Origin of the sequence: Asaia sp. As-1742, from assembly GCF_011753235.1 — a bacterium.
Classification (GTDB): domain Bacteria; phylum Pseudomonadota; class Alphaproteobacteria; order Acetobacterales; family Acetobacteraceae; genus Asaia; species Asaia bogorensis_B.
Map to the genome: position 1 here is coordinate 57,672 of NZ_VWWA01000008.1, position 57,671 is coordinate 115,342.

Here is a 57,671-nt window from a genome sequence, read left to right on the forward strand (position 1 = left end):
GTTGCCGTAGCAAGCAGGTTCTTCACGGCCTGATCGGCGTCAGCGGGCTTGTAGTTGTACATGAAGAACATGTTGCCAGCCGCACTGCCGAAGTCAGTAATGGTGATATCACCGCCATTATGACCTGCCAGAACACCGAAGGTATTGGCTGCGCCGTCACCACCGGTCACGGTTGCGAAGCTGTCACCATTGGAGTTCTCGAACTGCGTGCCGAACACGAAGTGGTCGGAACCCGAGGTACCAATAACCGTGTTGCTGCCTGCACCCGTCCAGGCCTCGAGTGTGCCCTTGGAGGAGGACGCGTCGATGTACTGGCTGCCCGTGGTGCTGGGCTGGTTCGCTGTAAACAGCGCGAGACCGCTGGTGTTGACGTTGGCGTGCAGGTCATTTGCACCCCAAATTGTGCCAAGACCAGCATTGATTGAGGTGTTACCCGTGCCAGAAATGAAGCGCAGGGCACCGGAGACGCTGATCGACTGATCGCAGCCGTGATAGACCTGCAGGTCACCAGCAGCGGAGATGGTGTCGCCAATGGCGCCAACAATCGTACCGGTCGAGCCTGTGAAATCGACGGTCGAGCCTGTCCCGCCAAACACCGTGCTGTTGATGCCGACCGAGATCTGGCTGCCCGACAGAGCGGAGTCAACGATGAGCGAGTTGGACTTGAGCGAGACAATCGAATTGCCACCGAGCAGTGTCACTGTATCGGACGAGTTCTCGACGCCGGTGATCGTGTCCTGACCTTCAGAGGCGACAAAATTGGCGCCCGATCCCAGAGTAATGACGTTCTTGCCATCGCCGGCGCGGATGTTGTTGACGCCATTGGCTGCAATGATTGTGTCATCACCATCGCCTGTTGCGATCGTCCAGTTACCCTTATGGCCCGATGCATCGAACAGGTTATTGCCCATGGTGGCAACAAAAGTGCCGTTGTAGTTGCCGGCGTAGAAGCTGACATTGGCCGTGTTACCGGCCAGAACGGAGAGGTTGCTCGATGTCACGCCCGTACCATCGACGGTGATCGGTGCGGCGAGTGGTGCTACCGGAACATCGAGCGTGGCGCTTTCAAGGGATGAGCCCAACGACCCAATGACGAGATTGGAGTAGTTACCCTGCATCGAGAATGCACCTCCCGTCGTGATGATGCCCTGGATGACACTGCTGTTCGATGAGGGTGCTGCATTCGATCCGTTGACGAGATCAACCGCAGTCAGGGTACCTTGCTCGTAAGCCTTGAAGATTTGCGTCGCGTAGCTCGAAGCAAGTGTCTGCATCCGGGCTCCCTCGACGGTAACCTGGATAGACATCCCTGACGAACCAACTACCGTTACGATCGCCATGCGATCTTCTCCTTATTAGTTTTTGGAGGCTTTAAAGACGTGTACTGTTACATGCCGGCCGCCCCTTTAAGCCTCGGCAGGCGGCATGGCTGTGTCGTCTGGCAAGACCCGGATTGAACACCAACTTTTTTATGAATGTCTTAACCTTCGCGCTGAGTCAATAAAACCAATGTATTGGACATCATTCGACATGGCTCTGATATGAATCCATATCTTGGGATTGGTATATCACAAACAGATATCATTTGACATCAATAAACATGATCGCGATTTTTTGAACGGCGTTTTTCTATATGAATTATGTGTTCTGGGTTGGCTAATCTTATCAATTTGTGGTGATAATTACATTCTTTGCAATGATTGTTATTTCGAAACATGACTCGCCGCAGACGCGGGGCATCAAAGTAATAACGAGATTTTTGGCAATTCAGTTGGAGTTTCTACAACAAAAACATGAGCTATTTCCTGGCGTCAGCATCGTTGCCTTTTGCAGGGGGGATGCTGGTAAAATACTGATTCTGCCGGGAAAATTTCCCCAGCAGGTGCGGTGCGGTGCGCAAGTCGGCTCTGCTGGAGCGCTTATTACAAGGAGAGATGAAAGATATATGATGATTTAGTAAATAATTCTCATCTTATCAGGCGATGAATGCCATCTGAATGGCAGAAACCGTGCCCTGTCCCTAAAATTCCACGGCCTGGATTTCGCTTAGCCATGCTGCCGCTGTCCCGTCGGAGGGGGCGCGCCACTCTCCTCGAGGTGACAAGCTACCCCCGGACGACAGCTTGGGCCCATTTGGCATTGCCGAACGTTTGAACTGGCTGAAAGCGAAAAAACGCCGAATGAAGAGCGTAAGCCAGTGTCGTATCTCTGCGGGATCGTAAGCGATGCGGCGGTCGACAGGGTAATGCGCCGGCCAGACTCCGCGGTTCTTGTCCTCCCACGCCTGCACGGCGAGGAAGAGGATCTTGCTGGGCCGGAAGCCATAGCGAAGGGTATAATACAGATTGAAGTCCTGAAGAGGATAAGGACCGATCTTCTCTTCCGTCTTCTGCACACCTTTTTCATCGGCTGGCACAAGTTCGGGGGTGATCTCGGCCGATACGATGCTCTCCAGAACAGGGGCGATGTCCGGCCCGAGATTCTGTTGCTGCGCGAGCCAGCGTATCAGATGCTGGATCAGCGTCTTGGGCATGCCTGCATTGACGTTGTAATGCGACATCTGGTCACCAACGCCATAGGTACACCAACCCAGCGCGAGTTCTGACAGATCACCGGTCCCAATCACAATGCCATTGCACTGGTTTGCCAGTCTAAACAGGAAGTCCGTGCGCAAACCGGCCTGCACATTTTCAAAAGTGACGTCATGCACGGCCTCACCCGCTGCAAAAGGATGCTCGATGGTTCCAAGCATTTGCATGGCGGTCGGGCGTATGTCGAGTTCGTGGGCCTCGACCCCGAGGGCTGTCATCAGATCATGGGCCAGTGAGAGGCTCACGCTGCCAGTGGCAAAGCCCGGCATGGTGTAGGCATGGATGCGATTGCGGTCCCAGCCCATTTCATCCGCCGCTCGTGCAGCCACCAGCAGGGCGAGTGTCGAATCCAGACCGCCTGAAACGCCAATCACCGCGCGTTCAACGCCGCTGGTCTCAAGGCGTTGGGTGAGGGCGCGCACCTGAATTGTCCAGGCTTCATAGCAATCCTGATCAAGCCGCGCTTCGTTTTCAGGCACGAAGGGAAAGCGGGGTACGTCGCGATGAAAACCGAGATCATGCTGCGGTGGGGCAAGTGTCACGGCAATACGCCGCCAGCTTCGATGCTCCTGTGCCCGGGCGCAGTCATGAAAACTGCCCATACGCATGCGTTCCTGGCGCAGCAGATCGAGATCGACATCAGCAAACGTCACTTGAGCGGTTTTTGGAAAGCGAGCCGATTCACCAAGAAGGCGCCCAGCCTCATAAATCGAGACCTGCCCGTCCCATGCGACATCGGTTGTGGATTCACCGGCACCGGCTGCTGCGTAGACATAGGCGCAGAGGGCACGCTGCGACTGGGCGCGGCAAAGAAGGTGACGGTCCTCCGACTTGCCGATCGTGATCGTGCTGGCTGACGGGTTGCCGATTACCGTGGCGCCGGCCATGGCCATGGCGGTGCTTGGCGGGCTGGGGACCCAGAGATCCTCGCAGATCTCTATGCCAAGGGTGAAATCAGGCAGGTCATCGGCTTCGAACAGGAGGTCGGTGCCAAAAGGTACGGTCTGGCCACCCAGTCTGATGGTCTCCTGGAAAATACCCGCGCCTGAGATGAAATGTCTGGAATCGTAGAATTCGCGGTAATTGGGCAGGTAGGTCTTGGGGACGACGCCAAGTACCTTTCCGCGGTGCAAAACGACCGCACAGTTGAACAGTCGCCCGCGCTGGACCAGCGGTGCTCCGACAACAACAAGGCTGCTCCAGTCGCTTGACCGGTCAGCAAGCGACATGAGGGCACGAACAACGCCATCAAGAAGGGCGTCCTGTTGCCTCAGATCATCGATTGCATAACCGGAAAGGCACATCTCCGGAAAGACGGCGAGTGCGGCTCCCTCTTTCGCGCAGTGTGAGGCCAGCGCGACGATCTGCTCGAGATTATGCTGCGGATCAGCGAGACGAATAGGGACGGTACAGGCCGCCACACGGGCAAAGCCATGCCGGTAAAGCGATCGGAACGTGCTCATGGGGTCGTCTCCTGTCATCTCGTCAGGCTGGCCGGAGGGCCTGTCATCTCATTGTATCGACATGGTGCCCTGAACCCGGTGCGCCGGGGCGGGAGTTAGATCAGAAACGTCTTTCCGGATTAAAATACAAGGGCGAGCCTTGAACCAGATGAACCTGCAAGGCTTTCGTCCGTTCACGACCCATCATGGATCATGACGATTATGTTATGTTCCCAAATGGAGTTGCCGTCATGGATCTGCTGCGCTGGACTATCGTCTTTCTGATTCTCGCTCTCCTGGCCGGTGTTCTCGGCTTTGGCGGTATTTCGGCCGACTTCGCGTCGATCGGCAAAATCCTGTTCTTTATCTTCCTTGTGCTTTTCGTCCTCAGCTTCGTTTTTGGCAGAGGGCGTATGCGCTAAGCGCCACTCTCGCAGCAGCAAAGCCTTACATCCGTTCGGTTGAGGCAATATGTGGCTATGAAAAAGGGCGGGGAGATGATCCCCGCCCTTTTTGTATTGTCATCAGACCATAAGCGCTCAGTATCCGCCGCCATAGGGATCACCCGGATAAGCATAGCCTTGCTGTGGATCGCAATTGGCGTAGCCTCCGCAGGCATAGGTGTAAGGGGCCGCCACATAAGGCTGCGCGTAATATTGCTGGGTATAGTACGGTTGCGCCACAGCGGCACCGATGACGGCACCGGTGGCAAGGCCGAGACCAAGGCCACCCCAGCCTCCGCCCCAACCCCAGCCGCCCCAGCCCCAGCCGCCGCCCCAACCGGGCATGCCCCAGCCATAGCCTGCCCAGCCGGGGCGCCGCCCCAGCCCCAGCCTGGGCCACGCCATCCGCCGCCCCATCCGCCGCGTCCATACCAGCCTCTTCCGGGACCACCCCAACCGGGCCCGCCCCAGCCCGGCCCGCCCCGACCGGGTCCACCCCAGCCCGGGCGGCCGTAACCAACACCGCCGTAGCCCCCACCGGGACCTCCGTGAAAGCCGCCACCGCCCCAGCCGCCCGGGCGTCCGCCAAAGCCACCGCCTGGCCCGCCGCCATGAAAGCCCCCTCCGCCAGGGCCCCCACCATGAAAGCCACCACCACCGGGACCGCCTCCATGAAAACCGCCACCACCCCGTTGGGCCTGAGCGGGAAGGGCTGCAAGCATCGGCGCGATGAGCAGGGCAACCCTGAAGATAGACTGTCTGCGCATGGTGTAGATCTTTCCTTGCCGGCGAAAGCGCTGAAGAAACGTCTTCGTTTTCTCAGATATCGTCATGCGTGGGGGCGGAAAAAAGTCGAAAGCGTAACAGCAGGATATCGTTTCGTGACAAATCATGCGCGCCGGGGATTGTGACGATGCCGTGCGGAACCGAACGGGGGCACGATGGTGCGATACCCTGTTGGTTTCAGCGTCGGGGACGGCGAAGGATATGCCCACCCAGACGTGACAGAACCTCCTGCAATTCGCCTTCCTTCATGCCCGTAATGGCTACGGGTCGCGGTGCCGGGCGTGCGGCAGGCGTGGCGGGTCTCACTATGCCCGGGTCCTGCAGGATCCTGATCTTCCTGACGAGCTGGTTGCCATCATCAAAGCGCAGATCACGCCCCGACCGCAGGGGGCCGCAATGGTTGTTGATCCGCTCGATAAGCTGGGGCGCAAGGTGCTGAAGTTCCAACGCAACCGGGCCGGTACAGGCAATCGTAAGCGTGCCCGCACTCACTTTGCGTGGCTCGGTCTGGGCGGCCAGGGCAGGCCCGACAATTTCTGCCCAGTCGAGAATAAGCCGGACAGCCGGAGCGGGCTTGCGGTTGAAAGCGGGACGTGTGACCTGAGGCAGGATCGCCCCGAGGGCGCGCCCTGTCATGATGCGCCTCTCGCGATCCACTGTCTGCTGGGTGGTCGAGGTGCTTGAGGCCGTGGCAGATTTGCCAGTGACAGCCCGTGTCCGGGCGGGTCGAACGGAGCCCGGCGCACTCAACCCCTTGTCCGTTGTGGAATCACGCTTCATATCGCCCCTGTGACTCCTTCTGCTTCTGCCCTTCTGGACTGGTATGCGCGCCAAAGACGCGTTCTGCCCTGGCGTGCCCTTGCAGGGCAGACTGCCGATCCCTATGCCGTCTGGCTGAGCGAGATCATGCTGCAGCAAACGACGGTGGTTACGGTTATGCCGTATTTCGAGCGGTTTCTGAAGCATTATCCCACCATTGGAGATCTGGCCCACGCGCCCTTGCAGGAGGTACTCGCGGCCTGGGCGGGGCTTGGTTATTACAGCCGGGCGCGTAACCTGCATGCCTGTGCGCAGCAGGTGGCGGCAATCGGCGCGTTTCCACGCTCGGTGGAAGGGCTGCAGGCGCTGCCCGGTATCGGGGCCTATACGGCGCGAGCCATTGCTTCCATCGCGTTTGCCGTGCCGGTCGTCCCGGTTGACGGCAATGTCGAGCGTATCACGGCCAGATTGCACGCAGTCGACGCGCCCATGCCGGGCGCCAGAAAACATCTCGATCGGCTCGCGGCATCGCTCAATCTCGATCCTGCGGCGCAGGACGCTCCCGGTGATTTCACACAAGCCCTGTTCGATCTCGGGGCAGGAATTTGCACGCCCCGTCGTCCTTCGTGTCTCGTCTGCCCCTGGCGTGAGCCCTGCAAGGCCCATGCCTCGGGTGATCCGGCACGTTTTCCGGTTCGCGCCCCGCGCAAGGTCAGACCTGAACGCCATGGCGTTGTTTTCCGGCTCACGGACCGTCAGGGCGCAATCTGGTTGCGTCATCGTCCAGCGACAGGATTGCTGGGCGGCATGGCCGAACTGCCGGGCACTGTATGGCAGGATGACCCCATTGCCATTGAGGAAGCGTTGCAGGCTGCACCGGTTGCCCTGAGCATGGCCGATGATCCGACATGGAAAGTCGCTGGACAGATCCGGCATGTTTTCACACATTTCGGGCTGAATCTGACGGTCATCGCTGTGCGGATGAACGATTTCGGGCCGCTCCATAATCAGGAGGGTTTTGCCTGCCCGCGTAACGCGCTGGGCAAACAGGCTCTTCCAAGCGTCATGCAGAAATGTCTTGCCCTGCCGGTGTGAGGCCCGCCCGGAGATCGTGTAAGACAGCGATGACCGATTGACGAAAGGGACGCCTGTCCATGCTCTACGCCTCTGCCCGCTTCTGGCTACTCGATTTTTTCGGGCAAGTGGTCGATCACGATCCGCTGCGCGACTGTCTGTTTTCTGTTGTGCCTTCGCCGGGACGCTATCCGGGCCTGTTTTTCTTCGCGGATACTGTGGCGCAGGAGCAGTTTACGGTGACCCTGCGCAAGGTCGTCTCGCTTCCCATGCCGATTCCCCAGCTTCAGGCGACCCGCCTGCCCAGCGGCCTGGTCACGTTACAGCGTCTTGATGGGTCGGGGCGCTATCTGCGCAGTGAGGAAAATGCCGGGATCGACTTCCATGCGACCGAGGCAAAGGACTGGGAGCAGTTTTTCATTCTCAGTGAGCCCATGATGCACACCTATGCCATTCTCAGCCAAGACAAGGTGAGCACGATCACCGCCCCCGATGGCACGAGCCTGCCCCCCATGACCTTCGCGCAGGGACATGCTGGCGTAATCGGCCCCTGCCGCTTTTCCCTCGCGGCCAACCTGCCCGCACTTGAAGATATCGCAGGGCTTGAGCCGGGTGCGTCGACAGAGCTGACGCTCAGACTGACGGATGGTGAAACACGGACGCTGACCGTCACCCGCCACTAGACGCATGACGGCAGGGTGGGCCTGCATGGCCCATCTCAGCTACCCTTCGTCTTGCGATAGGCAGTCATGGCCCTGTCACGTCCCTCATCGAGAGAGACGATTGGCTCTGGATAGTCACGCCCGAGCCTGATTCCGGCACGCTCGAGAACATCCTTGTCTGCCTGCCATGGTGCAGCAATGGCGTCATCGGGCAATTTCGCAAGCTCTGGCACCCAGCGCCGGATGTAATCACCCTTCGGGTCGAATTTATCGGACTGGCGAAGGGGATTGAAAATCCGGAAAAAGGGTGATGCCTCGATGCCCGTCCCCGCGACCCACTGCCAGTTGACGGCATTGGACGCCGGGTCGGCGTCAATCAATGTGTCCCAGAACCAGGCTTCCCCCTGTCGCCAGTCAATCAGTAGGTGCTTGGCCAGAAACGAGGCGACGATCATGCGCGCCCGGTTGTGCATCCAGCCGGTTTCCCAAAGCTGGCGCATCCCGGCATCCACGACCGGGATGCCCGTCTTTCCCTTCTGCCAGTCCTGAAGATCCTTGCGGCTCTTGCGCCAGTTCAGGGAATCGAACTGCTTCTTGAGGTTGCGCTGTGGCAATTCCGGATTGTGAAACAGCGTATACCACGAGAAATCGCGCCATCCGAGTTCGGACAGGAAGGTCTCGCGATCGGCTGGTTCGCCCTTGTTCTTGCAGTGATGCCAGATCTGACGGGGTGAGAGCACGCCATGACGCAGATAGGGTGAGAGCCGCGAACTCTCTTCGGCGGCCATGTCGTTTCGGCCCGTATCGTAATGGGCAAGGGGGCCAGAGGCGAAATCGTCCAGAGCCTCATGTGCGGCCTCTTCGCCATGATCCCAGTATTCCCCCATTTTCGAAGCCCAGTCCGGCTTGGTGGGAAGCAGGGCCTTGTCGATATCGCAAGGGGCGAACTTCGTCTTTTTGCCATGCGTGAATGAGAGAGGCAGGAAAGAGAGGCCAGAAGGCACGGGTATGGGGGAGGGCGGGGCCCCCAGTCCCTTGAATCCTTTCCACCAGGCAGAGAAGATCTTGTAGGGTGTGCCGGTCTTGGTCACGACGGATTCCGGCTGGCGCAGCACGGTACCGTGCAGGCGCTTCATGTCACATCCGACCTTTTCAAGAGCCTGAGACACCGCGTCATCCTGCGCGTTGGCTTCTTTCTGATAGCGATGATGGCAGTAAAGAATGCCGGTCTTCGTCTCTTTTGCCAGAGCGGGCAGGATTTCGGCGGGATCACCCTCAAGGATCAGGCAATCTCCTCCATGTTTCTTCAGCGTCTGGCGTAAACTGCCAAGAGCGCCGTGGAGAAACCACAGGCTGGCTCCGCCCTGTGCCCGGGTCGTGCCCGAACGATCAAGCACATACACACAGAGAATTTTGCCGCCGCGCCCACTGGCCGCATCGAGTGCGGGATGATCCTGAAGCCTCAGGTCATCGCGAAACCATACTATCGAGGGAGGCGTGTCGGTCATGAAAGGGCTGCCTGTGTTGCCATTGCGGAGTCCGATGCCAGGAGCGGGGCTTCGGCGTCCGCACAAAAAGGTGAACAGGATGAGCGCATCACGCCGCATGGGGTTCAACTACGGGGCATTTCTGGCCATTTTCTGCGCGTGCACGGGGCATGAGGGTCGCAGGGCAGAGCCATCACATGACGATGCCAATTTGTAACGAAGCAAACCCATATGCTGGTGAGGCGTTGTTAAGGCCCGAACCTATAAAAAAGGGAAATTGTTCCATGACTACGGCTTCCTTCCTCCGCACCGGTGCTCTTGCTGTCATGCTGGCGCTGCCTGCCTTTGGCCTTACCGCATGCAACACGGTTGACGGTGCTGGCCGCGACGTCAGCTCCATCGGTCATGACGTGAGCCGTGGCGCAGGCGCAACCCAGGGCGCCATTCATAACTCGGTGCCGCAGGCTGCAACGCACTGAGCCATCTGAACCACACATGGTTCAAGCATGAAGGGCGGGGATTTCCCCGCCCTTTTTTGCGCCTGCTCATCTTGCCGGGGTGACGGCAGGGATCTGTGTCAGGATGCCAGACTGGCTTTGCCCCTTGCAAAAGGCGTTAAAGGGGGCACATAGTGACCGTCCGGTCATGTCGACCGGTGCAGAATTCGACGTTCTCAGGGCGGGGTGAAACTCCCCACCGGCGGTAGGTGCCTCTGGCACGAGCCCGCGAGCGCCTCAGGCCCTTCAGGCCCGGGGGTCAGCAGATCCGGTCCAAATCCGGAGCCGACGGTCATAGTCCGGATGGAAGAGAACAGGACTTGCCTCTGTCATGGCGCATCCCGCCAGGGATGTTCGTGGCCGAGATACAGAATGTTCACGCCCGGAGACCGTCCTTGATGGATGGGACCGTATCATCGTGTCGGGAGTTTTCGCCCCCGGTTCTGCCTCCGCACAAAAGGGCCATAGCCTGGCCCACCGTGAGGCGGTTCGTTCGGGATTTGAGGCCGCGCTGAACGAAGCGGCGCGTTATCTTGGCGCCACCTCTCCCAATCCTGCTGTTGGCTGTTGTCTGCTCGACCACGAGGGCAACATACTCGTCACCGAGGCTCATCACCGTACCGGAACCCGCCACGCCGAGGCGCTTGCCCTGCATCGGGCGCGCGAGACCGGGGTGATCGATCGCGTGGCGACAGCCCTTGTCACCCTCGAGCCCTGCAATCATGTCGGACGCACGCCCCCCTGCAGCGAGGCGCTGCGCGACAGTCCTGTGCAGGATGTCTGGGTGGGCATGAGCGATCCGAACCCGGTAGCCGGGGGCGGGATTGCACGCCTGCAGCAGATGCCTGAGGGGCGGAATGTCTTTCTGCTCGAGGATTTTACGGCCTTCGCAGATGTGCATGATGGCTGCGCGGCGCTTCTGGCGCCTTTTGCAACACGTATCGTGCGCCAGCGCCCGTGGATCACGGTCAAGCAGGCACGGGACAATACGGGCTCGATGATTCCCCCTGCCGGGCGCAAGACTTTTACCAGCCAGGCCTCGCTTGAGATTGCCCATCGCCTGCGCCGCGCCAGTGATGCAATCATTACGGGTATTGGCACGATCCTGTCTGACAGCCCACGTTTCGATGTGCGCCATGTTCCCGATCATGAGGACCGGGCGCCGCGATTGGTCGTGGTGTGTGACAGGCAGAATCGCCTCCCCGATTCCTGGCGGGAGAAGATGATCGGTAGCGGTTTTCGCGTGCTTGTCTCGCGTGATCTGGGCGAGATTCCTTCGCTTCTGGCCGATCATGGCGTGAACTGGGCGATGGTCGAAGCCGGGCCCGGGCTACTCGGCGAAATCAGGCGGCTTGGCCTGTGGGATGACTGGCTGGACATCCAGACCACCCCGGACGGTCCTGACCGGCACCGGGTCTACTCCCACGGCCCAACCCCCTTGCGTTTCATACTTGATGAAGGGGCGCGTCCCCTTCCTGCTGACAAGGCTGCTTTCTGATGTTCTCAGGCATTATCGAACATATCGGCCGTATCAAGGCTGTCGAACCCCGTGATCAGGCGATCCTGCTTCAGGTCGAGACGGGACTGTCAGATATGGATCTGGGCGAGAGCATTGCCGTCAATGGTGTCTGTCTGACCGTCGCCTCCTATGACTCTTCAGGGCTGGCGGATTTCTTTGTCAGTGCTGAAACGCTGTCGCGCACGGCTCTGGGCAGACTGGCGGCCGGAGCGCGGGTCAATCTTGAGCGGGCCAGCACACCCTCGACACGTCTTTCGGGACATATCGTTCAGGGGCATGTCGATGGGCTTGCCCATCTGGTGGGGATCCGCTCGGTCGGGGAGTCGCATCACATCACGTTCCGCCTGCCCGCTGCCTTGCGTGGTTACGTGGTCGAGAAAGGATCGATTGCGCTCGATGGCGCCAGCCTGACGGTCAATGAGGTGAGCGACGTGCAGGATGACAGCTTCACCATCGCCCTCATGATCATTCCGCATACATGGGACCATACCGGGCTTTCCGAAATCCGCGGGGGCGACCCGGCCAATGTCGAGGTCGATGTGCTGGCCAAATATGTCGAGAGCCTGCTGAAATACGGGGTACGGTCATGAACACGCTTCCCTCACCCGGTCTGGCCTATGCCATTACCGCCCTGCGTGAAGGGCGCATGGTGATGATGGTGGATGACGAAGCCCGCGAGAATGAGGGCGATCTGGTGATTGCCGCCCAGTTTGCTACGCCGGATGCCGTCAACTTCATGGCAACCCACGCGCGCGGGCTGATCTGCCTGCCGCTGGAGCCGGAGCAGATTGAGCGTCTTGAATTGCCCATGATGCCCCGGCGCGGTCATGATCCACGTGGAACGGCGTTTACCGTTTCAATCGAGGCCACGACCGGGATCACGACGGGGATTTCGGCGGCCGATCGGGCACGAACCATTCAGGTTGCGGGCCACCCCGATGCAAGGCCCGAGGATATCAGCACCCCCGGCCACATCTTCCCCTTGCGGGCGCATCCCGAAGGTACGGTGGCCCGTGACGGGCATACGGAAGGCGCTGTGGATCTGGCTCGGCTGGCAGGCCTGTTTCCTGCGGCGGTGATCTGCGAAGTCATGAGTGATGACGGCACGATGGCACGCCTGCCGGAACTGCGCGCATTCTCGGCCCGTCACGACATTCCCGTCATCAGCATTGAGGAAATTGCCGCCTGGTGCCGTGTGCATGGCCGCGAGGCGCTGGGGGATGTCATTCTGCCGGCGCCCGTTCCGCCAGCGGTCGAGCGTATTGCCGAGGCAGCGCTTCCCAGCGTCTATGGCGGTCACGACCTGCGTATCCAGGCGTTTCGTGCCCCTGATGGCATCGAGCATGTGGCGCTGATCAAGGGTGATCCCGGCAACGGCACCCCGCTGGTGCGTCTGCACTCCGAATGTGTGACAGGTGATGCGCTGGGCTCACTGCGCTGCGACTGCGGCCCGCAATTGCGCGAGGCGCTTGAGCGTATCGCCGCAGCCCCTTCTGGTGTGCTGGTGTATCTGCGTGGGCATGAGGGCAGGGGGATCGGACTCGGTAACAAGATACGGGCCTATGCCCTGCAGGATGCCGGCAAGGACACGCTCGAAGCCAATCTGGAACTGGGTCTGCCGGGTGATGCGCGTGACTGGGTGACAGGCGCGGCCATTCTGCAGTTGCTTGGTATCGACATGCTCAGGCTGCTCACCAATAATCCCAGCAAGGTCTCGGGACTGGAGGCGGCAGGGCTGAAGGTCATCAGTCAGGAACGCCTCGAAGCCGGGTCCAACCCGTTCAACCGGGCGTATCTTCACGCCAAGCGTACCCGGATGGGGCATCAGCTCAGCGATGTCTGGCCCGAACTCGTTGATTCAGTGATTCAGAAGTAAGGATCTTCCATGAGCAAATCCATCCCCGTCGCTCCCGACCTCACACTCGTTCCCACGCCCAAGCTCGCTCTGCTGGTGAGCCGCTTCAACACGGATGTCACGCATGGCCTGCGTGATGGCGCGCTGGAATGGCTCGCTGAACACAATATCCGCGATGTCGATGTGTTCGATGCACCGGGAGCTTTCGAACTGCCTTTGATGGCGCAGGCTCTGGCCAAGACGGGAACGTATGAGGGGATCATCTGCCTTGGCTGCGTGATCAAGGGTGACACGGCCCATTTCGAGTTCATCAGCCTCGGGGCCACCATCGGCATCATGCAGGCCCAGCTTGCCACTGAAACGCCTATCTCCTTCGGTGTGCTGACTACCTACACGGATGAGCAGGCCCAGGCCCGCTCGCGCAAGGATGTGCACAACAAGGGTCGCGAGGCTTCGGCCGCCTGTGTCGAGACCCTGGCTTTCCTGCGCAACACCCGCAGCTGAGGCGTTTGTTACAACGCTGTGACGGGTGTGGTTTCCCATTCGGGTGACAATGCTCTAAACCTGCCCGGACCATGACGCTCTGGCGTCTTTCCGTGGCAGGGTTCATCACACGTCAATGCTAGCAAATTTCATCGGATCGATCGTCTCGTTCTGCGCAAGACGCGCCCTTGTTATCGTCGCTCTCTTTGCGGTGCTTACAGCCGGCAGTCTGGTGCTGACGGCGCAACGCCTTGGTGTGACAACCAATACTGATGAAATGTTTGCAGCCAGCCTGCCCTGGAAACAGCGTGGCGCAGAGCTGAGCCAGCTTTTCCCGCAGAATGACGACCTGATGGTGGCCATCATCAAGGCCGACATGCCAGAGCAGGGCCGGGCGACAGCCCGTGAACTGGCCCGTATCCTGCGCGCCGATCACAAGAATTTCCGTACCGTTCGCCTGCCTGACGACTCGCCCTTCCTTGAAAATCATGGGCTGCTTTATCTCGACAAGCCGGTTCTGGGCACGCTGCTCGATTCCATCGTGGCAGCGCAGCCCTTTCTGGGGACGCTTTCGGCCGATCCGTCATCGCGCGGTATCTTCACGGCCCTTGGGCTGATGGGCGAGGGGCTGTCGGCGGGTGAGGATATCCCCGAGAGCTTCACGCCAGAGCTTCGCGGCTTTGCCACAGCACTGAATGATGCCGCCAGCGGTCACCCGAAAGATCTGTCATGGCAGAATCTTCTGGCGGGTCCGCTGGGCGATATGGCGGGCAACTACCAGTATGTCATCACGCAGCCGCATCAGGATTTTGATTCGCTTCAGCCGGGTGGTGAGGCAAGCGCCGCCATGCGCCGTGCCATCGATTCCCTGCCATTCGTCAGGAGCGGCAACGCAATCGCCATGATCACCGGCCCGGTGCAGCTGAGCGATGAGGAGTTCTCAACCGTTGCCCATGGCATGGGTTTTGGTCTGCTGACCTCGCTCGTGCTGGTGGCGTGCTGGCTGGTTCTGGCCGTGCGCTCTGTACGCGTGATCGTGCCGATCCTGATCACGCTCGTGATCGGTCTGCTGCTGACGACAGGCTTTGCCGCCCTCGCCGTTGGCAAGCTCAATCTGATTTCTGTCGCGTTTGCCGTTCTCTTTGTCGGTATCGCTGTCGATTTCGCGATCCAGTTCTCTGTCCGCTTCTGGGGGCAGCGTCTGGCATCGGGTGAGGCCATGGCGCCTGCCGAGGCGCTGGCCGAGACGGGCCGCGAGACGGGGCATCAGATTCTGGTGGCGGCTCTGGCAACGGCGGCGGGTTTCCTTGCCTTCGTTCCAACCAATTTCGTGGGCGTGGCCCAGCTTGGCCTGATTGCCGGTATCGGCATGATCATCGCCTTCCTGTGTACCATGACCCTGCTGCCGGCCCTGCTGCATCTGTTCCGTGCGCGTCTGAGCCGGGGCATGCCCGGTTTCGCCAGCCTTGCACCGGCCGACGGTTTCCTGCGTCGTTTCCGCAAGCCCATCCTGGCATTCTACGCCATTCTGGCCCTGACCGGCATTGCGCTCATTCCGCGCCTCAGCTTTGACGCTGATCCTCTGCACACCAAGAATCCGGACACCGAGGGAATGCGCGCGCTTCATCTGCTGGAGCAGGATCCGCGCGCCTCGCCCTATGATGGCGAGGTGATCGTGCCGAACCTGAAGGTCGCCGCAGAACGGGCCAAGCAGTTCGACGCGCTGCCGAGTGTTTCCTCGGTCATGTGGCTGGGCATGTTCGTGCCGGAAGATCAGACCGAGAAGCTCGCGATGATCAAGGACACGGCGTCGATCCTGCTGCCGACACTGGTGGGTCAGGACGTGCAGCCTGCGCCTGATGCCAATGCCCTTCGCGCCAGCGCGGCTTCGGCAGCCGCCAAGCTGGGCGCCGTGATCGACAAGACCGCACCCGACTCACCGCTGCGCGACATCCAGAAAGCCCTTGCGACACTCGCCAAGGCGCCGGATGACCGGATCATGGCGGCCAATACGGCGCTTACGCGCTTTCTGCCCGAGCAGCTCGCCCAGCTTGTCGATGTGCTTCAGCCCACGCCTGTAACGATGGAAAGCATCCCGCAGGATATTGCGCGTGACTATGTGGCGCCGGATGGACGCGCCTTGCTGAAGGTTCTGCCCAAAGGGCGGATGTCCGACAGCAAGGTGCTTTATCGCTTCCTGCGCGACATGCAGTCGGTGGACAAGAATACGGCAGGCACGGCGCTTGAGGTGGTCGAGAGCGCCCGTACGATGGTTCATGCTTTCTCGACGGCGGCGATTTCGGCTCTGGTCATGATCGCCATCATCCTGTTTGTGGCTCTGCGCCGCCTGCTGGATATGGCGCTCGTTCTGGCCCCCCTGCTGCTTTCTGCGCTGATCACGGTCATTCTGATCGTGACGGTGCCCGAGACACTGAATTTCGCCAATATCATCGCGTTGCCCCTGCTGCTTGGCGTAGGGGTGTCGTTCAACATCTATTTCGTGATGAACTGGCGTGCGGGCATCAAGAGCCCGCTGACATCGCCGACGGCCCGGGCAGTCCTGTTCTCGGCCCTGACAACAGGAACGGCATTCGGGTCGCTTGCTGCCTCGCAGCATCCGGGCACGGCCAGTATGGGGCGGCTACTGCTCATGTCGCTGGCCTGCACATTGCTTGCCACGCTGACCTTCATTCCTGCCCTGCTGCCCAAGCGCAGCATTGACAAGGAATAGCTGCTTCATCCGCAAGACGGGGGCGCCTGCCAGAGCGTAGGCATTGTGACCCCCGTGTGCTGGTTTCCTCCGGTTGCGGGTTTGCGGAAAAAAAATCGGACTGGTCAGGCACGGATTGGCGATGCTAGGACCGAGGCCTAACGTTTCCGTGAGCAGTTTCTTTGGTTCTGAGTCACTTCTTTCGCTGGAGCCTGGCCGTCGCCTGTCTTGCAGGTATGTCAGCCCCGATGCCGGGCTGGGCCGCCGATGATGACGATGAGGAAACCGGCTCGGAACCCAGCTATCAGATCAATGATCCCTTTCCTGACCGGCCCTTGCAGCCCACCAGCGTGCCGGCATTCGGTCAGCCCAAGGCCGTATTCTATAATCCCTTTGGCCTGACGGACTGGTTGCGTCGCCACGGGATCGGGCTGCTGCTCGACAATATCAATGAATATGCAGCCGCCGTCACCACACCCACACGCCATGTCGGCGATTACCGTCAGGGCTCGAGCAATGCCGGGCAATATGCCCTTTCGCTGAATGTGGACTGGGAGCGCATTGCGCATATCAGGGGCTTTGCCACGCATATGGTCGTGACGGGGCGCTATGGCACGCCTGCCAACCGCATGTTCGGCGACTGGCTGAACCACTCCTCCGAAATCTATGGCGGGGGCGGCAATGTGGTGGTGCATCTCGTCATGGCCTATGGCGAAGAGACGCTGTATGGCGGCAAGCTCTCGATTGCGGCAGGGCGCATGGCCGAACTCTCCGACTTCGTGGCCAGCCCGCTTTTCTGTACGTTCCAGATCAACGCCATTTGCGGTCGCCCCCGTGCGGCAGCCGATACCGGATATGCCTCGACCTTTCCGGCCGGGAACTGGGGTCTGCGTGTGCGCGGCCGCCCCTTGCCGCAATCCTATATCCAGCTTGGCCTGTATCTGACCGAAGAGGGCATGTTTGCCTATTCGATGAACCGCAGCGGCTTCAAGTTCAACAGCGCCTATATCAATGGCGTGCGTATGCCGCTCGAACTGGGATGGGAGCCAAGGGCGCCCGGCCATTTACCCGGCCATTACAAGATTGGTGCGGCACTCACGACCACCCCGCTTTCCGATATCCACGAGGACCAGTATGGCCAGCCCTATGCCGTGACAGGGCTGAACCAGCGCCAGCATCGTGCCAGCTATAATGCCTGGGTGCTGATGGATCAGAAAATCACGACCTATCGCAAGGACAAGACCGGACAGGATACGGATTCCGGCCTGACGGCGCTCTGGGGCTTTCTCTATAATGACGGGCGCGTGGCGCTGCGCCACTGGCAGGTCTATGGCGGTCTCATCAGCCGTGGGACTTTCGCCTCCCGCCCTGAGGACACCATCGCTCTGGCCTTCAGCTACACGGCAATGTCGCCGGGCGTGCAGCGCACCGAAGAATTGCTACGCGCGAGGGGGGAGGTACTACCCTACCGTGCCACCGGTATCCAGCGCCATGCCGTTGTCATGGAGGCCAATTACGGCTGGCATGCCTGGCGCGGTATTCTCATGCAGCCGATGGTCGAACTGTTCGTGCGACCCAACGGGCAGGGAAACCTGAAAGACGCTGTCCTGCTCGGCTTCAAGTCCCATGTGGAGTTCCTCTGAACAACCGGAACCGGCCTGATGGTCATGATCGGTCGAGAACGCATCTTTTCTGGTCTCCTGCATTTTTGCCGATGCATCGACTGGCTCCGCCGTGCCATGGTCTGTGACGTTATGTTTCCCGGAGAATGATTCATGGATGCGCAGATTGATGGTTCGTTGTTCCCTGTACTCCGCATCGCCCTCCAGCCCGACGAGATGCTCATGGCTGAAACGGGCGAGCTCTCCTGGAAAAGCCCCCATGTCACGCTGGAAACCAGCACGTCAGGGGCCGGGCAAAGCGGATTCATGGGCACAATCTCGCGCATGATTGCGGGAGGCGGGCTGTTCATGACCCGCTATCGCGCTGAAGGGGCTCCCGGCATCGTTGCCTTCGCCGCCAAGATACCGGGGCATATCACCGAGCATACACTCGATGGATCGCGGGCCTATCTTGTGCATCGTCATGGCTTCATCGCCGGTACCGAAGGGGTCCGCCTCGACATGGCGTTTCAGCGCAAGCTCGGCGCGGGCCTGTTTGGCGGGGAGGGATTCATCCTCCAGCGCATTTCGGGTTACGGTCAGTTCTGGGCGGAGCTGGGCGGCGAGATCGTGGCCCATGATCTTGCACCCGGAGAACAGATCGATGTGCACCCCGGTCATGTCGGCATGTTCGAGGAGAGTGTGCAATTCGATATCACCACACTGCCCGGCATACGCAACAAGCTGTTCGGGGGCGATGGCGTGTTTCTGGCCCGTTTGACCGGGCCGGGGCGCATCTGGCTGCAGACACTCACCTTGTCCAATCTCGCCGGAGCGCTCAGCCCCTATCTCGGGATGACGGAAGCGACAGGCGCAGCTGAAGGCACTCTGCTCGGCTCCCTGGTGCGTAAGGCGTTCGACTGATCCATACGCCGCGCGATACGCCCTGTCTCAGGGCAGTCGCGCCTCGCGCAATCTGGCGAGGAGCTTTTTCTCGGCCGGAGGATGCGCGTAGAGCGTTTCCAGAGGAACAGCGTCATGGCCGAGCATCCAGGCGACTTCCAGATGATAAAGTCGATAGAGTTTGCTCCGGCGCACATCCATTAAGGGATCATGGGCCTGGAATCGTGCCAGATTATCTCGCATATCGAAGTCACCGCCCTTGCCGACGAGATCGGCATACCCTTCATTGAGCCATGTGGGGCGGGTCAGGGCAAAGAAGCGTCCGAAGCTGCGGCCCTGCATCACATGCGTCGCCTCATGGGCAATGTAATAGGCGAGCGGGCGTTCCTTCGCATCTGCCATCGGCCCGGCATGGGAAGGGATGATCCTGTTATGAGGGATATCCGATTCACGAAGATAGATATTGGATGTGAGCGGCGCGATCACGATGCCCCCGACGCTTGGGTGAAACAGCCCATAGAGCTCTAACCGCCAGCGCGCGTTACAGAAAAAGACGTGGAAATGCTGCTGTGGCGTATAGAGGCTCGATGTCTGCAAGCGCCGCGTCGCGTCGTCCAGAATGATAGTGATATGGCTGTCGATAGGGCGATCCGACCAGAGATCGAATTGCCGATACTGCATCCGATAGGCAAAAGCCGGTTCAGGATAAGCCAGGACACCTAGATAGGTGGCGACCAGCCCAGCCAGAGCGAGCGCCCCACGGCGCAGCCAGGGCAATAGCGTCCTCACGCGCGAGGGCGCTGTTGCCGGAGGCACTCCTGAAGGCCCCGATGTCAGATCACATAATCCACGGGAGGCAGACGCTGATCCATGCCCAGAGCTGGCATGGAGGTATGGCGCGTGCCGATGCGACGTGCGGGATTGCCCACAACCGTCGTGTAAGGTGGTACGCTCTCGAGCACGACAGAGCCCGCGCCCACCTTGGCGCCTTCGCCAAGCTCGATATTACCCAGCACGATTGCCCCCGCTCCCACAAGAACGCCCCGCCGGACCTTGGGGTGACGATCGCCGGTTTCCTTGCCCGTGCCGCCAAGGGTGACGCCCTGGAGAAGTGAAACATCGTCTTCAATGATGCAGGTTTCACCCACCACGATGCCTGCCCCATGATCGAACACGAGACGCCGTCCAAGACGGGCGGCGGGGTGAATGTCGAGACCGAAGCGTTCACTCACCAGGCTCTGCAGGTGGCGGGCAAGATGCTGGCGGTCATGGCACCAGAGCCAGTGGGCGATACGATAGGCCTGGATGGCGTGATAGCCCTTGAAGAACAGGAAGGGGGTCACGTAATCCGGGCAAGCGGCATCGCGCTCGCAGATCGCGATCATGTCTTCGGCGGCGGCTTCAGCAATTTCAGGTTTTTCAGCCAGCGCCGATGTGACGAGCGCAGACAGCACCGGAGCCGAAAGCGCGCGGTCAGCCAGTTTGGTGCCGAGCAGCGCCGCGAGAGCCCCCTGGAAATTGCGGTGATCGCTGATGCCTGTCGCAAACACACCCTGAATCAGCACATCGCAGCAGACATCGCTTTGCTTGAGCATTTCCTGCCATACGACGCCCAGATCGGGCGCTCTGGGCGATGTCTGATCGGGTGATGTGCTCATAATCCCATGGCCTTCTTCACGAATGTGCGGCGCAGGCCTGGCAGGCGGCTCATCACGCCCAGCCCAAGATCACGCCCGAAACGCAGAAGAGGATTGTCATTGCCGAACAGGCGTTCAAGCCCGTCACAAGCTGCCATGATTGCCATGTTATGGGGGCGCACCTGGCGCTGGTAGCGTGCAAGCAGATCTGCGCCGCCGAGATCGCCCCCGCTGGCAAACCGCGTTTCCAGAAGGGCGGAAAGGGCGATGATGTCCTTGAACCCGACATTCAGGCCCTGTCCGGCAATCGGGTGCAGTCCGTGGGCGGAATCGCCCGCGAGCGCAAGCCGCGGTGCCGTGTAACGCTGGGCATATTGCGCCGAAAGCGGATAGATCCAGCGTCGGCCGACCGGAACGGCCTTGCCTACATCATCGCCAAGACGCTGCATGATGGCATTGGCAAAGGCTGCTTCATCAAGCGCGTAGAACCGCTCGGCGCGTCGTGTCGCCTCTGCCCAGACGATCGCTGAACGATAGGGATGCTCGGCCGTGGGCGGCAGGGGGAGGCGTGCAAACGGCCCCTGAGGGAGAAAATGTTCGAGCGCCCTGTCGTCATGTGGGCGCTCATGATGAATGATGCTGATCAGTCCGCACTGATTATAGGGCAGGCGTGTGACCATGATGCCCGCCTGCTGGCGTAGCGGGCTCTGCCGCCCCTCTGCGGCAATGACGAGCGGTGCCTGGTAGACCGGTCCGGATTTGAGCGTGATCTCGACATGATCGGCGCCAAATTCGAAGCGCCCCGTATCAGGCGCGGCAATGTCGAGAGCGCCTTCATGCGTCGTCAGGGCATGGTTGAGGGCCGCACGCAGGTCGCGCGCCTCGATCATCCATCCGAATGGCGTCGCTTCACCATTTTCGATCGGTGCATCCTCCGGGCCAAAGCGCAGGCCATGGGGGGAGGCTGGCTCGCCGGGGCGGCCATCACTGACAGTGATGCTGCGTATGGGCTGCGACGGGGAGGGGAGGTGCTGCCAGATACCGGCCGCTACCAGCATGCGGCGTGAGCCTTCGGTGATGGCATAGGCGCGCCCGTCGAGCGAGGGATGTTCCATACCCGGCAGGGGAGACCGGTCGATGAGCAGAACCCGAAGCCCCGAGGCCGCAAGGCGACAGGCCAGAGTGGCCCCAACCGGGCCAGCGCCGTTGATGCAGATATCGACCTGTCGCATGGGGTTCATTTCTCCGCAGCATTGTTGACCGTGGCTTTTTTAATGCAGTCGCAGGAAATGGGAAATGGATCGTCATAGACCCTTGCCAATCTCGTTATGAAACTGGCACGATTTGCGTTCATGAGAACTGGCGGAGCTGTTTCTATAAACAGAAGCCGTTTGCGGTGCGGAGGAATGTAATGAAGCTCATTACGGCGATCATCAAGCCGTTCAAGCTGGACGACGTCCGTGAAGCGTTGACCCCATTAGGGGTACAGGGCCTAACGGTTACCGAGATCAAGGGTTTCGGCCGTCAGAAAGGACAGACGGAGATTTACAGAGGCGCTGAATATCAGGTCAGCTTCTTGCCGAAGGTCAAGATCGAGATCGCTGTCAGTGATGACATCGTCGATGAAGTCGTTGATGCGATTCTCAACGCCGCCCGCACCGGCAAGATCGGCGATGGCAAGATCTTCGTCTCGCCTCTCGACAGCGTCATCCGCATCCGAACCGGCGAAACGGGAGAAACTGCCATATGAGCCGCGTTTTAAAGGTCCTTGCTCCTCTCGCTCTTTGCGCGCTTCCCCTGCCTGCCTTCGCAGCGCCTGCCGCGATTGACACGGGTGACACGGCCTGGATGCTGGTCAGCACCGCTCTTGTGCTGCTGATGACCATTCCGGGTGTCGGCCTGTTCTACGCCGGCATGGTCCGCAAGAAGAATGTTCTTGCGACCCTTATCCAGTCCTTCGCCATCTGCTGTATTGCCAGCATCGTATGGCTGGTGATCGGCTACAGCCTTGCCTTCGGCACGGGCACGCCCTGGATTGGCGATATGTCGCGCTTCATGCTGAACGGCGTGGCCGAGCATATCAGCAAGGGGGTCGATCAGGCCTTCACCATGGGGGCCAATTCGGCCAACCCTGTAGCGATGACGATTCCCGAGAGCGTCTGGGTAATGTTCCAGATGACCTTTGCGATCATCACGCCTGCCCTGATTGCTGGCAGCTTTGCCGAACGCATGAAGTTCTCGGCCCTGTGCGTGTTTACCGTGCTGTGGTCCCTGCTGGTTTATGCGCCGATTGCCCATTGGGTATGGAGCCCGCTCGGCTGGGTGGCCGGTATCGGCGCGGTCGATTTTGCCGGTGGTACTGTCGTTCATATCAACTCGGGTGTCGCGGGTCTTGTCGCTGCCCTCGTGATCGGCAAGCGCCGTGGTATGGGTCATGACGACTTCTCGCCCTTCAACCTGACCTACGCCATCATCGGTGCCTCGCTTTTGTGGGTGGGCTGGTTCGGCTTCAATGCCGGTTCTGCCGGTGGCGCCAATGGCCGTGCAGGCATGGCCATGCTGACCACACAGATCGCGACCGCAGGTGGTGCAATGGCGTGGATGGCGGCCGAGTGGATCCACTCCCGCAAGCCGACGGCTCTTGGCATCATTTCCGGTGCTGTAGCGGGTCTCGTGGCCATTACGCCGGCGGCAGGCTTCGTGCTGGCTGGTCCGGCGCTGATCATCGGCCTGGTGGCTGGCGTGGTGTGCTTCTGGGCTTCGGCCATTCTCAAGCCGCGCCTTGGTTATGATGACAGCCTCGATGCCTTTGGTGTGCACGGCACGGGCGGTATCGTAGGCGCTCTGCTGACCGGCGTGTTTGCCTATGGGCCGCTATCGGCAACGGATGCCAACCCGACAGGCGTCGTCGGTTCCTTCGCGCAGTTCGTCCGTCAGGCCGAAGCTGTGGGTGTGACCATCGTCTGGTGCGTGATCTTCACCTTCATCATCCTGAAGGTTATCGATCTCACAATCGGGCTACGTGTCACGCGTGACGAGGAACTCGAAGGTCTGGACATGGTTCTGCATGGTGAGCGGATCAACTGATCCGCACTCCTTACCCAACGGGAATTTGCCAATGGCGCTGAAACTCTCTCATGGCCACGTTCTGCTGGCCGGTCTCATGCTCGGCGGAGCGGCCTGTGCCAGCTCCCCCGCCCTGGCGCTGACGGCGAAGGAATGTCATGCGAAGTTTCAGGCTGCCGAGAAAGCTGGCACCCTGAATGGCCAGAAATACAAGGATTTCAAGGCTGCCCAGTGTGGCGATGTCTCGACCAGCACCGCGCAGACATCCATGGCTCCGGCAGAGAAGGAAGCAGCGGCAGACAAGCCTGTAACCACCGAGGCACCCGCCTCACCGGGTGCGGGGATCGCCTCGAAGCCTTCCACGACAGCGTCTGGCAACGTGGTATTTCCGACCTCTGTCTCTGCTGCCTATGCCAAGCTCCCGGCGGGCAAGGCACGCATGAAAACCTGCCTCGACCAGTATCATGCGAACCAGCAATCCGGTGGAAACGGTTCTCTGAAATGGATCCAGAAGGGCGGCGGGTATTACTCCCAATGCAACGCCAAGCTGAAGTAAACAAAAGGGCCCGGAAACGGGCCTTTTTTCATAAGCGAGGGGTGGCGTCGGCTATGGAGGCTGACGCTGTCATGTTGCTCGCGATCCGCTCTTGCCGCTGGGCCCGTGCAGTAACTGGTACAGGCGACGGGCTCCCCTGTCTCGTCTGAGTCTCCAGTGGATACCTGAATGCATCGGGGTGGATTTTTCTGCGCGGGAGCTGCGGCTCACAGGGGCGGAATTATGCGGTGCTACCGTCTTTGCAAATATGGGTATATATCCTGCAAAATATTGACATTGTCTTGCGATTGCAAATGAACGCATTTCCTATAAAACGGAGATGATTGACATACAGAGATCAAGATTGATTCGCCTCAATCAAGACGAAAACAAGAGGCGTTTGCTTGTATCTTTGCGGCATGCAGGGAAGTCGTATCGTGGAAAAAAGTTGTTTTTGCGACAAATTATAATGAGGGGGAGGATTATCTTTCCCTCTATATTGATAATTTTTTGCATTACACTGACGAAAACTGCCAGTTGATCATCAATCTTGCGCCGGGTCGGCGTCTTGTCGATCCGGCACTGGGTGCCCATGAGCGTGTTCATATCATCAACGGACACATTGAGCGCTCCAAATGGGGCATGGGGCTGTCCATTGGACATCTCGAGTCATACGCCTATGCTGCAAGGGAATTGGGAGCGTTCGATTTTTTCTGCACTACTGCGTCGAACGCCCTGTTTTTCAGAAAACCGGATTTCAGCGCCGTAATCAGCGAGCTGGAGGCAGGTAACATCTTTCCTGCCACTCACGGTCGTGATTACAGCAAGGACTATGATATCTCGGTCAAGGGATACGACGGTGAAGGCGGATCATGGGCCTGGACCGGATTCAATCAGTCCGAAAACTTCAGGCGATCCCTGGAAGAGGGGTGCGGTATCACGAGATGCTCGGTCACCCAGATTGAAGGGCTTTTCGCGCGCAAGCAGGACTGGGATATCATCCTTGATCACCAGCAGCAGATCGACGCGCTGCGTCACGCGCTTACGCAGGACCCGGACGATCCTCGTAACTACATGGCCGTTGAGGAGATGTTGTTTTCGACATTCATCCTGCAATTCGGTAGCCGTCGTTTCTCCCATCTCTGCTTTGTATTCTGGAACGGGCTCGGTCGCGTAGGGCCTGCAGAATTGCTGACTACGCTCCCGGATCTGCCGCCCCACTTCTGCTGTGCGAAATGGTTTGATCGGCAGATTACCGATCCGGCGGCCATATTGGTGGGTACTGATGCCGGCCGCGCCTTGCTTGCTGCGTGTCGTACAACCCCCGTCAAACGTTCCGTGGTTCTTGCGCAAATGTATGAGAGCCTCAAGGCGCTCAATAATCTGGGACCTATCTGCAGTGCCGAAAACAGCATTGCGCGCAACTGGCACGATTTGTCGGGCTGGAACGGACGCGCATTGGTCGAAGGGAGGATTGATCTCGCCCGGCAGGTTGAAACGATCCTCGAGGATGTTCGGCAGCCCGTCGAGACGTTTGCCCCGTTTTTCCTCACTGAAGCTGCTCATCGAGGCTTTGATCTTTCAGTATCACTCACCGAAGCTGGGGACGACCTTCAGGTTATAGCGACCGGTCAGTTTCCCGACGATCGCCTGAGCACGGCGCTGGCGGGATACCTTTATCTTTCCTACCGGACTCCCGTCAGTGAATTTATCCTCTCATTCGACAACCGTGATAGTGCGCGGCGCGTAGCTGAGCGCACTGTGTTATACGACAATGGTCATCACTTTTCCCTCGTCACGCCAGATCGCGAAACTGAAGCGAATGGTGAAGTCCGACTTCATTTCCGGGTCAAGGACGAGGCCAAATTCAAGGTAATCTCTATCGGGCTGCCGTGTTTCGGACGAATTTTCACTTCCCTGCGTCTGACGGTTCTGGAGACACCTCCCCAGTAGATCAAATGACAATGACAAGCGCACCCTGAACATCTTCGCGCGCCGGTTATCCTGCGACGATCAGAGATCCGGGTAGGTATCGGTCGCGCAGTCGGAGTAGCGCGCGAGACATAAAACAGGAAAAGGAGGTGGCCGCGCCTCCTTTTCTCAAGTGACGTACACGTGTGGGCCATACACGCAAATATGCGCTGACAGATCCATGATTTGTCTTTCAAGCTTCATGACATGGTTTTTCGATTCCTGATTTTTACTTCGAGGAATTTGTCATGACGCTGAGAGTCACCCCCGAAAATCAGCCCGGGGTCAGATTGTTTCTGGACACTGCAGATCGCGATGCCCTTCGGCGCTGGCTGCCCACAGGGCTGTTTCATGGCGTCACAACCAACCCGACCATTCTTGACCGGGCGGGCCTGTCCTGCACCCTCGCGACCATTGCACCGCTGGTGAGCGATATCCTCAGCTATCCGGTCAGTGAGGTGCAGGCCCAATGCTGGGGGGTGGAAACAGAGAGGCTGATTGAAACCGGATTGGCGCTGGCGGCGCTCGATCCGCGTATGGTCGTCAAGGTACCGATCACCGAGAACGGCATACGTGCTGTTTCGGCGCTGCATGCCTATGGCGTGAGGACCACCCTGACCGCTGTTTATGCAGCGCATCAGGCCCTTACGGCTGCTGCTGCGGGTTCGGATTACGTGGCCCCCTATTTTGGCCGGATTGGTGATCATGGGGGCGATGCCCTCGCAATCGTCACGGCCATGCAGCGCATCCTGCACGCTTGCGGGCGTCCGACGCGTCTGCTCGTTGCAAGCCTGCGAAAAGCCGATGATCTCGCGGCTCTTGCGGCCTCGGGGTGCGACACCTTCACCTTCAGCCCGGCTGTCGCCGAGCAATTATTCAGCGATCCGCTGACGACAGACGCAGCGGCGGCTTTCGAGAAAACAGCTGCTGGTCAATGACCGTGCTTGCTAGTGGACCGTGCCCGCCTGCTGCTGCGAACACGCGGGGCGTAGTCAGTATCAGTTCTCTGATGGCGGGCTGATGTCTCGCTGAAAGTCTGGTCATGAGTGGTTCAGTCTTGTGTCTTGGTGAAGCCCTTATCGACTTCATTCCGGTCGATTTGCCAGACGGGCCACCAGGAAAAGGGGGGGGCTTACCGGCCCTGTCCGGGCGGCTCTTCCTACAACGTAGCGCGTGCGCTGGGGCGTCTGGGCGTCAAGACCTGGTTCGGTAGCGCCGTCTCGACGGACCTGTTTGGCGACCAGCTTGTCGCTGCACTTGAACAGAGCCGGGTCAGGCTGGACTTTCTGCAGAGGCTCGATGCGCCCTCCACCCTCGGCTTTGTCAATCTCGATCAGGCTGAACCGGCCTACGCGTTTTTCGACGAGGGAGCAGCCGATCGCCTGTGTGAGACCATGCCGGACAGTGAGGATCTCTCATGCGTGGGGACTCTTCATTTCGGGTCGATCGCCCTGATAAGAGAACCCGCGGCGAGCGCCTATGAGGCGCTTTTCATGCGGGAGGCCGGCGGGGCGAGGCTCATCAGTTTTGACCCGAACATCCGCGCGTCGCTGGTCCGTGATGAACAGGGTTATCGCACACGTATGCAGCGCCTCCTGCATCACGCCGATATCATCAAGATCAGCGGGGCTGATCTGGACTGGCTCTATCCGGGTATCGCGCATGAACATGCAGCGCGCGATTGGCTTGGCCACCGGGCACGTCTCGTGGTGATCACGCATGGCAAGGAGGGTGTCAGCGGCTGGACGCCCACAGCGCAGGCTCATGCCAACGCCATACCCACCAATGTGGTGGACACGGTGGGTGCGGGCGACAGCTTCATGGCGGGGTTGCTTGCGGGTCTATCCGATACAGGGTTTCTGGCGCCGGAAGCTTTGGAAGCGCTTGATGAGGGAGCCCTGCATACGGCCCTTGCCTATGGGCAGACCATCGCCAGTGCAACCTGCGCGCGTCGCGGTGCCGACTCACCGTGGCGCGAGCAACAACAAGGCTAGATATGGCTTTGCGCATCTTATTTCTCTGGTTTGGCCATACGCGGTCCGGTCATGTCGTTTATGTATCAAGTCACGGTTGCTGATCTGGTCGGGACTACGCGACCGGTAACATCCGATAAGGTCTTGCCGGTCGCGTCCTTCCATTCCGTCCATCCATTCGTTGCACGACCGCTAACCATGTCGCTTGCAGCGCTTGGCGAGTTGAAATGGACATCACGCAAGAATACGAGACGCTCTTCGTTAATTGCCAAGTCACCCGCTTCGATCATGGCTTGCCTTTTGCGATACGGGCTTGTTCCTACAAAACTTGGCACTGCCTGAGCGCGCCCCCATGAGCCTGCAAGAACAATAAAGCCAGCTTCTGTGTAGCGTCCTCGCGCGTCGGCTCGTTCGTTGCGCAGGAAGAAATCTGCATCAGAGGGAGGGGGCGTTGTGGCCGCAGGGCGTCCAACTCGTCTGTTGTCTTCTTCGCGTTTGACAAGCGCTTCGAAAACAGGGTGTCCGAGCGTCGTCAGAAGGATATCGATCGTCTCGAAAATCTCGCGACATTCAGCTTCCATCGCGGCCGGGGTGTGCGGGCGTGTGCCTGTTGTGCTGTTCTCCAGCTTGCAGCGGGCCGCCTGCGCGGCGCGGCTGATCGCCAGCCATTCCAGATAATGCGCATGGGTTACCGTAAGACTATGCGTCAGTGAGAGGGCAACAAGGGCGCGGTTCCAGAAATCCTTGCCGTCATGGTGTTGCTTGAGCCGTGCGCCCAGATTACCCGTCTGACCAATATAGGCCTTGGCATGACCCGTTTCGTCATCCTCACCGAACAGAAGGTAGAGCCCCACATGGCCCGCTTCCGACATGGCAAGAAAGTCAGCCAGCCTCAGGCGAGGAATCTCGATCAACTGAACAATGCGGGTTGTGATCGAGGCAATGCGTATGCCCTGCGGGTCACCATCGGGAAGGAAGATCTGGATCGTCTGGGGATGGGCCATGGGGCTCTTTTTCTTCATTGCAGGCAGGTTGCGGTCCTGTCCGGATAGGGCCGCAATCATTAGTTCTGACGCATCTGGGTTACACCCGTAAAGGGCAGGGAGCGGCTCTCTCTCGGCCTGCGGCTTCAAGGGGCGAGGCCGAACAGCAATTGGGGCGGCCTGTCCGTAGTGCAGAATTGCGACAGGCCATTACAACGCACAGGGCCTGACAGGTCATTCAGGCCCTCTTGTCGGCAAGATCGCTCAGGGCAGGGGCTTGCCGCTCAGCGGAGGCTGGGCGGCGGCCACCAGCCTGTCCATCAGATCCTCAAAGCGGGGCACGTCGATTTTCTGCACCACGATCGTCCGTCCTTCACCGAGGCCGGGCTGATAGCCGGGCGACCAGGAAAGGATGTCGCCATAAGACGGGCCGAACTGCGTGTTCACGTCAACATAGAGGTCGGCTTTCTGGGTGATCAGGCCCGGATTCAGCCAGACAGCCGCAGCGATTTCGTCCCAGAGCGGAAAGCCCGGCTCGCGGGTCTTGAGGGAGCGCGAAACCGGGGTGTCGGAGCGCGAGAGACGCGTGAGCAAATCGGGGGTCAGCTCGGTGTCCGTCGAGGGGTCGACTGGAATCATGGTGATCTTTGGCCAAGGCGCGCGCAACGCAATGCTTGCGGCCTCAGGGTCGAAGCGAATGTTGAATTCGCGCCTTGGTGCATTGAGGAATTCGCGTGCGAACTGATGGGCAACTTCGTCAGGGCGTGTCTGACGCGGGTTGAGACTGCCGCCCATATAAACCAGCTCCTTGGCGAGCGGGGCAAATTCCGGGTCGAGGCGTTGGGCCAGAGCCAGATTGGTCAGCGGTCCCGTGGCGATGATCGCCACCTGATGCGGGTAGCGATGCACCATGTCGATCATGAAATCAGCAGCGCGTTCGTGTTGCGCCTTGATGGTCGGATTGCCCTGAGGCAGGTCCGGCACGACATCCGGACCGTGATAGGGTGGGAGTTTCTGAAGAGTGGGCTCTACCCAGTGCTTCATCCACACGCCTTTCCAGACCAGCTTGCCGTAAAGGGTCTCCCAGCGCTCGGTCTGCGCTTCGGTGTTCACCAGTGGATAGGTGGCCCCTGTATAGACAGGCAGATCAGGCCGGCCGGCAATTTCCACACCACGAAGCGCATCGGCTGTGGCTTCCTTCGCCCAGGCATCGCCTGTCACAGTCGTGACGCCCAGAACCTTCACATTCGGCGCCTTGATGACCATCCACTGGGCGAGGGCAAACCCGTCATCATCGAGAATGACCAGGCGTGGCTCGGCATGCGCCGCACTGATGGCAACCCCATTGAAGGCGAAAAGGCCAAGCAGAGCGAGTGAGGCTATGCCCATACGCGCGATACCGGCATCCCGGCCACGTCGCGCGGCGGGCATCAGTCTCGAAAAATTCGGTTTGCAGCGCATGTGCCGTTACTTCCCTGGTTCATTGTCCTGCATTGGGCTCCTGACTTGGAGGGGGCGCCTTTCGACCCGACCAACGAAGCAATAGTTGTTTGCAATGAGACAGGCGCAAGGCGCAATCCGCCCTGGCGACGATGCGTGATCAAAACGAAAGAAGGCGGACGGGGCGGGGAGGCGCTGGAAGGACTTGTCCGGTCGCCAATCGCTCGTACAGAACGCAGAGCAGGCGGTCTCAGCCTCACGCGGCGACAAGGACTGCTGATTGCCTCGAACAGCCCGGAGCGCGTTGGCGCATCGACAGCAAGCGATTGAATTTTTAAAGGAAGGGGACCTGGTGGAGAGAGTTGGATTCGAACCAACGTAGGCGTACACCAGCGGATTTACAGTCCGCCCCCTTTAGCCACTCGGGCATCTCTCCAGGTCGGGACGGGGAATATGGCGGATCAGGATTGGTGTCAACAAGCTTTCTTCATTTTTGTTGCATGACGGGCAGCTTGCTTTCATAGAGCGCTCATGTCCAGACGCCCTTCACGCTCATCCGCCTCGCGCGCTGCCCGCGCTTCCGAAAACCGCGCTCCAGAGGATCGCCCCTCTGGCGCACGCTCGTCCGAGGGGCGTTCTTCAGGCGGCCGTTCCTCCGGCGGGCGTTCATCCGCCGCCGGATACTGGATGTATGGCCTGCACGCCGTTGAAGCGGCCCTGCGCAATGCAGATCGCGACGTGCACGAGCTGCTGGTCACGAAAGAAGCCCTCTCGGCACTCGAAGCCAGACAGGTTCCGATCCGTATTTCCCCCAACGTGGTCGAGCGCCAGCGGCTGGATCATCTTTGTGAGCGTGACGCCGTGCATCAGGGCGTCTGCATGCGCGTCGAACCACTGACCCCGCCCTATCTCGATGACGTGCTGTCCAGCCGCGAAGGGCCCTTGCTGATTCTCGATCAGGTAACCGATCCGCGCAATATCGGTGCGATATTGCGGTCGGCAGCGGCATTCGGGGCAGCTGCTCTTGTGGTGCAGGACCGCAATACGCCTCAGGAAGGCGGCGCGCTGGCCAAGGCGGCCTCAGGGGCGCTTGATGTCGTGCCTATCCTGCGTGAGGTCAATCTCTCGCGCATCATTGCCCAGCTGCAAAATGCCGGTCTCTGGACGGTGGGTCTGGATGCCGGTGGCTCGGTATTGAACGGTCAGGGTTTTGCGGGTCGTCGCGTGGCGCTGGTGCTGGGTGCAGAAGGGGCGGGCCTCAGGCGCCTGACCCGGGAAAGCTGCGATGAGATCGCCAGCGTCTACATGCCCGGTGACATGGAAAGCCTCAACGTCTCCAATGCTGCTGCTGTGGCACTTTATGAGCTGGTTCGCCCGGCCTGATTTCCTGCGGGTTTGAGGCATGGCCCCTCGTCATGCCCAACCTGCTGCGTGACGGTACCCATGCTCGCGGCTTGATGCATATGGCGGGAGTGCCCATCGCTGGAGAGCCCGAAGCATGAGTGCGCGTAGCGCAAGTGCCCAGGGTCACCCGTCAGGGAATTCCATCAGCCCGGGTGATGGTCTAGTCTGATTGCTCCAAGGACATGTTTCCGGGAGGGATCACTTCCATGAGAGCAGTTGGCTACAAGGCGCCCGGTGCGCCTGATGTCTTGCAGGACATTACCCTGCCCGACCCTCCCGCCCCGAAAGGGCACGACCTGCTCGTGCGGGTCAGAGCGGTCTCGATCAATCCTGTCGATACCAAGATACGTGTGCGGGCCGGTGCGCTGGATGGCGAGGCATGGCGCGTTCTGGGCTGGGATGCCGCCGGAATCGTCGAGGCTACGGGCCCGGAGGTCCGTTTCTTCAAACCGGGTGACAAGGTGTTCTATGCCGGTGCCCTGATGCGCCAAGGCAGCAATGCCGAGATGCAGGCAGTCGATGAGAGGCTGGTCGGCCATATGCCGGACCGTCTCGATTGGGGGCAGGCCGCGTCGCTGCCACTCACCAGCGTGACAGCATGGGAAATGCTTTTTGACCGCATGGCGGTCACCAACCTGACAAAAGGCATCCTGCTGGTCGTCGGCGGCGCTGGGGGTGTGGGCTCGATCCTCATCCAGCTGGCCCGCAAGCTGACGGGGCTTACCGTCATCGCCACAGCATCACGGGATGAAACGCGCGACTGGGTGCTCAGGATGGGCGCGCATCATGTGATCGATCATCGGCAGGACATGGCAGCCCAGATCCGGGCTATTGGTTTCGAGCAGGTCACCCATATCGCCGCTCTGACCGCAACGGACCGCCATCAGGCTTTTTATGAGGAAATTCTGGCGCCTCAGGGGCATCTGAGCGTGATCGACGATCCCGCGCATTTCGATATCGTGGGGTTCAAGAAGAAGAGCGCCACGATCTCATGGGAATTCATGTTTACACGCTCGCTTTTCGCCACGCCCGATCAGGCAAGGCAACATGATATTCTCGAGCAGATCTCCTCGCTTGTTCAGTCCGGAGATGTGGTGGCGACAGAGTATCACCGGGCTCAGGGGCTCAGTGCTGCCGCACTGGGCAGGCTGCACAGCGAGAGCGAGAGCGGAAAGAGCATCGGTAAATCCGTTCTGGTGTTCTGACGTCCGATGCGCCGGCGCTGTTCAGTCCGGCGCGCTGGACGGCGGGATCAGCACAGGATGAGTGCTCCGCTCTCGCGGGCCTGTGCGCTGCGCCAGAACATGCCGCCTTCCAGCCTTTCGCGCATGGCGGGCGGCAGGATCGAGCGTCTGGGCTCGGGTGCAACACGGGGGCGTAGCGCGTGCAGACCCGGTGTGCCGAGAGCCTGATCGAACTTGTCCGTATCGGGTGTCACCACATGGTCGGGATCGTAGTCATGAGGCGGCAGTCCCAGCGCCCGTGTCAGGCTGTCCAAAGCCTGACGTGGTGTGCGGGCCAGATAATCGTAATCCACCAGAATGAGCCGATGCGCATAGGGGCCGTGGAACGCCTCCGTCAAGACGCGCCACGCATAGCCAAAGACGCCCTCGGGTGAGAGAATATACTCCAGTCGGTCGTGCTGCGTGGCCCTTCTGGAAAGTGGTACGAGATTGGGGGAAAGGACCGGATCGCGCACGATCAGTCGCTCCAGCGAGTCGAGAATCCAGACTGGATCACGCACGCAGCAAATGACCTTGGCTTGCGGAAATACGGCATCGATCAGTCCCATCCGGGCGCACCAGTCGCGATGCGTGTCGATGACGATCTGCTTGGGGTCGGTAATGGCGTAGTAGCTTTCCAGCAAGCGGCGCATCACGCGGTCCCTTTTCACCGCATCGAAATCACCGGCGTAATCTCCCTCAGCCATCAGGGACGCGATACGCAGCATCATGGGGGCGACGGGTGAACTGCGTCCAGACGTTACAATGGCGGAGTTCTGGGCCAGAAGGGCTGAGAGCAGCGTGGACCCTGAGCGAGGCAGGCCGGCGATGAAATGAACGGCATTGGCATGGGGCATGAGAAGGTTTTTCCGCGAGGAGGGGCATGGCTCGCGTAGAGGGCACCTTATGGCTGTGCAATTGGGCGTCCGAACCTCACTATGTTGCCAAAATATCACGTCAAAGAAAAAAACCTTTTGCGCGCTGGGGCGATAATGCTGAACAGGAAGTACGTGAGGCTTTTAGGTCACACGTCACTTTTCGTTACTGAATGAAATATAGGGTTTGTCGGTCCAGTGTTTTCGGCTGGCAGATCTGTCAGAAGGAAGAAGCGATCAATGGGTATCTTCAGTACGATCATGAGCAAGATCTTCGGTCACGCGGAGGCAGCCCCTGCCAGCGGCTCGAATGGGGCGGCTTCTGGCGCTGAGGCGCCTGCGGCACCAGGTTCCACCACGCCGACGGCACCAAGTGCGCCGGTCGATGTCGATGCAGTGCTCACCCGGATGGAGGCCGATAAGGGTCAGACGCTCAACTGGCGCACGTCGATTGTCGATCTGCTCAAGCTGCTCGACATGGACAGCTCGCTCGATGCCCGCAAGCATCTGGCGCAGGAGCTGCACTACACGGAAAGCACCGAGGATACCGCCAGCATGAATGTCTGGCTCATCCGTCAGGTCATGCAGAAGCTGGCCGAGAACGGCGGCAAGGTACCGGAAGAACTTCGTCACTAAGGGCCTTCACGCCCTCATAATCATCCAGCCGGAGAAGGGAGCCTATGGCTCCCTTTTTTCGTTTGCGGCCAGGCCTTTCCTGACCGCTCGGAAAACACGTGCAGGCGCCGGGAGATCAGACCGCGAAGTCGCGGATGATGCGGTGCAGTTCGGTGGGATCTTCCACAAGCATGGCCTGACGGTAGAGAGCATCGCAGGAATCAAGGCTGAGCGAACGGATCATGCGCTTGACCGGTGGGAGAAGCGCCGCCGACATCGAAAACGAGCGTAGCCCCATACCGATCAGCAGAGCGACAGCACGCGGGTCCGATGCCATCTCACCACAGACACAGACGGGTCGGTGCGCGCGAAGCGCCTCGTCGATCGTGAGGCGAAGCAATCGGAGCAGGGCAGGGTGCAGGGTCGTGTAAAGCTCGGAACCCATGGCGGCAGACCGATCGACGGCGAGCGTGTACATCGTCAGATCGTTGGTGCCGAGCGCCAGAAACTCAGCCTGTCGCACCAGGGCACCCGCCGTCAGGGCGGCAGCCGGTGTCTCGATCATCACGCCAAGCGGTGGCAGATCGGCAGGGAGTTTCACGCCACGACGACGCAGCCTTTTGGCGCAGCGCTCATAAATCTGGCGTGTGGCGATAACCTCGTTTACCGAGCTTACCATGGGCAGAAGGATACGTAGCTGGCCGTGCAGGCTGGCTCGCAGAATGGCGCATAGCTGCGTTTCAAGAATTTCCGGGTGACGAAGCAGCAGGCGCAGGCCACGCACGCCAAGTGCCGGGTTTTCCTCTTCCTCTTCGCCCTGAATGCCAAGCTGGCGCAGCCGCGACAGTCCTTTTTCACCACCCCAGTCCAGCACCCTGATGGTGGTTGTCATGTTGGGCATGTCGGCTACGATGCCGGAATACACCTCGTACTGCCCATCTTCATCAGGCAGGGGCGCAGTTTCATCGAACAGGAATTCGGTTCGCAGCAGGCCAATGCCCGCTGCGCCGTTGCGATGCAGCAGGGGGAGTTCATTGGGAATCTCGACATTGGCCAACAGCTCGACATCCTCGCCGCTCACCAGTCGGCTGGGCAGGCGACGCAATCTGCCAATTCCCTTTCGTTCCCTGGCCTCCTCGGCCATTGCCGAGCGTGCCTCAGCCAGCGTGGTCGAGTCCGGGTGCAGGATAATCCTGCCGCTCGACCCGTCCACAATCAGCAGATCACCGTCATTGATGCGATCGGTCAGATTGGGAATGGCAAGAATGGCAGGCACATTGAGCGCACGCAGCATGATGGCGGTATGGTCGGTCACCCCGCCGCCTTCCGAAAGCACTGCTGCAATGCGGTTCGGGTCAATGACGGCGGCATCGGCCGGTCTGATCTGCTCGGCAACGAGAATGGAGCCGCCCTGGACATCGGAGAATGCCTTGAAGGAAACGCCGGTCAGATTGCGCAGGAGCCGTCTGGCCACCTCGCGAAACTCACCCTCACGACGCCTTGCGCCTTCAATTTCCTCTTCAGGCATGTCGGGCTGCGGCCCAGCCATGGCCGCCAGTGCATCGCTTTCGATCTGTACAGCGGCCTCGGCGGTCAGCCCGTCTTCCCCGATCCGGCGATGCGCTGCCCGAACGAGGCGTGAATGGTTGAGCATACGCTCATACACCGAAAGCAGCGCATCGATTTCGATACGCCCTTCTTCCGGCAGGGCATTGAGTTTGGTGCGCAGCTTGCGCAGCTGCTTGAGCGTGAGGGCTATGGCCTCATCCAGCCGTGCCCGCTCTGCGTCACTTCCCAGCAGGGAGGGGAGGGCCTCAATGACAGGCAGGGGGCGCTCATAGGTCAGGCTGGCGCGCGCAATGACGACACCTGCCGAAATCCCGACACCTTGCAGGATTTGCATGGGGAGGTCGGTATCAGGCTGGACAACTTCGCTCGACGGACGGCGCAGTCGCTTAATCACGTTCACCAAAGCCGTCAGAAACGAGGGCGATCAGGGCATCGAGCGCTGCGGTGGCCTGGGGACCCTTGGCCGAGAGCAGTATGGTCTCACCCCGGCCCGCGCCAAGCATCATCAGCCCCATGATGGACAGGGCAGACACGGTCTGGCCGTGACGGCTGACCTCAACGTCGGCACTGAAGCCCTCGGCCGTTGTCACGAATTTGGCCGCGGCTCGTGCATGCAGGCCCAGGCGATTAACGATCGTGACATCGCGCTCAAGGATCGGGCCCGAAGCCGCGCCCGACATCATCGGGCAACCTGGCGCAGCGGTGTGATTAGCGGGGTACGGGGAGGAATATAGCTCATGGTCGTCGTCACAACCATTTCACAGCTTTTGCCGCCCTGCAAACAGGATGGCGGAAGCTCATAGGCGGCGGCGATGTATTTGCGTCCAGCCAGAGTGGCCAGCTCGGCACATTCGGCAAGGCTGCGTGTGCAGCGCGTCTTGGCGAGCTTGACCAGCATCGGCACGTTGACACCGGCTAGCACTTCGACACGGCCTTCCTGACGCAGCGAAAGGGCCAGATTGGAAGGGGTGCTGCCGAACATGTCAGTCAGAAGAAGCACGCCGTCGCCTGTATCGACCGAGGCAATAGCAGCGCTGAGACGCGCTCTTGCGCCAACGACATCATCGTCAGGACTGACGCCCATGACCTCTATCTGTGGCTGCGGCCCGACCACATGGGTCACGATTTCAAGGAGAGACTGAGCCAGAGAACCGTGGGTAACAAGAACGATCCCGATCATCGGGGCATTCCTTCAAGGGGTGCATGACGCCATTTTCGTAGCGACCCCGAGAGATATTGGTCATCCATCACGGTAATCAAGACGGCTCTGTCCGTATCTGTTCATCCGGTATGGCAAGTTGCTGAGGGGCGCGGACCCATCGCCATGAGTTGCGTCCCTGACGTGCCAGTTCCCGATGCATGACGACGATTGGCACATCTGACAAGAGTTTAATCTCTTCGGCGCGGCTTAACGCCGCAGCAATCTCTTCAACAAGTGTTACGGAGCGGTGCTGACCACCCGAGCAGCCAATAGCCACGGTCGCATGCTTTTTTCCTTCAGCCACGAAACGAGGCAGAACAAGTTCGAGCAGTCCCATGATGCGTGAAAAGAAATTCAGGTAATCGGGGTCCTGCTGAACGTATTCGCGCACCACGGCCTCCAGCCCGGTGCGGGCTTTCAGTTCAGGGTCGTAATGCGGGTTACGCAGGAACCGGGCATCGAAAACGAGATCGGCCTCACGGGGAAGACCGGCCGGGTAAGCGAAGGAAAGCAGGGTGACTGTCATCGAGTCGCCATCATTCTGATGGCCAAAACGCGACTCGATCAGGCGACGCAGATCATGGGGGGGCAGATCGGACGTATCGATGACGAGATCGGCTTCGTCACGCAGGGGCGCCAGCAAGGCGATCTCCTGCTCGATGCTGGCCACAAGACCCGGCGCGATTTCCGAACTGTTGTCCAGCGGGTGACGCCGACGCGTTGCCGTGAAGCGCCTGAGCAGCACATCGGTCTCGGCGGTCGCGTAGAGCAGCTCTACATGCAGGTCGCGCTGGGTACGCAGCTGCGCCAGTGCCATGATGACGGCTCTGGCCTCGAACCCTCTGGTCCGCACATCAATCCCTATGGCCAGCGGCTCTTCCGTTCGGGCGGCCAGGGCATCGAGCAAGGTCAGCGGCGGGTTATCCGTGACCTCGTAGCCGATATCCTCAAGGATACGCAGGATCGAGGATTTCCCTGCGCCTGAAAGGCCGGTCACCAACAGGATGCGCCGCGTTGAACTCACAAATCGCCACTCCAGTTGCCGGATGAGAAACAGAACACCAGAACCCTAACCTTCTTCGGAGCCGCTGGGGAGGGGGAGACAGGAGACGTTTCCCCCATTGAGTCCGCAAAGAAGTGTGAGATCACCAAGGCGGCAGCGCAGCGCCGTGCGAATGATCGCCACTGCGTCAGCGTGAAAGCCGTTCAGAGTCATCTGCCATAGTCCAGTGTCGGGTTCGACAGTTTTCTCTGGCAGGCGTACCGGTCTGGACGGAATCGAGAGATGAACATGCAGGCCAAGCCTTGCCGTAGCGCGATAGGGCATCCGAACCAGACCCAGCCCGCGAATTTCGATTATCCCGGCGAGGGCAGAGGGCGCAGAGGCGTGAAGATCGCGGATGACCAGACGATCATCTCCCACCAGATCGAAGCCTGAATCGATCAGGCGGAGCAGGAGGCTGGATTTGCCGCATCCCGATTGCCCGGTGAGCACAACGCCTATCCCTGCAAGGCTTGCACATGATGCGTGGATATGCCCGTTTCGGGGAATGATGAAAGGCGATGTGCAGTCCCGTGATTGTGGGTTATGAGTGCCGTCATGCACGACCATTCCTCCCTCTCTCCTCGTCCCGTCCTGCAGGACAGCGTGACCTATTATGGTGTGACAGGGCTGGGCCCGGACGGCAAACCGCCCGAAAGCCTGATTGAGGAATGTCAGAATGCCCTCGCCCGCATACGCGATATTCTGGCGACACATGGGCTTGTGCCTGAGGACATAACGCATCTGGCCTATATGATACCCGATAGTGTGGTGTTTACGGCCTGTCAGCGGATCATTGCCGAGGCGCTTGGCCCGGCCCGGCCCGCCATGACCCTGCGCCTGAAGCCGAGCTTCGACGTGCCGGGGCAGAGGCTGGAATTTAATTTTATCGCCTCGGCCTGAAGCTGCGTCGTAGAGGCGGGTTGCGGGGCGATCTGCCCCGTCAGGCGCCATCGCGTTCAGTGCTGAAAAACGGGCCATAAAAAAACAGGGGGGCTGTAACGCCCCCCTGAATATTCTCTTTTGCGATGCCGGCTCAGTGACGCGGCGAATAGAGCGTCGTCAGGCGGTCTGGGGTATTGTCCACACGCTCAAGATGCGGGTAGCGCAGGCCGTCATGGTAGGGAATGGCCACGGTGCGGTAATGCTCGTCCGACTTGACCAGAAGCGTAATGGGCGCCTTGTCGGTCTTCGCGGCCTTGATGGCATCGATCAGGCCTTCGGGTGAGAACGTATCGCCATTGACGGCCACGATCTCGTCATGAATGGCCAGACCAGCCTTGTAGGCGGGGCTGTCCCAGGCGACCGTGCCGAGCTTGCCGTTCTTGGCGCTGATGATCACACCCAGCGAGAAACGCAGGCTGAGGCGATGGCGGTTCTTGCCAGCCTGCGCCTCGAACGCGTTTTCCTTGTCGGTAAAGACCAGCTTGTATCCACCGGCTTCGAGCCCACCCAGAGGCGCGCGCTTTTGCACGGTGCTGATGCGCTCATGCAGGAACTTCGCCCAGTCATAGGGCACGACCTTGTTCAGGGTCAGGACTACATCATCGAAGGTGTAGGTGCTGACGATGATGCTGCCGTTATTGGTGCCAAAGAACGCCTTGGCGAAATCGTCGAGCGATTTCGTGTCATGCGAAAGCTTGCGGATCATCATGTCGGCATCGAGCCAGACGAGCTGACCTTCGACATAGTAATCTTCCGAGCGCTGGTAGTCGCGCCAGGACTGGGGGGCACGCTGGGCGATGATCGGGTCATTGGTGGTATCGGCCACCGGGCGCCATGTCCGTCCGGCCTGGGCGTCGTAGCTGGCCGCCATCAGGGCGAGCGCCTCAAAACCCTGATCCTTCGACACCAGTCCGGAACGGGCCGCGAGGACATTGCCCCAGAACTGGGTCTGACCCTCATACACCCACAGCAGCGAGCCGCGCTGGGGCGAGTTGAAGGTCGGGCCGTACAGATCGGCCGGGCGGCGATACTTGCCGTTCCATGAATGGGTATATTCATGGGCCAGCAGGTCGCGCTGCGGGAAGGAGTGTTTCCAGTCCGTGAAGTAATCCTCGCTCACGCTGTCTTCGCTCGACTGGTGATGCTCGAGCCCGATCCCGCCGAGCTCGTCCGTCAGCGCCATCAGGAAGTCGTAATGGGCGTAGTGCTGCGAGCCGAAAGTCAGAATGGCCTGCGTGACCAGATTGCGATGGATCTGCAATTCGGCATCGTCATAGGCCAGATCGCCCGGCTTGTCGGCCACCATGTTCAGTGTGACGGGCACGCCGCCCGGTGCATTGAGCGCAACCTTGCGGAAATAGGCCCCGGCGAAGATCGGTGAATCGACCAGCGTGTTATACGGCACCACGCCATAATTGAGGGTATCGCCGGTTGCGTTGCCATTTGTGCGCAGCGCCGTTGCAGCCTGCCAGCCATGCGGCAGGGTCACGCTGGCCTGAACAGGGATGTTACGCGAGTAGTAGCCTGCCGGATAAAGCGAGACCTCGTTCCACTGCACATTGACGATATGGGGCGTCATGACCACGCGCCCTTCATCATCCGTCACCGGCGAAAGGAGCTTGAAGTCGAGGTCGAGCTGGGTCTGGTCCTTGGTGACGGGCACGTGGAAGGCAAACACATCCACCGGGTCGCGCAGCCAGGGAATGGTCTTGCCACCGGCGCTCGCGACCAGGCCACCAAGCTGCATGATCGTGCCTTCCGGCGCATGACCGCCCGGTACCCATTTGGGATAGAGCAGTACGAGTTCACCGGCTTCGCGGGCACTCTGCGGCACGGGCACGGTCTCATGCATGGTCATGACATGATGATCCAGATCCGTGGCATTGACGCTCAGCTTGAGCGTGCCGGGAAAGGCAATGTCCTTGGGTTGCGGCAGGGGCGAAGGCAGCGGTGTGGCTTCCGGCTGCGGCTGGCCCTGTGCGGAGGCACTGGCCGGGGCCGCGAAAGCAGGCACGGCATGCGTGCCGAGAACGAGGGCAGCCAGAAATGTGCCCGCGCGAAAAAGGCGAATGGTCAAGCGTGATACTCCACGAGATGTCGATCAATCATGTGTGTTCATCACCAAAGTGCAAACGCGCGCGGCTGACAACCCATATTCCGGGTTCGATATGATCCTTCCTCGAAAAATCCTGTGTTGTTCCAGCTTCCTGCTCCTTCGTCTGCCAGACATGCCGAGCTGGCAAATCAGGCCACAGGACCGGCAGGATTTCCGTAATTTTCAGGACACCACCGTTCAGGAATCCTGTTGTGTCAGCAGCGTGATATCACCACCGCAGGCGGCCTCGTTGGTTGTGATCACGGTTTCACTCAGCAACCACTCCGGGCGGACCGTATCCAGATCATAGACCGGGACCACCATGCCCTCGCGTGCCGTAACGGTCAGGGCGGCCTGTTCGGCACTCTCTGCACCACGCTGGATGAGCATGGCGTCACATTCCGGCAGCGCACCGGGATCGACGCGCGTGATGACATTGGCCAGCTGGCGAGAAACCTGCCTCAGCCACTCCACCGCGTTATCGGGTGCCAGAACCAGCACCTGATTCCCTGCGCCAAGCGCAAGCCCTACGGCGTGCAGCAGGGCAGGCCAGCTTTCGCAGGCACAGAGAATGACGCCCTTGGGCCGCAGCATATAGCGGCTGGTTTCCCCATTTGGGCCGGGCATATCGAGGGTGAGGCCGCATAATCTGTGTGCGATCACGGCTCTTACCCGGCGGGCCGAAGGCGGGTCCCGGGGTTCGAGAAAGGCGAGAAAGGCGCGCGCCGTGGCGGGGACAGGCGCCTCGGGCGGCGCTTCGAGCGGGCAGGGCGCGCCATGCATCAGGCGCGGAAGGAGCAGGGGACCACCCAACTTGGGGCCCGAGCCGGAAAGCCCGCGCCCGCCGAAAGGTTCAGTACCGATTCGTGCGCCGATAATGCCGCGATTGACATAGATATTGCCAGCGCGGCTGCGGGCGCAGGCACGGTTGATACTCTCCTGGATACGGCTCTGCACACCAAAGGTCAGGGCATAGCCTGTGGCATTGAGTGCATCGATGACGCCGTCGAGCTCGTGTCGCGCATAGCGCCGGATATGCAGAACCGGGCCGAACACTTCCTGCCCGATATCGGCAACGCGGCCAATCTCGATAAGTGTGGGAGGGACGAAATGGCCCTTCAATGTCTCGACGCGCATGTCGGGCTGCCAGACGGGATAACCGGCGCGGCGCATCCGATCGACATGGGCTTCCACCCGAACACGCGCCCCGGCTGAAATCAGCGGGCCGATATCGCAGCACAGCCTGTCCGGTGCGCCGAGGTGACGTTCGATAATGGCACCACGCAGACGTTCGATGAGTTCATCTGCGCCGTCTTCCTGCACCAGAAGGACGCGCAGGGAGGCGCTGCGCTGACCGGCACTGTCAAAGGCGGAGGTCATGATGTCGGGAATGACCTGATCGAGCGGTACGCTGCTATCGACGAGCATCGCATTCTGCCCGCTGGTATCGGACAGGAGGGGCACAGGCTGGCCGGTTCGCCCGGTGCGTCCCAGCAACTCGCGACTGATGGTCTTGGCCACAGCGGTCGAGCCAGTGAACATGACGCCGTCGATACGGGGGTCGGCCACCAGCGAAGCGCCGACATTGCCCTCGCCTGGCAGGAGCTGGAGGGCCGCTGGCGGCAGGCCCGCTTCCATGAAAAGCGAGAGCAGATGGGCTGCGACAAGCGGTGTTTCTTCCGCAGGCTTGGCAATGACGGCATTGCCCCCAGCCAGGGCGACGGCAACCTGACCGGTAAAACTGGCAACAGGGAAATTCCACGGGCTGATGCACAGTATCGTGCCAAGCGGTGCGCCGTGCCGCCCTGTTTCATCCAGCTGGCGCAGTTGCGCCGCATAGTAGCGCAGGAAATTCACGGCCTCGCAGAGTTCCTGCGTGGCATTGGCGAGTGTCTTTCCTGCCTCGCGAATCAGAAGTTCGAGCAGCGTCGCGCGATCCTGCTCGATGGCCACGGCGACACGATCGAGACAGGCCGCGCGCTCCTGTGCGGTGGTGCGACGCCATATCTGCTCACCCTCGGCGGTATTGAGGGCGGCGTCGATATCGCGCGGTCTGGCATAGATGACGACACCAACATGATCGTCATGCGCCGCCGGATTGGTGATCGAGCGCGCGCGCCCTTCGGGCCTTGGCATGGCCGGACCGATGGGCATGGCCCTGAAAACACGCGGTGTCGCGGTAAATCCTGCGATCAGGTTTTCCAGATCGAGCGGGTTGTCGAGATCCGGCGCGATGGCCCCCTGTCGTTCTGCCCCGTAGAGATCGGCAGGCAGGCTGAGCGATGGGTCCGGTGAGCCGTGGGGCAGCGGTGCGCGTGCCAGCGTCACGGGATCGGCAATGAGTGCATCAAGAGAGACGGCCCGGTTGGCGACCTGATTGATGAAGGAGGTAGGCGCGCCATTTTCGAGCAGGCGATGCACCAGATAAGGGCCAAGATGTGAGTCGGGTCCGACGGGTGACAGAATACGACAGGTAGCGCTGCGCGGACGTGTCGAGACCAGAGGGGTATAGAGCGTTTCCCCCATGCCATGCAGGCAGCCGAATTCGTAAAGCCCCGGCCGCCATTCGGGCGCGATGGCGAGAATGGTCGCTATACTGCGGGCATTATGGGTCGCGAATTGCGGGTAAAGCGCAGCCTCTTCTTCCAGAGCACGACGGGCGCAGGCGATATAGCTGACGTCACTATGGCATTTGCGGGTAAAGACAGTGTAGTCGGCGTTTGCCCTGGCCTGGCTGTGCCGGATTTCCTCATCACGATAACTGCCCTTGACCAGGCGCAGTACCACACGCCGACGGGTCTCGCTGGCGAGCGCCACCAGATGCTCGATGAGGGGCAGGGATCGCTTGTCATAGGCCTGTACGGTAAAGCCAAGACCGTTCCAGCCTGCAATTTCAGGGGCGTGACAGAGTGCATCGAACAGATCGAGGCACAGCTCGAGTTTGTCTCCTGTCTCGGCATCAAATTGCAGGATCACATTGGCTGCCATGGCACGCTGGGCCAGCATCACCAGAACAGGGAGGACCTCGTTCATGACGCGGTCGCGCTGGGTGGTCTCGAACCGGGGATGCAGTGAGGACAGCCGGAGCGATAGGGCAGGGCGCTCATACAGGGTCTGCCCCCTGCCATGCCGGCCGAGGGTCTCCACCATCGCCAATGCGTCATGGCGTGCACGGTCGGCTTCTTCTGCCGTCTGGGCGCTGCCATGCAGGGATGCACAGGCCAGGCTGAAGCCCTTTTGCTCTGCTGGACGATGGCGTCGCAGGGCCTGCCCGATGGTCTCTGCCAGAATGAACTGGCTGCCCATCATGCGTATGGCCTTCTCGACGCCATGGCGGATGAAAGGCGCTCCGCTGCGCATCGCAAGGCCGCGCAAACCGCCCGGGGCGGCGTGGAGCTTCGATGAGGTCGACATGGCCCAGCTTGCCGCATTCAGGAACAGGGGAGGCTCATCACCGCCATGATGATGCCAGTCACCCTGACCGATCTGGTCGCGTATCAGCGCATCACGCGTGGCTGGGTCGGGGATGCGAAGCAGGGTACCCGCGAGACAGAGCAATGCCTTGCCTTCGGGAGAGGCAAGGGGGAACGCCTGCATCATGGTCTCGATGCCGTTTGTCTCGGCATGAGCGCGCCAATGGGTCGTGAGAGTGCGAGCCTGTGTCTCCGCCCGCTCGGTCAGGTTTTCCGGCAAGGTGGCCCGCGTGAGCAGCGCGGCAAAGGCTTCCGCCTCGGGGCGACGCGCAGCATGGGCAATAGCCTCCCGCGAGGGCGACAGGGCCGGGCGTCGGGGGAGAAAGCTTGAGAACAAAGTCATGCTGGCTCAGTCATGCAAATCGGGCGCGTCAATCATACGCCCCCCGCATCATTACGCGGGGATACGAAGCAGGCAGACTAGGCGAGGCCAAAGGGCAGGAAAACCCTTGCTGCGTTACGTTCCGGTCATGCGCGTAGCCGGATGTCAGAAACGCGTCCGGTGAGATAGCGGCTTATGACCTTGAGCAGATCCGGCTCACCGGAATGTCACGTTGACGTGTCAGACAGGCGATATCAGGGGTGACGATGCGTAAAGAGGCGCACATTGCGCTCTTCGATGCCGAATTCGCGCAGGGCGGCAGCAAATTTCTCGAAATGGGGCGTCTTGAGATGCGCCTCGAAGGCAGCGCGCCCTGTATAGACCTCGTGCAGGACAATAATATCGGGAGCGTCCTGTTGGGTGAGCACATCGAAGGCCAGGCAGCCCTCCTCATCGGCAAGGGAGCGGTCGCTGTCATAACGGCAGATTTCGAGGAATTTATCGAAGTTTTCGGCCGGTGCGGCGAATTCAGCGATTACTGTGAAGCTCTCAGTCATGAGACGAATCCGATCAGTTTCCGGAATTGACTTTTCTGCCCCAATTCTGCGAAGAGTAAACACCGATTCACGGGAGAGACCGGACAATTTTTCCGGCGCCGAAGGAGCAACCGCCCCGGAAACTCTCAGGCAAAAGGACCGCGATCGGCTGGAACTTCTGGAGAGAGGCATCCCTGTGGGGTGTCCGCCGACGGGATAGCGATCTCAGGCAAAGGCGACAGAAGGGGCGACGATTTTTTCGTTTTCTGCCTTGGGGGATTCCGCCCGTTGTCCGACGCGCTCTGTTTCACGCCGCTCAATGACCTGCATATCGAACTTGGCGCCCGTATGGTGCCGTTCGCAGGCTATTCCATGCCCCTGCAATACCCGGCCGGGCTCATGGCAGAGCACCTTCATACGCGCAAAAGCGCGGGGCTGTTCGATGTCTCCCATATGGGACAGCTGCGTATTACGCCCAAGCAGGGAACGCTGCACGATGCCGCCCTCGCGCTTGAGAGCCTGATTCCGGTCGATCTGGCAGGTCTGGGCGCCAACCGCCAGCGCTATGGCTTTCTCACCAACGACGCCGGCGGTATCCGCGACGATCTGATGGTCGCCAATATGGGCGACTGGCTGTTCGTGGTGGTCAACGCTTCCTGCAAGGCTGCTGATACCGCGTTGATGGAAGCAGCCCTTGGGGATCGGGTGGTGATCGAGAAGCTCGATGACCGCGCCCTGCTGGCGCTTCAGGGCCCCGAGGCTGTCAACGTGCTTCAGGATCTCTGCCCCGAAGCCGCTGAGATGCGGTTCATGGATGCGATCGAGGCTGACATCGATGGCGTTGCCTGCACCCTGACGCGCTCGGGTTACACGGGTGAGGATGGCTATGAGATCGGTATCCCGGCCGAGCATGCCGAGCAGATTGCCCGTGCGCTTCTGGCAGATGAGCGCGTTCTGCCCATCGGTCTTGGTGCGCGCGACAGCCTGCGTCTCGAGTCCGGTCTTTGCCTGTACGGCAATGATCTGGATGAAACCACCACACCCGTTGAAGCTGCCCTTGGCTGGGCCATGCAGAAGGCGCGCCGCGAAGGCGGGGCCCGTGCAGGGGGCTATCCGGGCGCTGACATCATCACGAAGCAGGCACGTGAGGGTGTTTCCCGCCTGCGCGTGGGTCTGGCAGCGGAAGGGCGTGCGCCCGTTCGCGCTGGCACAGAACTTTTTGCCGACGAGGCGGGGACGCAGAAGGTGGGTGTCGTCACCTCCGGTGCTTTTGGCCCCAGCATCAATGCCCCTGTGGCGATGGGTTATGTCGAGACGGCTCATGCCAGCCTCGGCACCACGCTTTACGGCGCCCTGCGTGGCAAGTTCGTGCCGGTTCAGGTGCGCGCTCTGCCTTTCGTCCCGCCTGGCTTCAAACGCTGAAAACCGTCAACTGAGAGAACGCGATCAATGAGCACCACCTACTACACCCCGTCCCATGAATGGATCCGTCTCGAAGGCGATATCGCCACGGTCGGCATCACGGCTCATGCTTCCGACGAACTCGGCGAGCTGGTTTTTGTGGAAGCCAAGGACGAAGGCACCGAAGTGCCGCAGGGTGAGCCTGCCGCCGTTGTCGAATCCGTCAAGGCCGCTTCGGACATCTATGCCCCGGTGAGCGGTGTTCTGGCCGGGTTCAATACCCGTCTTTCCGACGAGCCGACGCTGGTCGGTACCGATCCGGAAGGCGAGGGCTGGATCTTCAAGCTGCGCGTGAGCGACTCTGCCCAGCTCGAATCCCTGCTCGATGCGGATGCCTACAAGGCTTCGCTCTGATCTGACCGCCGGGCTGGCTTGCCGGTCCGGCTCTTTTTGTACCGTCAGATCCGGATGGCCGGTCTGATGTTTCCTTCCGAGCACAGGGTGGCCCGTGCCGTCCTGACTCGTTTGCGTTCCTGACGAGGATCTGCCGAGACGTGACCCGTAACGCCCTGCTCAATACGTCGCCCAATACATCGCTGTGGCCCGCGCATGAAGATGACCAGTTCGTCTCACGCCATAACGGCCCGCGCCCTGGCGAAGTCGTTTCCATGCTCAAGACGCTCGGTGTGCCAAGCATCGACGCGCTGATCGAGCAAACGGTGCCGTCTGCCATTCTGGACCGCAAGGCCTCTGGCGTCGGCCCCGCGCTGACCGAGAGCGAGGCGCTGGCGCGGCTCAAGCAGATCGCAAGCCGCAATGTGGTCATGCAATCCATGATCGGGCAGGGCTATCACGGCACGATCCTGCCCCCCGTGATCCAGCGCAACATTCTGGAAAATCCGGCCTGGTACACGGCCTATACGCCGTATCAACCTGAAATCAGCCAGGGCCGTCTTGAAGCGCTGCTGAACTTCCAGACACTGGTCTGTGACCTGACCGGGCTCGATATCGCCAATGCCTCGCTTCTGGACGAGGCCACGGCCTGCGCCGAAGCCATGGCGCTTGCCCAGCGCAACGCCAAGACCAAGAGCACGGTATTCTTCGTCGATTCCGACACGCATCCCCAGACGCTTGCCGTGCTGCGGACGCGCGCCGAGCCTTTGGGCTGGACCATTCAGCTCGGTAACCCTGAAACCGATCTCGATCCTGCCGCCGTTTTTGGTGCGCTGCTTTCCTATCCGGGCAGCTCGGGTGAAGTGCGTGATTTCCGTGCGGTGATTGCCTCGCTGCACGAAAAGGGTGCCATTGCGGCCCTTACCTGCGACCCGCTGGCCCTTGTCATGCTTGAAGCGCCCGGCAAGCTGGGCGCCGATATCGCCATCGGCTCCATGCAGCGTTTTGGCGTACCAATGGGCTTCGGTGGCCCCCATGCCGGGTTCATGGCCGTGCGTGACGCCTATAAGCGCACCATGCCGGGCCGTCTGGTTGGCGTATCGCGTGACAGCCGCGGGGCTTCTGCCTATCGCCTTGCGCTTCAGACCCGCGAGCAGCATATCCGCCGCGAGAAGGCGACCTCGAACATCTGCACGGCGCAGGTGCTTCTGGCGGTCATTGCCTCAATGTACGCCGTTTATCATGGGCCCGAGGGCCTGCGCGCCATTGCGCATCGTGTAAACCGCCTTGCCTCCATTCTGGCTGAAGGCCTGCGCGAACTGGCCGTCAAGGTCGAGACCAGCGTTTTCTTCGACACCATTACGGTCGAGGCCGGTGAATCCGCGGCTCTCGTTCTGGAGCGCGCGCGCAAGGCCGGAATCAATCTGCGCGATGCCGGTCAGGGGCGTCTTGGTATTGCGTGTGATGAAACCACCGAGGCGAGCCATATCAAGGCGCTGTGGCGCTGCTTCTGCCCCGATGAGGCGCGCCTCGCCGGGCTTGAAGCCAAGCTTGATGGCGCCACCACGATCCCGGAAGCGCTGACGCGCAGCGGGGCCTTCATGACGGCCGCCGTGTTCCACGCGCATCGCTCCGAGACGGACCTGCTGCGCTATATGCGTCGTCTGTCCGACATGGATCTGGCGCTCGATCGCACCATGATTCCGCTTGGCTCGTGCACCATGAAGCTGAACGCCACGGCCGAGATGATCCCCATCACCTGGCCGGAATTCGGGGCGCTTCATCCCTTTGCGCCTGCCGATCAGACCGAAGGTTATCTTGAGCTGTTCGGTATCCTCGAACATGCGCTTTGCGCCGTGAGCGGGTATGACGCGGTTTCGCTCCAGCCCAATTCCGGTGCGCAGGGTGAATATGCCGGGCTTCTCGCCATTCGCGCCTATCATCAGGCCAATGGCCAGAGCGAACGCGATGTGTGCCTTATCCCGGCCTCGGCGCACGGCACGAACCCGGCTTCCGCCCAGATGGTCGGCATGCGCGTGGTCGTGACCGCCTGCGATGCCGCGGGCAATGTCGATCTGGAGGATCTGCGCAAGAAGATCGCGCAGCACGAAGGGCGCATTGCGGCCCTCATGCTCACCTATCCCTCGACCCATGGCGTGTATGAGGAAGCGGTGATGGAGATCTGCGATCTCGTGCACGAGGCTGGCGGTCAGGTCTATCTGGACGGTGCGAACATGAATGCGCAGGTCGGTCTGGCACGCCCCGGGCTGTACGGCGCCGATGTGTCGCATTTCAACCTGCACAAGACTTTCTGCATCCCGCATGGCGGCGGTGGCCCGGGCATGGGGCCGATCGGTGTCAAGGCGCATCTCGCCCCGCATCTGCCTGGCCGTCCTGAGCGTGGCGATGCCCGCGCCGTATCGGCTGCCCCTTTCGGTTCCGCCTCGATCCTGCCGATCTCGGTCGCGTATGTGCTCATGATGGGCGATGACGGCCTGCGGGAGGCCACTGAAATGGCCATCCTGAATGCCAATTACATCGCAGCACGCCTCGAGCCGCACTACCCTGTGCTTTATCGTGGCGCCAATGGCCGCACGGCGCATGAATGCATCATCGACCTGCGTCCCCTGAAGGACGCTGTGGGCGTTACGGTGGATGACATCGCCAAGCGGCTGATCGACCATGGCTTCCATGCCCCGACGGTCAGTTTCCCCGTGGCAGGCACCTTCATGATCGAGCCGACCGAGTCCGAAGGCAAGGCCGAGCTCGATCGCTTCTGCGATGCCATGATCGCTATCCGTGAGGAGATCCGTGCGATCGAGTCCGGCAGCATTGCCATGGAAGCCAGCCCCCTGCGCCACGCGCCCCATAGCACTGCCGATCTGGTGGGTGAGTGGGACCGCGAATACGACCGCATGCAGGGCTGCTTCCCCAACGGACTGGACCGCGTGAAGTATTTCGCGCCGGTCAATCGTATCGACAACGCCTGGGGCGACCGTAATCTGGTCTGCTCCTGCCCGGATATTTCCAGCTACGCCGAAGCTGCGGAGTAATTCTCGCTGACCCTCGTTCCCTTTGAGGAGCGGGGGTCTTCTATTTCTGGAAGAAAAGAAGCAAAAAGACTCTTCCAGTTTTCGGCCGTAGGCATTCGATGATTCGGCGGTGCCCCTGGACGAGCGGCCGCGCTCTCGCGTACTACCTTTGATAAAATCAGAAGTTTTTCGGTTCTTTTTTCAAAAAGAACGCTTACTTCGCATCCTGCCGCACATGGACCCAAACCCCGTCTGTCAGTTCGACAAGGCGTTGCGGGGTCATGCGTACCGAGGCTGTGATCGATCCGGCGGCGGGGATGATTTCCTCGAAGGCCCGTAAGGATTCATCGCAATAGACCGGGAGAGGTGCAGGCAGGCCAAAGGGGCAGACACCGCCCACCGGGTGACTGGTGACCTCCATCACAGCTTCGGGCCCCAGAAAGCGGGGCTTGCCGCCCAGAGCCTCGCGGGCGCGCTTGTTATCGAGCCGCGCCGTACCTGCCATAACCACGAGAACGATACGCCCGCCTACATCCACGCAGAGGGTCTTGGCGATCTGGTCGGGTACAACACCGTGCACATCGGCCGCTTCGAGAACGGTGGCGGTGCTGCGGCCGTCATCGATGATTGACAGATCGGGGGCGAGGCGGGCGAGTTCGTCGCGAACGGAGTCCAGGCTCATACGGGTCTCAGCGTCTGATCAGGATGTAGTTGATTGTGAGGTCGATATCGAAATGGTCGCCCTTCATATCAGGCGGGACGGGTGGCAGACGCGCGCCCTGGAACATGCCTGTCGTTGCGGCATCGAGCGAGTAGGAGCCCGATTGCCCTGTAAGGCGCACTGATTTCACACGGCCTGTGCGGTCGAGCACGACATGAACGGAAGAGGGGCCGTCTTCGCCGTTCTTGATGGCGTCCTCCGGGTAATAGAGATGCGCGCGGATCCAGCGATCGATCTCGCTACCATAATCGTCGCTGACGCCTCTGATCGTGTTGCGCGTCATGAAGGGCGCATTGATCTGGCCATTGGTCGAAAGCGGGCCGAGCGACATGTCGATGGGCGCACCCGAACCGCCACGGCGTCCACGCTGGCGGCGCGGGGTGGAGGGGGCCTCGCCAAAATCGAGCGTCGTCATGTTTGCAAACGGATTGTCCGACTGTTTCGTGGTCGGGCGTCGGCTGGAGCGATGACTATGGGCGCGGGTCTGCGTTTTCGTACCCGATTTGGCAATGCCGGGGCTGACGGGCCGGTCAGTCTGTGTCTTGGGAATCTCGGTTGAGGGACCGTCGGGCACAGGGGGGGCCGCAGGCGGTGTCGGCGTGGGCATGGCCGGTGTTGGTGTGGACTCTGCCTGATCTGGCTGTTGCTCCTGCTCCTGCTCAGGGCTGGAAGCCGAGGGCGCATCATGGCTCTGCGTTGGTTTTTCCTCGCCGCCTGGCTTGTCTTCATGCGGCCCCGCCATGCCGCTGCGCGAGGGCGGGGCAAACATCATCTCGACCTGTGGCTGTTCGATTCCCTCCGGCAGGCCTCGCGCATGGCGGGCACCCTCATAGACGAGCAGGCCCAGGATGATCGCATGAGCAATGGCCGAGGCAATGAGAACCGTGACAACGCCCTGATCTTCCAGAATCTGGGGACGGATGAGCGACGCGCCAGCCGGTTTGAGATCAGGTTCGAGCCCGGTTTTCGGCTCATAATGGGTCAGGGGAGCGCGTGCGCCACGCATCGGGGGCAGGGCGCGCATCGACCCTGCCGTTGCTGCATAAAGCAACGGCTCGTTTCGTGCCCGTTTTCTATCCGGGCGCGGCATCGGGGCCGCACCGGATGAAGGGGGCGCCGGATCGACGGGTCGGGTGCGTTTCAGAAGAACACCTGCAAGAATCAGAACACACGCCACCACGTGGCCGGGCAGGGAGATTCCCCTGGATCACGACACGATCTGGCATCTGGCGCTATCATGACATTGGACCCATGATCTTGCCAAGCGCGTGAAAGTCTCGCCTGTTACATAAGAGGAAAAACCGGTGCTCGAAGACCCAGCTCTCTATGCCTGTCTCGGGCAGGATCCGGCTCTGGCGGAAGTCATGGCCCGCATCGGTCCCTGCCGCCTGCGCGGGGCTGACGGCAAGACACCCTATCAGGCCCTGATACGCGCGATTATCGGCCAGCAGCTTCATGGTCGTGCGGCAGAGGCCATACTGGGGCGTGTCTGTGCCCTGTCAGGCGGAGACATGCCCGAGCCCGGCTTTCTGCTCTCCCTGCCTGAAGAGACCCTCAGGGGGTGCGGTCTCTCTGCCGCCAAGCTGGTAGCCTTGCGTGGGCTCGCCCAGGCGTCTCTGGACGGCATTGTTCCCGGCAAGGATGAAGCGGCGGTGCTGGATGATGAAACACTGATTGACCGGCTGATCACGTTACGCGGCGTCGGGCGTTGGACTGTCGAGATGTTACTTATCTTCACACTGGGACGACAGGATGTGCTGCCGGTTGACGATTTCGCGGTAAGGGCAGGATGGCAAAAGCTGCGCAAACTCGAAGCGCCGCCCAAGCCAGCGCAGCTTCGTGCAGAGGGCGCACGTTTCGCGCCGTGGCGATCCGCCCTTGCGTGGTATCTGTGGCGTCTTTCGGAAGAGGGGAAAACGGTCCAGAACGCCCTGACCGGATGAAACAGGCAGCCATGCCTGGTGCGGGAGAGCCCGCCAACAATCAAGGCGCGGCTGGCGGGGAGGATATCCCCCGCATGGAATCAGGGTCCGGAAAGAGCGGGTATCAGGGAGAGAAGAAAATGAAGCCCTGGCGTGATGGCGGCAAGGGGAACACGCTCATTCAGGCCATGCGCAAAGTTGTCCGAGGATTTCATGAAAATCGGGCAGGCGCCATAGCTTGGTATCCCGCGCGCTCTGAACCACATGCTGTCGCTCGCCCCTGAACTCATGCTCGGAAAAACCGGCACGTCCGGATAAGCGGCCTGGGCGGCGCGGGTTATGGCGCTGGCAAAGGGCGTATCGAGTGGCGAGGGCTGCGTCTCGACCGTGCCAGCGCTCTGATCCTGAAGATGAACGGAAGGATCCGCTATGATCTCGGTTAACTCGTGGATGATGTCGAGACGCGAATGCCCGGGGAAAATACGGCAATTGATATTGGCGTCGGCATGCTGGGGCAGGGCATTGAGCGCATGGCCGCCACGGATGGTCGTCACAACACAGGTTGTGCCAATGCTGCCCACCAGAGAAGGCTCGGCGCGAAGTACGGAAACGGCTTTGGCGTTGTCCGGCGTGGCGGCAAAGACGCGCATGGCCGCCGCAAGGCGCGGGGAGGAGAAACGCGCCGCATTCATGAAATAGCTGCGTGTCAGCGCATTGAGTTCCGGCCGGAATGGGTGGGCCTGGATCTTGAGCAGGGCCGCGGCCAGAACGTTGATGGCGTTGCGCGGGCGTGGCTCGGAGGAATGCCCGCCCGGGTCTGCTACGCTTAGATTGATGTCAGCGTAAGTCTTCTCGGCACCGGACCATGTGTAGAAGAGGGGGTGGTTTGTCTCCTCATCCAGCACACCTCCCCCAACATCGAGGTTGAGAACCTCGGCGGCATTGGAGAACATACGGGCCAGGGTCTGGCCCGTTTTCATTTCCGTTTCCTCATCGCCTGATAACGCCAGAATGATCTCGCGATCCGGAACGAAGCCCTGCTGCCTGAGATGGATGAGCGCCGTAATTGCAAGGGCATTGCTCATCTTCATGTCGCTCGCCCCGCGACCATAAAGATAGCCATTCTCGGTGACGGGCTTGAACGGGTCATGCTTCCAGTCAGACGGATTGGCTGCCACCACATCCATATGGCCTGAAATCACCAGTGGTTTGAGCGACGGGTCATGACCCTGCCAGCGCAGGACCAGGAAGGCGGTATCGTCCTGACGGGTAATGGAGATGGTGTCAGCGGCAAAGCCACCATTGATCAGGGCCGTGCGGTAGAGATCGGCCACGGCGGGGGTTTCATTGCTGGTACCCGCAACGGAGCGAAACGCCATGGAGGACTGGGCAAGATTCAGCGCCTGAAGGCCTTCGCGCGTCAGGGCAGGCAGGGGCTCGGCCTGTGCAAATCCGGGTTGGGCATAGCCAGCCTGGAACAACAGCAGCAACAGGGCAGCACGTCTGATCATGGCGGGTCGAAACCTTGGTGAAAAAAGGCGGGTGGTCATATCGTATCAATGAAGGCGAGCATTTTCTCGGTAAACAGCTTGGGATTGTCCGCGTGGAGCCAGTGCCCGGCATCGGGGATCGTTTCCAGCCGGTAATGGGGGAAAAGCCGCCTCATGACCGGTTCATGATCCTTGCCGATATAGGGCGAATGCTCGCCACGCAGAAAAAGGGTCGGCCCTTCATAAACATAGCCTTCGGGCATGTAAGGCCAGTTCTCGATGTTGGGCATCGAGTTGGTGATGTCCTTCAGGCCGATCTGCCAGCCCGGATCGCTGCCGAGGCGAACATTCTGGAGCATCAGGTCACGCACGCTCCGGTTGGGAATTTCCCGGGCGAGAAGCTGGTCGGCTTCCTGTCGGTCGAGATGGTCGGGGAAGTGGATATGCAGCATCGCTTCCGCCAGGGCGGCTTGCCCAAAGCCGGTGCGGGCCGGTGCCATATCGCCGATCAGCAGCCCTGCCACGAGCTCGGGATATTGCAACGCCATGATCATGGCGAGCTTGCCGCCCATGGAATGGCCCACCAGTATGGCGGGCAGGGCTTCCTGCGCACGCAGGGTTTCCACCACATCATCCACCATGGTCGGGTAGTCCATCGGCCCGTGAGGGCTCTCGCCATGATTGCGTAAATCAAGCGCAAGCGTGCGATGGGTACGCGCTACCTGGCGCTGGAGGAACCCCATGTTGCGTGCGCGTCCGAACAGGCCATGCAGGAACACGACCGGCGGATGACCCGCGGGCTGGGCCGGGAGGCGCTCGATAACGTTCAGAAGCACGATGGGTGAGTCCTTATGAGCAGAGGGACGACGGGGGCCATTGCGTGAAGCGCTGCCCGATGGGGGCGGCAATGCGGCCAGTATGGGGCCTTGAAGGCGGAATGGAGCGGAAGTCTGGGGTTTTCTGTTGCCTGCGACAAGTCCGGACGACAATAAGGACAGCGCTTTCCTTCGGTCCTCAAAGTCATGTCAGGATCTCTCTTGGGTTCAGGGTTCCACAGAACTGCGCGGCGACAGGCTTTCAGGCGTATTCGCCACAGGGTGCATGTGCCCTACTATGCCCGCGCCCTCGTCCGATCCAATGAAATCTGGTTGACTGTCCTATCATCGTGTGTCGGAATTTTTGCAGGATTGAGTGTCTGGCTCATGACGCGGGCAACACTGCTGGCCCACAGGCTGCTTTACGACCTGCATAATGATGGCAGGCTTTCAGGGCTTGACCGTCTCGCCCCCTGGCGCACCGTGCTCATGCCCTGCCTTGGCGGTCTTGCGCTCGGCATGTTCGGGCTGATCGTCGCGCGGCGCTACCGCCATCGCCCCGTTGATCCGATCGAGGCCAATGCCCTTCACGGTGGGCGTATGTCGGTGCGTGACAGTGCCATCGTGGCGTTTCAGACCTTCATGTCCAATGGCTGTGGTGCCTCGCTCGGCCTCGAAGCCGGGTTCTCGCAGATTGCTGCGGCTCTGGGCTCCCGATGTGGCGCCCTGTTCAGGGTGCGGCGCGCCGATATGCGTATTCTGGTGGGATGCGGTGCGGGGGGCGCTATTGGTGCGGCGTTCGATGCTCCCTTGGCAGGGGCCTTCTATGCCTTTGAGCTGGTGATCGGGACGTATTCTCTCGTCAATCTGGCCCCTGTCGCGATCGCCAGCATCAGTGCTGTCGGTGTTGTCCGCCTGCTTGGCGGGGTAACGGCGACAGTCACCATGCTACCGCATGCTGCTTTGGGAATGCGTGACAGCCTGCCGGTCATGCTGCTTGGCGTCACATGTGGTCTCGCGGGCATTGCCGTCATGTATGGCGTGACATTTGCCGAGGGCCTGTTCAGGCGGCTGTCCCTGCCGGGCTGGGTCAGGCCCGGTCTTGGCGGATTGATGGTGGGTGGCCTCGCCCTTTACTCGCCATCCATCCTGTCTGCGGGCCACGCAGCAGTCCGTAAGGTGCTGGTCGAAGGGTTGCCAGTCTCGACACTCGTCATTTTGCTGGTGTTCAAGGCTGTTGCCTCGTCCATCTCGATCGGGAGCGGTTTTCGCGGCGGCCTGTTCTTCGCTTCGCTTTTTCTCGGCGTGTTTTCAGGGTCGATTTTCGGGCATGGGCTGACAGCGGTCTTCCCGGCGGCCTTGTCAGTGACCACCTGCGCCATTCTTGGTATGAGTGCCACGGCGGTGGCGATCATCGGTGTGCCGATGACCATGACCTGCCTTATCCTTGAGATGACGGCTGATCTTTCTCTGGCAAGCGGTGTTCTGCTGGCCAGTGTGATGTCCCTGCTCACGGTGCGGCGTCTGTTTGGCTACTCATTTGCCACATGGCGCTTTCATCAGCGCGGCGAATCGATTCGCTCTGCCATCGATATCAGCTGGCTGCGTGAACTGACGGTGGGGCGGATGATGCGCCATGAGATGACATGTTTCACTCCTGACACCCTGCTTGGTCAGGCGCGGCAATGCTGTCCTCTTGGTGCAACGCCGCAGATCGTGCTGGTGGATGTATCCGGAACGTATCGTGGAATCGTGCTTCTGTCCGAGGTTCATGCGCCGGATCACCCTGATGACAGGATGCTTGGCGATCTGGCCCTGCATCAGGATATGACATTGCTGCCGGAGATGACCTGCCGGGAAGCAGCCGCGTTTTTCGAGCAGGCCGAGGCCGATGCCCTTGTTGTGATCGCCGATCGTCTCTCACGTCGTGTCGTGGGGCTGCTGAGCGAGAAATATGTGCTGCGTCGTTACGCAGAGGCACTGGACAGAACGAGACGTGAGCTGACAGGCGAGGTGAGGGGCCAGTAACGCGGTCATGACAGGGCCAAGAAATCATTGTCCTGCAGTTACGAGGCGTTGACACGACACGTCGACATGGGTAGCAGACGCGCACCAAGGACTCCCCGCACAGGGGAGAAAAGCGAGGTATGGAATCGTGGGCGCACAGGACGACCTGAACG

The 57,671-nt window shown here is 60.5% G+C and carries 51 protein-coding genes, 1 tRNA gene and 2 riboswitches (2 of these 54 cut by a window edge); of the genes, 28 read left to right on the forward strand and 24 right to left on the reverse strand.

What is annotated here, in order from left to right; genetic code table 11:
- Positions 1–1,274: the 5' portion of a calcium-binding protein gene (locus tag F3J08_RS12225; protein WP_166930276.1), read on the reverse strand. The gene continues 100 nt to the left of window position 1, outside the view; 1,274 of the gene's 1,374 nt are visible here — the first part of the coding sequence; the start codon lies at positions 1,272–1,274; the stop codon falls past the left edge of the window.
- Between the two features lie 746 nt (positions 1,275–2,020).
- Entirely contained in the window at positions 2,021–4,054 is a 2,034-nt protein-coding gene (locus tag F3J08_RS12230; RefSeq protein WP_166930278.1) for an NAD(+) synthase, read from the reverse strand.
- Between the two features lie 236 nt (positions 4,055–4,290).
- Here F3J08_RS12230 and F3J08_RS12235 point away from each other — a divergent pair, with 236 nt between their 5' ends.
- Positions 4,291–4,455, forward strand: coding sequence for a DUF1328 domain-containing protein (locus F3J08_RS12235; protein ID WP_343206295.1), 165 nt, complete (start codon positions 4,291–4,293; stop codon positions 4,453–4,455).
- Between the two features lie 117 nt (positions 4,456–4,572).
- Here the strand turns inward: F3J08_RS12235 and F3J08_RS16970 are convergent, their stop codons facing one another.
- The gene (locus F3J08_RS16970; RefSeq protein WP_205206979.1) at positions 4,573–4,881 is read right to left on the reverse strand and encodes a hypothetical protein; all 309 of its coding nucleotides are present in this window, start codon (positions 4,879–4,881) and stop codon (positions 4,573–4,575) included.
- 236 nt (positions 4,882–5,117) lie between these two features.
- On the opposite strand from F3J08_RS16970, the gene F3J08_RS16975 reads away from it, so the two are divergent.
- On the forward strand, positions 5,118–5,387 hold the full coding sequence (locus F3J08_RS16975) for a hypothetical protein (protein WP_205206980.1): 270 nt from the start codon (positions 5,118–5,120) through the stop codon (positions 5,385–5,387).
- 52 nt (positions 5,388–5,439) lie between these two features.
- Here the strand turns inward: F3J08_RS16975 and F3J08_RS12245 are convergent, their stop codons facing one another.
- Positions 5,440–6,042, reverse strand: coding sequence for a DUF721 domain-containing protein (locus F3J08_RS12245; RefSeq protein WP_240149326.1), 603 nt, complete (start codon positions 6,040–6,042; stop codon positions 5,440–5,442).
- A gap of 9 nt (positions 6,043–6,051) precedes the next feature.
- Between F3J08_RS12245 and F3J08_RS12250 the strand changes: the two genes are divergently transcribed.
- Positions 6,052–7,116: an A/G-specific adenine glycosylase gene (locus F3J08_RS12250; RefSeq protein ID WP_166930280.1), complete on the forward strand. Its 1,065-nt coding sequence runs from the start codon at positions 6,052–6,054 to the stop codon at positions 7,114–7,116.
- Between the two features lie 59 nt (positions 7,117–7,175).
- Positions 7,176–7,778: a hypothetical protein gene (locus F3J08_RS12255; RefSeq protein ID WP_122038765.1), complete on the forward strand. Its 603-nt coding sequence runs from the start codon at positions 7,176–7,178 to the stop codon at positions 7,776–7,778.
- A 35-nt stretch (positions 7,779–7,813) separates the two neighbouring features.
- Here the strand turns inward: F3J08_RS12255 and F3J08_RS12260 are convergent, their stop codons facing one another.
- Entirely contained in the window at positions 7,814–9,265 is a 1,452-nt protein-coding gene (locus F3J08_RS12260) for a deoxyribodipyrimidine photo-lyase (RefSeq protein WP_166930282.1), read from the reverse strand.
- Positions 9,266–9,528: 263 nt separating this feature from the next.
- On the opposite strand from F3J08_RS12260, the gene F3J08_RS12265 reads away from it, so the two are divergent.
- The 8 genes from F3J08_RS12265 to F3J08_RS12300 all read left to right on the forward strand — a co-directional run bounded on the left by F3J08_RS12265 (position 9,529) and on the right by F3J08_RS12300 (position 18,833).
- A complete protein-coding gene (locus tag F3J08_RS12265; protein ID WP_062163942.1) occupies positions 9,529–9,723 on the forward strand; it encodes a hypothetical protein in 195 nt (64 codons plus the stop codon).
- Between the two features lie 186 nt (positions 9,724–9,909).
- Positions 9,910–10,060, forward strand: a riboswitch (FMN riboswitch).
- Between the two features lie 12 nt (positions 10,061–10,072).
- The gene (gene ribD, locus F3J08_RS12270; protein WP_166930284.1) at positions 10,073–11,239 is read left to right on the forward strand and encodes a bifunctional diaminohydroxyphosphoribosylaminopyrimidine deaminase/5-amino-6-(5-phosphoribosylamino)uracil reductase RibD; all 1,167 of its coding nucleotides are present in this window, start codon (positions 10,073–10,075) and stop codon (positions 11,237–11,239) included.
- Entirely contained in the window at positions 11,239–11,850 is a 612-nt protein-coding gene (locus F3J08_RS12275) for a riboflavin synthase (protein WP_166930286.1), read from the forward strand. Before ribD ends, F3J08_RS12275 begins: the two co-directional genes overlap by 1 nt.
- A complete protein-coding gene (gene ribB / locus F3J08_RS12280; RefSeq protein WP_166930288.1) occupies positions 11,847–13,136 on the forward strand; it encodes a 3,4-dihydroxy-2-butanone-4-phosphate synthase in 1,290 nt (429 codons plus the stop codon). Before F3J08_RS12275 ends, ribB begins: the two co-directional genes overlap by 4 nt.
- Positions 13,137–13,145: 9 nt before the next feature.
- Complete coding sequence (ribH, locus tag F3J08_RS12285; RefSeq protein WP_023977802.1) at positions 13,146–13,619, forward strand: 6,7-dimethyl-8-ribityllumazine synthase; 474 nt, start codon at positions 13,146–13,148, stop codon at positions 13,617–13,619.
- 115 nt (positions 13,620–13,734) lie between these two features.
- Positions 13,735–16,329 carry an MMPL family transporter gene (locus F3J08_RS12290; protein WP_166930290.1) on the forward strand — a complete coding sequence of 865 codons (2,595 nt, stop codon included), beginning with the start codon at positions 13,735–13,737 and terminating at the stop codon, positions 16,327–16,329.
- Positions 16,330–16,490: 161 nt separating this feature from the next.
- Positions 16,491–17,951, forward strand: coding sequence for a carbohydrate porin (locus F3J08_RS12295; protein WP_240149327.1), 1,461 nt, complete (start codon positions 16,491–16,493; stop codon positions 17,949–17,951).
- Between the two features lie 132 nt (positions 17,952–18,083).
- Positions 18,084–18,833: an AIM24 family protein gene (locus F3J08_RS12300; protein WP_166930292.1), complete on the forward strand. Its 750-nt coding sequence runs from the start codon at positions 18,084–18,086 to the stop codon at positions 18,831–18,833.
- 27 nt (positions 18,834–18,860) lie between these two features.
- Here F3J08_RS12300 and F3J08_RS12305 read toward each other — a convergent pair whose 3' ends face one another.
- The 3 genes from F3J08_RS12305 to F3J08_RS12315 are packed head-to-tail and all read right to left on the reverse strand — an operon-like array spanning position 18,861 to position 21,690.
- Positions 18,861–19,601: a hypothetical protein gene (locus F3J08_RS12305; RefSeq protein ID WP_166930294.1), complete on the reverse strand. Its 741-nt coding sequence runs from the start codon at positions 19,599–19,601 to the stop codon at positions 18,861–18,863.
- Positions 19,602–19,645: 44 nt separating this feature from the next.
- Positions 19,646–20,470 (reverse strand): serine O-acetyltransferase, encoded by an 825-nt coding sequence (gene cysE / locus F3J08_RS12310; RefSeq protein ID WP_023977808.1) that lies wholly within the window; start codon positions 20,468–20,470, stop codon positions 19,646–19,648.
- Entirely contained in the window at positions 20,467–21,690 is a 1,224-nt protein-coding gene (locus F3J08_RS12315; RefSeq protein ID WP_122038774.1) for a UbiH/UbiF/VisC/COQ6 family ubiquinone biosynthesis hydroxylase, read from the reverse strand. Before F3J08_RS12315 ends, cysE begins: the two co-directional genes overlap by 4 nt.
- A 170-nt stretch (positions 21,691–21,860) precedes the next feature.
- Between F3J08_RS12315 and glnK the strand changes: the two genes are divergently transcribed.
- The 6 genes from glnK (at position 21,861) to F3J08_RS12345 (ending at position 28,015) form a co-directional block, all read left to right on the forward strand.
- On the forward strand, positions 21,861–22,199 hold the full coding sequence (gene glnK, locus F3J08_RS12320; RefSeq protein WP_023977809.1) for a P-II family nitrogen regulator: 339 nt from the start codon (positions 21,861–21,863) through the stop codon (positions 22,197–22,199).
- On the forward strand, positions 22,196–23,536 hold the full coding sequence (locus F3J08_RS12325; protein WP_122038775.1) for an ammonium transporter: 1,341 nt from the start codon (positions 22,196–22,198) through the stop codon (positions 23,534–23,536). The genes glnK and F3J08_RS12325 overlap by 4 nt, the downstream gene beginning before the upstream one ends.
- Positions 23,537–23,567: 31 nt before the next feature.
- On the forward strand, positions 23,568–24,071 hold the full coding sequence (locus tag F3J08_RS12330) for a hypothetical protein (RefSeq protein WP_023977811.1): 504 nt from the start codon (positions 23,568–23,570) through the stop codon (positions 24,069–24,071).
- Positions 24,072–24,587: 516 nt separating this feature from the next.
- Complete coding sequence (locus F3J08_RS12335; protein WP_166930296.1) at positions 24,588–26,003, forward strand: hypothetical protein; 1,416 nt, start codon at positions 24,588–24,590, stop codon at positions 26,001–26,003.
- A gap of 266 nt (positions 26,004–26,269) precedes the next feature.
- Entirely contained in the window at positions 26,270–26,959 is a 690-nt protein-coding gene (locus F3J08_RS12340) for a transaldolase family protein (protein ID WP_122038777.1), read from the forward strand.
- Positions 26,960–27,088: 129 nt separating this feature from the next.
- Positions 27,089–28,015, forward strand: a complete 927-nt coding sequence (locus tag F3J08_RS12345; RefSeq protein ID WP_370458733.1) for a carbohydrate kinase — start codon at positions 27,089–27,091, stop codon at positions 28,013–28,015.
- 65 nt (positions 28,016–28,080) lie between these two features.
- Here the strand turns inward: F3J08_RS12345 and F3J08_RS12350 are convergent, their stop codons facing one another.
- The 3 genes from F3J08_RS12350 to F3J08_RS12360 form a co-directional block, all read right to left on the reverse strand.
- Complete coding sequence (locus tag F3J08_RS12350) at positions 28,081–28,998, reverse strand: GIY-YIG nuclease family protein (RefSeq protein WP_166930300.1); 918 nt, start codon at positions 28,996–28,998, stop codon at positions 28,081–28,083.
- 243 nt (positions 28,999–29,241) lie between these two features.
- Positions 29,242–30,438, reverse strand: a complete 1,197-nt coding sequence (locus F3J08_RS12355; protein ID WP_240149328.1) for a nucleoside hydrolase — start codon at positions 30,436–30,438, stop codon at positions 29,242–29,244.
- A gap of 329 nt (positions 30,439–30,767) precedes the next feature.
- A tRNA-Tyr gene (locus F3J08_RS12360) sits at positions 30,768–30,853 on the reverse strand.
- A gap of 95 nt (positions 30,854–30,948) precedes the next feature.
- Between F3J08_RS12360 and rlmB the strand changes: the two genes are divergently transcribed.
- Both rlmB and F3J08_RS12370 read left to right on the forward strand, forming a co-directional pair.
- A complete protein-coding gene (gene rlmB / locus F3J08_RS12365) occupies positions 30,949–31,800 on the forward strand; it encodes a 23S rRNA (guanosine(2251)-2'-O)-methyltransferase RlmB (protein WP_166930302.1) in 852 nt (283 codons plus the stop codon).
- Between the two features lie 227 nt (positions 31,801–32,027).
- A complete protein-coding gene (locus F3J08_RS12370; protein WP_166930304.1) occupies positions 32,028–33,026 on the forward strand; it encodes a zinc-binding alcohol dehydrogenase family protein in 999 nt (332 codons plus the stop codon).
- A gap of 47 nt (positions 33,027–33,073) precedes the next feature.
- Here the strand turns inward: F3J08_RS12370 and F3J08_RS12375 are convergent, their stop codons facing one another.
- Positions 33,074–33,901, reverse strand: coding sequence for a sulfotransferase (locus F3J08_RS12375; RefSeq protein WP_166930306.1), 828 nt, complete (start codon positions 33,899–33,901; stop codon positions 33,074–33,076).
- A 258-nt stretch (positions 33,902–34,159) separates the two neighbouring features.
- Here F3J08_RS12375 and F3J08_RS12380 point away from each other — a divergent pair, with 258 nt between their 5' ends.
- Positions 34,160–34,555 carry a DUF3597 domain-containing protein gene (locus F3J08_RS12380; protein ID WP_166930308.1) on the forward strand — a complete coding sequence of 132 codons (396 nt, stop codon included), beginning with the start codon at positions 34,160–34,162 and terminating at the stop codon, positions 34,553–34,555.
- Between the two features lie 115 nt (positions 34,556–34,670).
- Here F3J08_RS12380 and ptsP read toward each other — a convergent pair whose 3' ends face one another.
- The 5 genes from ptsP to F3J08_RS12405 all read right to left on the reverse strand — a co-directional run bounded on the left by ptsP (position 34,671) and on the right by F3J08_RS12405 (position 38,910).
- On the reverse strand, positions 34,671–36,497 hold the full coding sequence (gene ptsP, locus F3J08_RS12385) for a phosphoenolpyruvate--protein phosphotransferase (RefSeq protein ID WP_162922198.1): 1,827 nt from the start codon (positions 36,495–36,497) through the stop codon (positions 34,671–34,673).
- Positions 36,490–36,783: an HPr family phosphocarrier protein gene (locus tag F3J08_RS12390; RefSeq protein WP_370458734.1), complete on the reverse strand. Its 294-nt coding sequence runs from the start codon at positions 36,781–36,783 to the stop codon at positions 36,490–36,492. The genes ptsP and F3J08_RS12390 overlap by 8 nt, the downstream gene beginning before the upstream one ends.
- Complete coding sequence (locus tag F3J08_RS12395; protein WP_166930312.1) at positions 36,783–37,283, reverse strand: PTS sugar transporter subunit IIA; 501 nt, start codon at positions 37,281–37,283, stop codon at positions 36,783–36,785. The genes F3J08_RS12390 and F3J08_RS12395 overlap by 1 nt, the downstream gene beginning before the upstream one ends.
- Positions 37,284–37,359: 76 nt before the next feature.
- The gene (rapZ, locus tag F3J08_RS12400) at positions 37,360–38,328 is read right to left on the reverse strand and encodes an RNase adapter RapZ (protein WP_370458726.1); all 969 of its coding nucleotides are present in this window, start codon (positions 38,326–38,328) and stop codon (positions 37,360–37,362) included.
- Positions 38,329–38,373: 45 nt separating this feature from the next.
- The gene (locus F3J08_RS12405) at positions 38,374–38,910 is read right to left on the reverse strand and encodes an HPr kinase/phosphorylase (RefSeq protein ID WP_370458727.1); all 537 of its coding nucleotides are present in this window, start codon (positions 38,908–38,910) and stop codon (positions 38,374–38,376) included.
- Here F3J08_RS12405 and F3J08_RS12410 point away from each other — a divergent pair.
- Positions 38,905–39,249 (forward strand): hypothetical protein, encoded by a 345-nt coding sequence (locus F3J08_RS12410; RefSeq protein ID WP_062163962.1) that lies wholly within the window; start codon positions 38,905–38,907, stop codon positions 39,247–39,249. The two genes, F3J08_RS12405 and F3J08_RS12410, sit on opposite strands and share 6 nt — an antisense overlap.
- Positions 39,250–39,382: 133 nt before the next feature.
- Here F3J08_RS12410 and F3J08_RS12415 read toward each other — a convergent pair whose 3' ends face one another.
- From F3J08_RS12415 to F3J08_RS12425, 3 genes are all read right to left on the reverse strand, one after another.
- Positions 39,383–41,368 carry a M61 family metallopeptidase gene (locus tag F3J08_RS12415; protein WP_240149329.1) on the reverse strand — a complete coding sequence of 662 codons (1,986 nt, stop codon included), beginning with the start codon at positions 41,366–41,368 and terminating at the stop codon, positions 39,383–39,385.
- 216 nt (positions 41,369–41,584) lie between these two features.
- Positions 41,585–45,202, reverse strand: coding sequence for a bifunctional proline dehydrogenase/L-glutamate gamma-semialdehyde dehydrogenase PutA (gene putA / locus F3J08_RS12420; protein ID WP_166930316.1), 3,618 nt, complete (start codon positions 45,200–45,202; stop codon positions 41,585–41,587).
- Between the two features lie 233 nt (positions 45,203–45,435).
- The gene (locus F3J08_RS12425) at positions 45,436–45,738 is read right to left on the reverse strand and encodes a putative quinol monooxygenase (protein ID WP_166930318.1); all 303 of its coding nucleotides are present in this window, start codon (positions 45,736–45,738) and stop codon (positions 45,436–45,438) included.
- 60 nt (positions 45,739–45,798) lie between these two features.
- A riboswitch (glycine riboswitch) is annotated at positions 45,799–45,889 on the forward strand.
- A gap of 116 nt (positions 45,890–46,005) precedes the next feature.
- Between F3J08_RS12425 and gcvT the strand changes: the two genes are divergently transcribed.
- From gcvT to gcvP, 3 genes are all read left to right on the forward strand, one after another.
- Positions 46,006–47,139 (forward strand): glycine cleavage system aminomethyltransferase GcvT, encoded by a 1,134-nt coding sequence (gene gcvT / locus F3J08_RS12430; protein WP_166930320.1) that lies wholly within the window; start codon positions 46,006–46,008, stop codon positions 47,137–47,139.
- 27 nt (positions 47,140–47,166) lie between these two features.
- Positions 47,167–47,532, forward strand: a complete 366-nt coding sequence (gcvH, locus tag F3J08_RS12435; RefSeq protein ID WP_035443956.1) for a glycine cleavage system protein GcvH — start codon at positions 47,167–47,169, stop codon at positions 47,530–47,532.
- 140 nt (positions 47,533–47,672) lie between these two features.
- Entirely contained in the window at positions 47,673–50,564 is a 2,892-nt protein-coding gene (gene gcvP, locus F3J08_RS12440) for an aminomethyl-transferring glycine dehydrogenase (protein ID WP_370458728.1), read from the forward strand.
- A 193-nt stretch (positions 50,565–50,757) separates the two neighbouring features.
- Here gcvP and F3J08_RS12445 read toward each other — a convergent pair whose 3' ends face one another.
- Together F3J08_RS12445 and F3J08_RS12450 are read right to left on the reverse strand one after the other, a co-directional pair.
- Complete coding sequence (locus F3J08_RS12445; RefSeq protein WP_122038790.1) at positions 50,758–51,225, reverse strand: YbaK/EbsC family protein; 468 nt, start codon at positions 51,223–51,225, stop codon at positions 50,758–50,760.
- A 7-nt stretch (positions 51,226–51,232) separates the two neighbouring features.
- Positions 51,233–52,354 (reverse strand): energy transducer TonB, encoded by a 1,122-nt coding sequence (locus tag F3J08_RS12450; RefSeq protein WP_166930322.1) that lies wholly within the window; start codon positions 52,352–52,354, stop codon positions 51,233–51,235.
- A gap of 214 nt (positions 52,355–52,568) precedes the next feature.
- On the opposite strand from F3J08_RS12450, the gene F3J08_RS12455 reads away from it, so the two are divergent.
- Entirely contained in the window at positions 52,569–53,207 is a 639-nt protein-coding gene (locus tag F3J08_RS12455) for a DNA-3-methyladenine glycosylase (RefSeq protein ID WP_370458729.1), read from the forward strand.
- An 80-nt stretch (positions 53,208–53,287) separates the two neighbouring features.
- Here the strand turns inward: F3J08_RS12455 and F3J08_RS12460 are convergent, their stop codons facing one another.
- Both F3J08_RS12460 and F3J08_RS12465 read right to left on the reverse strand, forming a co-directional pair.
- Positions 53,288–54,697 carry a M20/M25/M40 family metallo-hydrolase gene (locus tag F3J08_RS12460; protein ID WP_166930324.1) on the reverse strand — a complete coding sequence of 470 codons (1,410 nt, stop codon included), beginning with the start codon at positions 54,695–54,697 and terminating at the stop codon, positions 53,288–53,290.
- Between the two features lie 35 nt (positions 54,698–54,732).
- On the reverse strand, positions 54,733–55,512 hold the full coding sequence (locus tag F3J08_RS12465) for an alpha/beta fold hydrolase (protein ID WP_122038792.1): 780 nt from the start codon (positions 55,510–55,512) through the stop codon (positions 54,733–54,735).
- A gap of 366 nt (positions 55,513–55,878) precedes the next feature.
- On the opposite strand from F3J08_RS12465, the gene F3J08_RS12470 reads away from it, so the two are divergent.
- Positions 55,879–57,519, forward strand: a complete 1,641-nt coding sequence (locus F3J08_RS12470) for a chloride channel protein (RefSeq protein ID WP_370458730.1) — start codon at positions 55,879–55,881, stop codon at positions 57,517–57,519.
- A gap of 127 nt (positions 57,520–57,646) precedes the next feature.
- Positions 57,647–57,671, forward strand: the start of a protein-coding gene (locus F3J08_RS12475) for an AtpZ/AtpI family protein (RefSeq protein WP_370458731.1). It continues 317 nt past the right edge of the window; the window shows 25 of its 342 coding nt (coding positions 1–25); its start codon is at positions 57,647–57,649; its stop codon lies beyond the right edge, outside the window.

Bases quoted from the DNA above. Each gene is read 5' to 3' on its own strand.
- F3J08_RS12230 (WP_166930278.1), bottom strand. From the start codon at position 4,054: ATGAGCACGTTCCGATCGCTTTACCGGCATGGCTTTGCCCGTGTGGCG.
- F3J08_RS16970 (WP_205206979.1), bottom strand. From the start codon at position 4,881: ATGGCGTGGCCCAGGCTGGGGCTGGGGCGGCGCCCCGGCTGGGCAGGC.
- F3J08_RS16975 (WP_205206980.1), top strand. From the start codon at position 5,118: ATGAAAGCCACCACCACCGGGACCGCCTCCATGAAAACCGCCACCACC.
- F3J08_RS12245 (WP_240149326.1), bottom strand. From the start codon at position 6,042: ATGAAGCGTGATTCCACAACGGACAAGGGGTTGAGTGCGCCGGGCTCC.
- F3J08_RS12255 (WP_122038765.1), top strand. From the start codon at position 7,176: ATGCTCTACGCCTCTGCCCGCTTCTGGCTACTCGATTTTTTCGGGCAA.
- F3J08_RS12260 (WP_166930282.1), bottom strand. From the start codon at position 9,265: ATGACCGACACGCCTCCCTCGATAGTATGGTTTCGCGATGACCTGAGG.
- F3J08_RS12265 (WP_062163942.1), top strand. From the start codon at position 9,529: ATGACTACGGCTTCCTTCCTCCGCACCGGTGCTCTTGCTGTCATGCTG.
- ribD (WP_166930284.1), top strand. From the start codon at position 10,073: ATGGCGCATCCCGCCAGGGATGTTCGTGGCCGAGATACAGAATGTTCA.
- F3J08_RS12275 (WP_166930286.1), top strand. From the start codon at position 11,239: ATGTTCTCAGGCATTATCGAACATATCGGCCGTATCAAGGCTGTCGAA.
- ribB (WP_166930288.1), top strand. From the start codon at position 11,847: ATGAACACGCTTCCCTCACCCGGTCTGGCCTATGCCATTACCGCCCTG.
- ribH (WP_023977802.1), top strand. From the start codon at position 13,146: ATGAGCAAATCCATCCCCGTCGCTCCCGACCTCACACTCGTTCCCACG.
- F3J08_RS12290 (WP_166930290.1), top strand. From the start codon at position 13,735: ATGCTAGCAAATTTCATCGGATCGATCGTCTCGTTCTGCGCAAGACGC.
- F3J08_RS12300 (WP_166930292.1), top strand. From the start codon at position 18,084: ATGGATGCGCAGATTGATGGTTCGTTGTTCCCTGTACTCCGCATCGCC.
- cysE (WP_023977808.1), bottom strand. From the start codon at position 20,470: ATGAGCACATCACCCGATCAGACATCGCCCAGAGCGCCCGATCTGGGC.
- F3J08_RS12315 (WP_122038774.1), bottom strand. From the start codon at position 21,690: ATGAACCCCATGCGACAGGTCGATATCTGCATCAACGGCGCTGGCCCG.
- glnK (WP_023977809.1), top strand. From the start codon at position 21,861: ATGAAGCTCATTACGGCGATCATCAAGCCGTTCAAGCTGGACGACGTC.
- F3J08_RS12325 (WP_122038775.1), top strand. From the start codon at position 22,196: ATGAGCCGCGTTTTAAAGGTCCTTGCTCCTCTCGCTCTTTGCGCGCTT.
- F3J08_RS12330 (WP_023977811.1), top strand. From the start codon at position 23,568: ATGGCGCTGAAACTCTCTCATGGCCACGTTCTGCTGGCCGGTCTCATG.
- F3J08_RS12340 (WP_122038777.1), top strand. From the start codon at position 26,270: ATGACGCTGAGAGTCACCCCCGAAAATCAGCCCGGGGTCAGATTGTTT.
- F3J08_RS12350 (WP_166930300.1), bottom strand. From the start codon at position 28,998: ATGGCCCATCCCCAGACGATCCAGATCTTCCTTCCCGATGGTGACCCG.
- F3J08_RS12355 (WP_240149328.1), bottom strand. From the start codon at position 30,438: ATGCGCTGCAAACCGAATTTTTCGAGACTGATGCCCGCCGCGCGACGT.
- rlmB (WP_166930302.1), top strand. From the start codon at position 30,949: ATGTCCAGACGCCCTTCACGCTCATCCGCCTCGCGCGCTGCCCGCGCT.
- F3J08_RS12370 (WP_166930304.1), top strand. From the start codon at position 32,028: ATGAGAGCAGTTGGCTACAAGGCGCCCGGTGCGCCTGATGTCTTGCAG.
- F3J08_RS12375 (WP_166930306.1), bottom strand. From the start codon at position 33,901: ATGCCCCATGCCAATGCCGTTCATTTCATCGCCGGCCTGCCTCGCTCA.
- F3J08_RS12380 (WP_166930308.1), top strand. From the start codon at position 34,160: ATGGGTATCTTCAGTACGATCATGAGCAAGATCTTCGGTCACGCGGAG.
- F3J08_RS12390 (WP_370458734.1), bottom strand. From the start codon at position 36,783: ATGTCGGGCGCGGCTTCGGGCCCGATCCTTGAGCGCGATGTCACGATC.
- F3J08_RS12395 (WP_166930312.1), bottom strand. From the start codon at position 37,283: ATGATCGGGATCGTTCTTGTTACCCACGGTTCTCTGGCTCAGTCTCTC.
- F3J08_RS12410 (WP_062163962.1), top strand. From the start codon at position 38,905: ATGCACGACCATTCCTCCCTCTCTCCTCGTCCCGTCCTGCAGGACAGC.
- putA (WP_166930316.1), bottom strand. From the start codon at position 45,202: ATGACTTTGTTCTCAAGCTTTCTCCCCCGACGCCCGGCCCTGTCGCCC.
- F3J08_RS12425 (WP_166930318.1), bottom strand. From the start codon at position 45,738: ATGACTGAGAGCTTCACAGTAATCGCTGAATTCGCCGCACCGGCCGAA.
- gcvH (WP_035443956.1), top strand. From the start codon at position 47,167: ATGAGCACCACCTACTACACCCCGTCCCATGAATGGATCCGTCTCGAA.
- F3J08_RS12445 (WP_122038790.1), bottom strand. From the start codon at position 51,225: ATGAGCCTGGACTCCGTTCGCGACGAACTCGCCCGCCTCGCCCCCGAT.
- F3J08_RS12450 (WP_166930322.1), bottom strand. From the start codon at position 52,354: ATGCCGCGCCCGGATAGAAAACGGGCACGAAACGAGCCGTTGCTTTAT.
- F3J08_RS12460 (WP_166930324.1), bottom strand. From the start codon at position 54,697: ATGATCAGACGTGCTGCCCTGTTGCTGCTGTTGTTCCAGGCTGGCTAT.
- F3J08_RS12470 (WP_370458730.1), top strand. From the start codon at position 55,879: ATGACGCGGGCAACACTGCTGGCCCACAGGCTGCTTTACGACCTGCAT.